The organism is Zobellia sp. OII3 (genome assembly GCF_002211465.1).
In the GTDB taxonomy this organism is placed as follows: domain Bacteria; phylum Bacteroidota; class Bacteroidia; order Flavobacteriales; family Flavobacteriaceae; genus Zobellia; species Zobellia galactanivorans.
In genome coordinates, this window is the sequence record NZ_MWRZ01000002.1 from 57672 (window position 1) to 115342 (window position 57671).

Annotated in this window: 43 protein-coding genes (1 of these 43 only partly in view); 34 read left to right on the forward strand and 9 right to left on the reverse strand. The window is 42.1% G+C overall.

Translation table 11 applies throughout. The features are described from left to right. Both B4Q04_RS07405 and B4Q04_RS07410 read right to left on the reverse strand, forming a co-directional pair. A protein-coding gene (locus B4Q04_RS07405) for an ABC transporter ATP-binding protein (RefSeq protein WP_088696436.1) crosses the window boundary here: on the reverse strand, positions 1 to 748 show its 5' portion. Its footprint begins 38 nt before the window's first position; the window shows 748 of its 786 coding nt (coding positions 1-748); its start codon is at positions 746 to 748; its stop codon lies beyond the left edge, outside the window. Further along, the gene (locus B4Q04_RS07410; RefSeq protein WP_013995211.1) at positions 748 to 1524 is read right to left on the reverse strand and encodes an MlaE family ABC transporter permease; all 777 of its coding nucleotides are present in this window, start codon (positions 1522 to 1524) and stop codon (positions 748 to 750) included. The genes B4Q04_RS07405 and B4Q04_RS07410 overlap by 1 nt, the downstream gene beginning before the upstream one ends. Positions 1525 to 1716: 192 nt before the next feature. On the opposite strand from B4Q04_RS07410, the gene clcA reads away from it, so the two are divergent. Next, positions 1717 to 3048 (forward strand): H(+)/Cl(-) exchange transporter ClcA, encoded by a 1332-nt coding sequence (gene clcA, locus B4Q04_RS07415; protein WP_088696437.1) that lies wholly within the window; start codon positions 1717 to 1719, stop codon positions 3046 to 3048. Positions 3049 to 3114: 66 nt separating this feature from the next. Here clcA and B4Q04_RS07420 read toward each other — a convergent pair whose 3' ends face one another. Next, positions 3115 to 5487: a glycoside hydrolase family 15 protein gene (locus B4Q04_RS07420; RefSeq protein WP_088696786.1), complete on the reverse strand. Its 2373-nt coding sequence runs from the start codon at positions 5485 to 5487 to the stop codon at positions 3115 to 3117. Between the two features lie 543 nt (positions 5488 to 6030). Between B4Q04_RS07420 and B4Q04_RS07425 the strand changes: the two genes are divergently transcribed. After that, positions 6031 to 8526: a hypothetical protein gene (locus B4Q04_RS07425; RefSeq protein ID WP_123772343.1), complete on the forward strand. Its 2496-nt coding sequence runs from the start codon at positions 6031 to 6033 to the stop codon at positions 8524 to 8526. Between the two features lie 212 nt (positions 8527 to 8738). Here B4Q04_RS07425 and B4Q04_RS07430 read toward each other — a convergent pair whose 3' ends face one another. The 4 genes from B4Q04_RS07430 to B4Q04_RS07445 form a co-directional block, all read right to left on the reverse strand. Then, positions 8739 to 9134 (reverse strand): response regulator, encoded by a 396-nt coding sequence (locus B4Q04_RS07430; protein WP_088696439.1) that lies wholly within the window; start codon positions 9132 to 9134, stop codon positions 8739 to 8741. Between the two features lie 11 nt (positions 9135 to 9145). Continuing rightward, positions 9146 to 13126, reverse strand: a complete 3981-nt coding sequence (locus tag B4Q04_RS07435; protein WP_088696440.1) for a chemotaxis protein CheB — start codon at positions 13124 to 13126, stop codon at positions 9146 to 9148. Positions 13127 to 13323: 197 nt separating this feature from the next. Further along, positions 13324 to 13959, reverse strand: coding sequence for a response regulator (locus B4Q04_RS07440; protein WP_088696441.1), 636 nt, complete (start codon positions 13957 to 13959; stop codon positions 13324 to 13326). Further along, positions 13949 to 15952, reverse strand: coding sequence for a sensor histidine kinase (locus B4Q04_RS07445; protein ID WP_088696442.1), 2004 nt, complete (start codon positions 15950 to 15952; stop codon positions 13949 to 13951). The genes B4Q04_RS07440 and B4Q04_RS07445 overlap by 11 nt, the downstream gene beginning before the upstream one ends. Before the next feature lie 253 nt (positions 15953 to 16205). On the opposite strand from B4Q04_RS07445, the gene B4Q04_RS07450 reads away from it, so the two are divergent. From B4Q04_RS07450 to B4Q04_RS07600, 30 genes are all read left to right on the forward strand, one after another. Beyond that, complete coding sequence (locus B4Q04_RS07450; protein ID WP_088696443.1) at positions 16206 to 16628, forward strand: hypothetical protein; 423 nt, start codon at positions 16206 to 16208, stop codon at positions 16626 to 16628. A 6-nt stretch (positions 16629 to 16634) separates the two neighbouring features. Beyond that, positions 16635 to 20558 (forward strand): M4 family metallopeptidase, encoded by a 3924-nt coding sequence (locus B4Q04_RS07455; RefSeq protein WP_088696444.1) that lies wholly within the window; start codon positions 16635 to 16637, stop codon positions 20556 to 20558. Then, positions 20555 to 21256, forward strand: a complete 702-nt coding sequence (locus B4Q04_RS07460; protein ID WP_088696445.1) for a hypothetical protein — start codon at positions 20555 to 20557, stop codon at positions 21254 to 21256. Before B4Q04_RS07455 ends, B4Q04_RS07460 begins: the two co-directional genes overlap by 4 nt. Then, on the forward strand, positions 21257 to 22549 hold the full coding sequence (locus B4Q04_RS07465) for a PQQ-binding-like beta-propeller repeat protein (protein WP_088696446.1): 1293 nt from the start codon (positions 21257 to 21259) through the stop codon (positions 22547 to 22549). Between the two features lie 206 nt (positions 22550 to 22755). Next, complete coding sequence (locus B4Q04_RS07470) at positions 22756 to 23337, forward strand: outer membrane beta-barrel protein (RefSeq protein WP_013995238.1); 582 nt, start codon at positions 22756 to 22758, stop codon at positions 23335 to 23337. Positions 23338 to 23661: 324 nt separating this feature from the next. Continuing rightward, positions 23662 to 24090, forward strand: a complete 429-nt coding sequence (locus B4Q04_RS07475; protein WP_088696447.1) for a hypothetical protein — start codon at positions 23662 to 23664, stop codon at positions 24088 to 24090. 169 nt (positions 24091 to 24259) lie between these two features. Further along, positions 24260 to 24748, forward strand: a complete 489-nt coding sequence (locus B4Q04_RS07480; RefSeq protein ID WP_088696448.1) for a YybH family protein — start codon at positions 24260 to 24262, stop codon at positions 24746 to 24748. A 231-nt stretch (positions 24749 to 24979) separates the two neighbouring features. Beyond that, positions 24980 to 25291: a DUF1778 domain-containing protein gene (locus B4Q04_RS07485; protein WP_046287590.1), complete on the forward strand. Its 312-nt coding sequence runs from the start codon at positions 24980 to 24982 to the stop codon at positions 25289 to 25291. Further along, the gene (locus tag B4Q04_RS07490) at positions 25254 to 25757 is read left to right on the forward strand and encodes a GNAT family N-acetyltransferase (RefSeq protein WP_013995244.1); all 504 of its coding nucleotides are present in this window, start codon (positions 25254 to 25256) and stop codon (positions 25755 to 25757) included. Before B4Q04_RS07485 ends, B4Q04_RS07490 begins: the two co-directional genes overlap by 38 nt. Before the next feature lie 64 nt (positions 25758 to 25821). Then, positions 25822 to 26373: a hypothetical protein gene (locus B4Q04_RS07495; protein WP_088696449.1), complete on the forward strand. Its 552-nt coding sequence runs from the start codon at positions 25822 to 25824 to the stop codon at positions 26371 to 26373. A 221-nt stretch (positions 26374 to 26594) separates the two neighbouring features. Then, positions 26595 to 27554 (forward strand): hypothetical protein, encoded by a 960-nt coding sequence (locus B4Q04_RS07500; RefSeq protein ID WP_123772344.1) that lies wholly within the window; start codon positions 26595 to 26597, stop codon positions 27552 to 27554. 154 nt (positions 27555 to 27708) lie between these two features. After that, positions 27709 to 28569, forward strand: coding sequence for a hypothetical protein (locus B4Q04_RS07505; RefSeq protein WP_088696451.1), 861 nt, complete (start codon positions 27709 to 27711; stop codon positions 28567 to 28569). A 395-nt stretch (positions 28570 to 28964) separates the two neighbouring features. Further along, a complete protein-coding gene (locus tag B4Q04_RS07510; protein ID WP_088696452.1) occupies positions 28965 to 30950 on the forward strand; it encodes a helicase HerA domain-containing protein in 1986 nt (661 codons plus the stop codon). A gap of 3 nt (positions 30951 to 30953) precedes the next feature. Further along, complete coding sequence (locus B4Q04_RS07515) at positions 30954 to 31439, forward strand: hypothetical protein (RefSeq protein ID WP_088696453.1); 486 nt, start codon at positions 30954 to 30956, stop codon at positions 31437 to 31439. Between the two features lie 323 nt (positions 31440 to 31762). Then, positions 31763 to 32785: a hypothetical protein gene (locus tag B4Q04_RS07520; protein ID WP_088696454.1), complete on the forward strand. Its 1023-nt coding sequence runs from the start codon at positions 31763 to 31765 to the stop codon at positions 32783 to 32785. Between the two features lie 487 nt (positions 32786 to 33272). Further along, positions 33273 to 33515, forward strand: a complete 243-nt coding sequence (locus B4Q04_RS07525) for a type II toxin-antitoxin system ParD family antitoxin (protein ID WP_013995249.1) — start codon at positions 33273 to 33275, stop codon at positions 33513 to 33515. After that, positions 33512 to 33814, forward strand: coding sequence for a type II toxin-antitoxin system RelE/ParE family toxin (locus B4Q04_RS07530; protein WP_088696455.1), 303 nt, complete (start codon positions 33512 to 33514; stop codon positions 33812 to 33814). The genes B4Q04_RS07525 and B4Q04_RS07530 overlap by 4 nt, the downstream gene beginning before the upstream one ends. A gap of 620 nt (positions 33815 to 34434) precedes the next feature. Next, a complete protein-coding gene (locus B4Q04_RS07535) occupies positions 34435 to 35031 on the forward strand; it encodes a WG repeat-containing protein (RefSeq protein WP_161496050.1) in 597 nt (198 codons plus the stop codon). Between the two features lie 102 nt (positions 35032 to 35133). Beyond that, entirely contained in the window at positions 35134 to 35604 is a 471-nt protein-coding gene (locus tag B4Q04_RS07540) for an OsmC family protein (protein WP_013995253.1), read from the forward strand. Positions 35605 to 36096: 492 nt separating this feature from the next. Beyond that, on the forward strand, positions 36097 to 36603 hold the full coding sequence (locus tag B4Q04_RS07550) for a hypothetical protein (protein WP_236630987.1): 507 nt from the start codon (positions 36097 to 36099) through the stop codon (positions 36601 to 36603). A gap of 63 nt (positions 36604 to 36666) precedes the next feature. Continuing rightward, entirely contained in the window at positions 36667 to 37500 is an 834-nt protein-coding gene (locus B4Q04_RS07555) for a DKNYY domain-containing protein (protein WP_088696458.1), read from the forward strand. 199 nt (positions 37501 to 37699) lie between these two features. Further along, positions 37700 to 38029, forward strand: a complete 330-nt coding sequence (locus B4Q04_RS07560; protein ID WP_013995258.1) for a hypothetical protein — start codon at positions 37700 to 37702, stop codon at positions 38027 to 38029. A gap of 18 nt (positions 38030 to 38047) precedes the next feature. Continuing rightward, on the forward strand, positions 38048 to 38401 hold the full coding sequence (locus tag B4Q04_RS07565) for a TerB family tellurite resistance protein (RefSeq protein ID WP_013995259.1): 354 nt from the start codon (positions 38048 to 38050) through the stop codon (positions 38399 to 38401). A 475-nt stretch (positions 38402 to 38876) separates the two neighbouring features. Then, the gene (locus B4Q04_RS07570; RefSeq protein ID WP_161496051.1) at positions 38877 to 39440 is read left to right on the forward strand and encodes a sigma-70 family RNA polymerase sigma factor; all 564 of its coding nucleotides are present in this window, start codon (positions 38877 to 38879) and stop codon (positions 39438 to 39440) included. A gap of 105 nt (positions 39441 to 39545) precedes the next feature. Then, complete coding sequence (locus B4Q04_RS07575) at positions 39546 to 40715, forward strand: FecR family protein (RefSeq protein ID WP_013995261.1); 1170 nt, start codon at positions 39546 to 39548, stop codon at positions 40713 to 40715. A gap of 165 nt (positions 40716 to 40880) precedes the next feature. Beyond that, positions 40881 to 44363, forward strand: coding sequence for a TonB-dependent receptor (locus B4Q04_RS07580; RefSeq protein ID WP_088696460.1), 3483 nt, complete (start codon positions 40881 to 40883; stop codon positions 44361 to 44363). An 18-nt stretch (positions 44364 to 44381) separates the two neighbouring features. Then, positions 44382 to 46061 (forward strand): RagB/SusD family nutrient uptake outer membrane protein, encoded by a 1680-nt coding sequence (locus B4Q04_RS07585; protein ID WP_088696461.1) that lies wholly within the window; start codon positions 44382 to 44384, stop codon positions 46059 to 46061. Between the two features lie 129 nt (positions 46062 to 46190). Next, positions 46191 to 48629, forward strand: a complete 2439-nt coding sequence (locus B4Q04_RS07590) for a glycosyl hydrolase family 95 catalytic domain-containing protein (RefSeq protein ID WP_088696462.1) — start codon at positions 46191 to 46193, stop codon at positions 48627 to 48629. A gap of 53 nt (positions 48630 to 48682) precedes the next feature. Continuing rightward, positions 48683 to 50572, forward strand: a complete 1890-nt coding sequence (locus B4Q04_RS07595) for a beta-L-arabinofuranosidase domain-containing protein (protein WP_088696463.1) — start codon at positions 48683 to 48685, stop codon at positions 50570 to 50572. Between the two features lie 20 nt (positions 50573 to 50592). Beyond that, entirely contained in the window at positions 50593 to 53211 is a 2619-nt protein-coding gene (locus B4Q04_RS07600) for an alkaline phosphatase D family protein (RefSeq protein WP_088696464.1), read from the forward strand. 161 nt (positions 53212 to 53372) lie between these two features. On the opposite strand, the gene B4Q04_RS07605 is transcribed toward B4Q04_RS07600, so the two are convergent. Together B4Q04_RS07605 and B4Q04_RS07610 are read right to left on the reverse strand one after the other, a co-directional pair. Next, positions 53373 to 54911 (reverse strand): rhomboid family intramembrane serine protease, encoded by a 1539-nt coding sequence (locus tag B4Q04_RS07605; protein WP_088696465.1) that lies wholly within the window; start codon positions 54909 to 54911, stop codon positions 53373 to 53375. 290 nt (positions 54912 to 55201) lie between these two features. After that, complete coding sequence (locus tag B4Q04_RS07610) at positions 55202 to 56044, reverse strand: helix-turn-helix domain-containing protein (RefSeq protein WP_013995268.1); 843 nt, start codon at positions 56042 to 56044, stop codon at positions 55202 to 55204. Between the two features lie 218 nt (positions 56045 to 56262). Here B4Q04_RS07610 and hxlB point away from each other — a divergent pair, with 218 nt between their 5' ends. Both hxlB and hxlA read left to right on the forward strand, forming a co-directional pair. Beyond that, positions 56263 to 56847: a 6-phospho-3-hexuloisomerase gene (hxlB, locus tag B4Q04_RS07615; protein WP_088696466.1), complete on the forward strand. Its 585-nt coding sequence runs from the start codon at positions 56263 to 56265 to the stop codon at positions 56845 to 56847. Between the two features lie 52 nt (positions 56848 to 56899). After that, on the forward strand, positions 56900 to 57529 hold the full coding sequence (hxlA, locus tag B4Q04_RS07620; RefSeq protein ID WP_013995270.1) for a 3-hexulose-6-phosphate synthase: 630 nt from the start codon (positions 56900 to 56902) through the stop codon (positions 57527 to 57529). Positions 57530 to 57671: the final 142 nt, after the last annotated feature.

Sequence of the window (57671 nt, forward strand, 5' to 3'; positions counted from 1 at the left end):
ATTGTGAGAGTTGGGCGTAGCTACCTTCGGCGTAGTTGATACCATCGACCAATAGGATCATTCGGTCCGAGATGACCCTGGCACAATCGACATCGTGTGTTATGATTAATGAAGAGGTGCCATATTTTAACTGTATGTTGCGCATTAATTCAATGATTTCCTTGGAAGTGATCGGGTCTAAGCCGCTTGTAGGCTCATCGTAAAGAATGATTTTTGGGCGTAAGATCAATGTTCGGGCCAAGGCTACCCTTCTTTTCATTCCTCCCGACAGTTCTTCTGGCATCAGGTCGATGGTATGTGCCAGCCCCACATTTTCCAAGGCTTCGACTACCAAGGCCTGGGTATCTGTCTGTTTTCCGAATTTCTCCTTGTGCCGTCGTAAAGGGAACTCCAAATTTTCACGTACCGTCATTGAATCGTACAATGCGCTTCCCTGAAATAGGAAACCGATATCGGAGCGGAGTTCATCGAGGGTTTCGCGATCTAGGTTTTTAATTTCCTTCCCCATAACCGAAATATACCCCGTATCGGGTTGAATAAGACCCACCAAACACTTTATCATCACTGATTTTCCCGAGCCCGATTTCCCCATGACCACTAGGTTCTCGCCCTTATGCAATTTCATATGGAAGCCATTGAGCACCTTATGGCCCGAAAAACTCTTATAGAGATCTTTGATTTCCATGATCACCTCCTTTGTAGGGGCTTTAGGACGATCCTTTACGGGTATGTTTTTCTCTTCATCCATCATACGTCATAAAAAATATTCGAGATAAAAACAGCCACAAAATCAATAACGAACAAGAGCAAGGAAGCCATTACTACGGCCGTATTGGCGGCAATACCGACACCTGCCGTTCCCTTTTTACTGTAAAAGCCCTTGTAGCAACCTACGATTCCAATGGCAAAACCAAAAAAGAAGGTCTTGATGGTAGCGGGTATAATATCGGTATAGGTCAGTACATCAAAAACAGTATTGAAATAGAGCTGAAAGGAAACGTTTCCTTCTATATTTTCAACCAAGGCCGATCCGAAAAGGGCAACGGCATCACTCACGACCACAAGTAGGGGGAGCATCATTATAGATGCCATAACGCGTGTGACCACCAAAAATTTAAAAGGGTTGGTTCCCGATACTTCCATGGCGTCAATCTGTTCGGTAACCCGCATCGATCCCAGTTCCGCACCTATACCCGAAGATATCCTTCCGGCACAGACCAAGGCGGTGATTACGGGCCCGAGTTCGCGTACGATCGAGATTCCTACCATATTGGGCATCCAAGAAACGGCACCGAACTGTATCATGGTCGGTCGTGATTGTAGGTCCATGACCAGGCCAATAATAAAACCGGTGACCAATACCAAGGTGAGGGATCGATAGCCAATTTGATAACACTGTCTCAAAAACTCATTGAATTCATACGGTGGCCGCAAGGCTTCCTTGAAAAAACGAGCCGCGAAATAGGAGAGCTCCCCGATCTCGATCAGCCATTGCCTTATCTTTTTTGGAGTCTTGAAGTTCAAATCTATTTTCTGAATTGGTTACATGCGTAACCTCAAATGTAAAGGTCTTACGAGGGGTTTTGAATGATTTGGGTCATGCCAAGAAAAAAAAGCATATTGGTCAAAATGCTGATGTGGGTCATTCTTGTTGGCATAGCCAAGGTTTAATTTTGTGCGATCCCGTTTTTCTATGGGGGAGTTTATATGAAATCAATGGGCAATAGAAACGGAACAAGTAGTAAAGATCGGTCGGTAAACCTTGACATAAGGAATTATAAGCTTTTGTTGAATGCCCTTTTGATAGGTGTGATCACCGGCCTTTTGAGTTCGATTTTTAGGTTGGTGCTTGCGCGATTATCAACTTTTAGGACAACATTTCAAATAGGACAGGCCGATCAGCTATGGCAAGATTGGTTTTGGCCTATGCTTTTTACTTTTTTCGGTATCTGGTTTTCCATATTCTTGGTAAAAAAATACGCACCTGAAGCCGCGGGCAGTGGTATTCAGGAAATAGAAGGCGCCCTTGATGGTGTACGAGCTGTGAGATGGCGCAAGGTGTTACCGATAAAGTTTTTTGCCTCAATATTCTCCTTGAGTAGCGGCTTGCTCTTAGGCCGTGAAGGACCGACCGTTCAAATAGGGGCCAACGTAGGCAAAATGGTGGAAGATGTTTTTAAACAATCTGTGGAGGAAGATAACCCTTTGATCAGTACAGGGGCCGCATCTGGTTTGGCAAGTGCCTTTAATGCCCCTTTTTCGGGAATTATTTTTGTCATAGAGGAAATGAACGGGCATTTTAAGTTCAATTTTTATTCGCTTGCGGCACTTATGATCGGTGCCGGTTCTGCCGATATGGTGGTCAGGTTCTTGGTAGGAAGCGGGCCGATACTAAAAACTACGATTTTTACTTTTGAAGACTTATCGGGACTATGGCTGTTCGTGGTATTCGGACTCATACTTAGCTTTATTGGGATCGCTTTCAATAAACTGTTGATCGAAGCTTTGGATTTCTTTAAAAAAATAAGGATAAACCCTATGGTCATTGCTTTGGGTATCGCCTTTGTCATTACTGCCGTAGGGCTGTATTCCGAAGATATGATCGGTTCGGGATATAGCACCATTGCGAATGCTTACAGCGATTCCTTTACCTTAAAATTTCTACTGGCCTTATTTGTGGTGCGGTTTTTCCTTTCGATTATGAGTTATGGGTCAGGGGTGCCGGGAGGGATTTTCACGCCCCTTATAACGCTAGGGGTAATTTCGGGAATGCTTTTTGGCGGGATGGCCCAATATTTTTTTCCGGATGTGGTTCAAGACCCGGCCATCTTTGGTGTTGCGGGTATGGCCGGTATCTTTGCCTCGACCATTAGGGCCCCGCTTACGGGATTGGCCCTTTCGGTTGAGATGACGGCAAACTATGAGTTGATTTTACCTCTGATTTTTACTGCGGTTACGGCTTCGGTCTGTACGACAATGCTTGGTAATGCTCCGATATACTCCATTTTGCTAAAACGAATTTTAAACAAGGGGGAGACGGCCGTTTAGAACTGATGATTCAGGTTTAGCGCAATACTTTCTGTTAAATTAGGTTGAAAAGCCCTTCCATAAAACTCATTCGTTTTCAATACGCACCGAAAAATTTTTGCATTCCCATTTCTTCGCTTCTTTCCAATAAAATGTGAACTCCAAGGATGTGGCCTCTTTGTGGCAGGGCTGAATGTCGGTGATAAATAGTCCGATATTAAGGTGCTTTGCCTGCGTTTGATAGGTGGTTTTCCAATGGTCGTCCGTCCAATGAAGGGTACAATCGGCCAAGGTCTCGATCCGTAATGTTTTTCCCTTGGGTAAGACACGGGTTCCGTTATCAAATCGCCACACTTGGTAATCCGATACGGTGTTTTTGCGCAAATACCTTTCACAGGTTTGTTCGGGCATATCAAATACCTTTTTATGGTCTATAGAAATACAGAGTTTGATGTATTCGGCATGGGCCCATGTCAGGGGCATTGCCGACCCTGTATGCCTACCGCGATATAGTCCCTTTTCGGGTATATCGTCTTTGTCCCATATCTGTTCGGGCAGTAAGCCGTTATTGGCAAAGGCATCCATAGCGTTTAGGAGTTTCCGGGCCGATTCGATATGGCCCGCGGCGATTTCATAATGGGCCCTTTCTCCTGTCAATAGGGGCCATGCCCGACCCTTTCCCGTACCGTCATAAGGATCGCCGTTTTCATGTTCCCCATAGCCGTCATTATTGTAGCGGTACCAACAGCTGCCATTGGGGGTGTCGACTTTTAGTTCGGCATCGATTACTTTTAGGGTATTTAAGATTCTTTGGTCATCGGGTGCACGAAGGCCGAACCTGACCAAGGCCAATGCGTCTACGCTGATCAGTTCGTTAATGGGCGTTTTGCCATGGTCAAAATGATGATTTTTTAAATTGATCGTTCTGTCCCCCAATTCAGCAGCGGGAATATCGGCAAAGGGATTGATACGGATGTAATAGCCGTCTACCCCATGTTTTTGTGCTAAGGGCGTACCGGTAACATAGGTTCGGTATTCGATAGTATCGTTCCAAGTATCGGCTGTCTCGCGACAATAGGCGGCTAAGGTTTCTTCCCCGTTTATCTCGGCCAGTTCTGCCCCGGCCAATAAGGCGGCAATTTCTGTGGCCATGGTAAAGGGCGAAAAGCCACTTTCTTCTTCCCATCGGTCTTGGTCGGTATAAGGGCCGTTTATCAATAGGAAGGTAAGGGCCTTTTTGGCCAAGGGCCAATATCGTTTCATACGATTTTTTCCTATGGTGTTGCGCAAATAACCTTTGAGCATTTCCAAAATAGGCAAGGCAATTTGGTCCATTTGAATACCGGTCCAGTTCGGTTCCCCTTGAAGCCACATATTCTGCGGCCAACTCCCATCGGCATTTTGGGTAGACATCAGATAGTTTACAATACGCGATATGTCCGCCTTGGTTTCAAGGGCGTTGAACCCACCGGCACTTTCCACGAGGTCACGGGGCCATACAACGTGGTAACCGCTTTTGTCGGAGTCTCCCTTGGTGTTTCCCCAAGGAATGGAAAGGCTCGCTATGATGCCACCGGGAAAGTTTTTGGCCTCGTGCATACGTAGGGTAGCGGCGCTTGTCTTAAAATTTTTGGCAGATATTTTGGGCAAGGTATTTTGCCAGGTTTGCCACTCTTGTACATATCGTCTTTTTGCAGAGTTAAAACCGTTTAGGATACTCGACCTGGCATGGTTGGCCGCCTCTAAATGGGTGCGGCCAAAACTTATGGCCAAAACAAAGTCATTTTCGCTTAGGTCTATTTCGCCGGTAAGGGCGATATTCCCACGCGAAGCACGCTCATATTGCCATTTTAATTTACCGTGTTGGTGTAAATCTGTCCATCCGTCCGAAGTACCTACAAAGCCGACGGACCGATGCAGCCATTTGGTGGAACAGGCCATGGCCACGGCTATGTCGCCATTTTTGGCGAATAGCATTTCAACCCCCTTATACTCGCCAAGCCAGCCCGAGTTGTTGCCCCCTTCATTGTTTAAATGGGGTGCGAGCAATGCGAATAATTGTAATGGGGATTCGGGATGGTTTGCTTCGAACCTTATACGTTGCAGAATAGTATTGCGAAAAGGATCGGCAATGATTTCCTTGGTAATCTTAAATTTCCCGGAGGGATCGCTATTGACGATATGATAGGCGGGAATACCTTCTTCGATTGTTTTTGTAAAGTGTTCCGTATCTCTTTTTTCCTCAGAAAAAAATCCATGTCCATCCGTAACGATGAGTCCCATATCACGTATACAGGCAATATCTTCACGTGGGTAGTAGGCTTCGTTCAGAATACCGTGGCTAAGGGTGAAAGTTACGTCGGAAGCCGAATTGAGGGCCTTTCCGATTCCTGATTTTGTGCTAGAGCTCCATTTGGCCTCAATTCCTGGAGCACCTGGTGCTTCTCCGTTTTTAGACATATTTTGATAGGATGTATTGAGGTGTTTTATTTGCTTGTGGGCCTTCCTGTCTATCACCAAATCCTGGATAAATAGGAAGCTCAATTTTAGGTGAAAGTTACTTCTTGTTAGGGTGGTGGAACATGATTTGGATCAGTTCCTTTTGAAGCTGGCCGGAAGCTATGTGGGGGTATGAAATTTTCAACGAAACGTATACTTATGATCGCTAAGGGGGCATCTTCTTAGTAAGCGATTGTTTTGGGTGTTCAGATTAACCCTGATCGATTTAAGCGTACTGTTTATACAAAAATGATGACGGTCCATACAAATTAACTCCGCAAGATGCGGGAGTCCGTATATATTTGATTCGTTGATTTCCGTGATACGGTAATTGACAAGACCAACCACCTTCCTTACGAACAAGCCGATTCTTGAGTGCTTGATACAGCTTTCTCCCGATTATTCCCCCTAGAAAATTTTAAGCTCCAATGCCCTTATCAATGGGTATTACGGACTTTGATACATAGGAAAAAGGATAATAATCTATATAAAAATGAAAGTGTTATGGTAAAATCATCATCTAAACAGATGCTTTATGGTAAGGTATCTAGTAAAAATGACGGTAGCTCGTTAGAAGGCTTGGCCGTAGAATTGGTAGACGGAAACCTACTTAAAATGAAAGGGGTAAAACCGGCAATAACCGATAAGCAAGGTCGGTTCAGTTTGGCCGTTGAGAGCTCAAAAAAGGAATCGGAACCCAAGGGTTACTTGCAAGTGCTGAACAAAGACGGGGCGCCCATTTTTGTTTCCGATTCCGAAATTTTTTCAAAAGGGGGCGGCTTAGACCAGATTGAGCTTGTCGTGCCGGATGAGGCGATACAGGCGGCATCTTACGACTTCTCAAGATTTCAGTTCAAATCATTGGTAAGCATCAACCCGAATTACTTTGGGGCCTTCGAAAAGCTAAAGCTACCGATAAAGGTACCGGTCATACAGCCGAAGAAGGGAGATACCAAGTATGAAGAACTTGAATGTATAGGGCTCTACCCTGAAACCGACGAACTGGAGGCGGTTTTTAAAGTGAAATTGCCTTACGGATACGGAGGTGAACTATGCGGCTCTGGCAGTAAGGAATTCATTGCTTTTTATGTGGACTATGGTTCGGGATTTGAACCAGTCGGCCCAGCGGTTTCGGTAAGCGCACATAACCTCGGGGCGGCCCGAAAAGGCCCCTTGTGCTATGCGGTAAAACAGGTTGTGGATTTTGAAAAAAAGAGCTGTAAAACCCCTTACTTGGTAAAGGTAAGGGCTATTTTAAGTTGGAATACCCCACCTATGGGACCCCATTATGTACCTACTTGGGGTAATGTAAAAGAGGCGTGGGTACAAATTAACCCAAGTAAAAAAGCATGGGAGATTCTTACAGGTGATTTCAAGGAACTAAGCCTCGTAAAATCGTATAGCGACCTGCAGCATCTCAAGAAAGAACTCCTAGAGAAAGTGAAAGGTTCGCTTGACTATAACAAAAAAGACCTTGAGGAAGACCGTGTCGATTTTAAGGAGAACATTTTAAAGAACCCGAATTATTACGCGGGAATGGCAGATGAAAACGAGATCCAGAGTGCCTATGATCAAGTCCATATGCTACCGCCCGAGATCTTGGAAAAATTCAAGCCAAAGTTGATCGATCCCAAATGGCTGTTTCCGATTAAACCCTTGAAGTACAACACTTCGTTTGAGGAACTGAGCTGTGTAGGCCTGTTCCCCGAACAAAATACGCTCGAGGCGGTAGTAGCGGTAAAACGCCAAAATGGTTATAAGGGCGATCTGTGTAGCTTGGGCAGTGAAGAGTATGTTGCCTTTTATGTCGATTGGGGCGATGGTCTAGGCTATCGCCACGAGGGTACCCGATTTTTTAAGGTACATGACATCCCTAGAAACGTCAACCCCTTAATGTATGCGGTGAATCTTCGGGTAGACGATATGGATAGAAAGTTGAAATCATGTAAGGTGGAAAATATAATAAAGGTAAGGGCCATCCTCAGTTGGGAAGTCGCTCCTACCGGACCGAATTATAGACCTGCATGGGGCAATGTTAAGGAATGTCGCGTTCAGGTAAGAACATATGATGGGGCCAATAATAAATGCGAGATCCAACATGTGAACAAGGTCTTGGTCGAAGATATTAATAGCGATGGCTATGCTCGTAAATACATCAACAGTACGACCTTATCGCCAAATCTGTTCGACCGTCCGTTCGGACATATTGTTGCGATCTGGGGCCATATAAATGTGCCGACAAGCAAGTATTTTCGAATGCTCTTCCGGAAAGAGAGCGAAAGTTCATGGACTGTAGTTGAAGACGGAAGAAGGTATAAGCAAGGATTGTTCACTATAGGCCTGCGCGTACCCGATGAAAACGGATGGTTCCGTATAGATGAGTATAATAACGATTTGGGGAATTATAGCGACACCCCTCTGGCGAATTGGGATTCGGAAAGTAGAACAGGTAAATACCGCCTGCGTTTAGAGTGTGCGGACGCCTCAAAAACACCGATTCAATCATGCGAGGTCTCGGTTTTCTTGGACAATAAAAACCCAGAACATTATGGTTTTACCGATAGCCCCATACCACAACTGGGACTTACCGTAAAGAACAGTGCGGGTGAGGTAAAAGAATGTGGCAAGTACAAAGGAGCTGAAAAGGTACTGGTTTATGGTAATTTTAAAGATGACCACTTCAACGCTTTTTCGTTAGAGATATTTGGCGGAAACTTGCCCTCTGCAGGTATAAAGATAACCCCTGCCGTAAATCGCTACGATGAAGGGGGCAAGCTCGATAGCAATGGGATTGTAGGAGCTAGCGATCCTGGAAAAGGCAAGTTGTTGACGACAATCGATAATATGGCTGCCGATCCTATCAATGCCAATGTTGACTGTGCCTATGGAATACGAATGGTAACTTCGGATAGGGCTATTCTGGGAAGCTTTTCCGGTTATGTCTTTAGACGTAGCTCACATTCCAAGGCGTCTTACGTAACCTTTAACTGGGCGCCATAAATAATTTTTGATTAAGGAGAAGGCCAACTCGGATGTATCTGTGTTGGCTTTCTTTGTTTATCGGTGATGGTAATATCGGTCATGGAGAAGGTCGGAACCTCTTTGATATCGGCCGCCCCAAACTAAAGGGTAGGGCGGTAGAAGACCTTAAGGGATTGAAGAAAAGGCTAGGCCATGTTGTAGATATATAAATGGACAAAAACTAGGGAGGTCTAAAAGGAAAGATTGAAGTGCTCGTGCATTATTCCCCTTATAGCTTCTTCGTTTAGAGGCTTGTACATCATATCCTTGATTTCCCTATACTTGGTCATTTTATCGGCATCACTGGGTATAATGGAAGTAGTCAATAAGATTACCCGGGTATTGATCTTTGATTTTGGGTCTAGTTCACTATATAGGTCCATAAACTCCCATGCATCCATGGTGGGCATATTTATGTCGATGAATATGAGTTCGGGAAAGTCTTCCGCATTGCTGAGATAGTCGATAGCTTTTTGCCCCATAGTAAAAGCCAAGATGTTTTCCGCACAATTGACCCGTCTTAAGTAAGTTTCGTGAATGAAGTTTGTAGCGTTGTTATCGTCTACAAGTACGATGGTATTTATCATAGTAAAGAAAGTTATAGATTTAAGTTAAAGTGAAAGGTACTTCCCTTTCCCATTTCTGATTCCACCCAAATTTTTCCGTTATGAAGCTCTACGATCTTTTTACAGTGTGCCAGACCTATTCCGGTACCTTCATAATCTTCTTGGTTGTGCAATCTTTTAAATACTTGAAAAATGTGTTCTTGGTTTTTTTTGTCTATTCCTATTCCATTGTCCCTTATATAAATATGTTCCCCCTTTTCACAAGTTAGGGTGCCGATTTCTATTCTGGGACTTTCATCTTTGCTTATAAATTTTATGGAATTGCCGATAAGGTTAAGAAAAAGGGAATGCAGTTCGACCCTATGTCCGGTTAGGGTAGGCAGTTCCTTAATAAGAATTTTGGTTTTGGTGGAGTCGATACGGATTTGAAGGTCTTTCTGCACGTTTTCGACTACCTCTTTTAAATTTACGATTTCTTTTTTGGTGTTGCTCCCTATTTTTGAATAGGCCAAAATCACTTTTACCAATTCGCCCATTCTTGAGGAGGCCTCTTCTATAAATTCGAGATAAGTGTTGGCCCTATTGTCGAGAAGGGTATTGTACTCATCTTTGAACAATGCTACAAAATCACGTATGGTACGTAAAGGTTCCTGTAGGTCGTGGCTGGCCACATGAGCAAAGCGCTCTAGCTCCTTATTGCTTCGCGATAGTTGCTTTAACTGGGTTATGTTGATGTGGCTGCCCACCATTCTCTTGGGTTCGCCGTTCTCGCCCCATTCTATGACCAAGCCTTTGCACCATACCCATACAATGCTGCCGTTTTTGTGGAAGTACCTGATTTCATTATCGTAAGGTATTTCCCCCTTACTTTTTACATGGGCATCAAGTTTTTCGAGTACACCGGGCAAATCGTCCGGGTGTACGATTCTCTGCCATGATTCAGCGGAGCCCGTCATTTCATGTTCTTCATAACCGAACATTTTCTTAAAGGTAGGGCTAAGGTATTCGCTGTTTTCGGCAATGTTCCAGTCCCAGAAACCGGCCATGGTTATTTCCAACACCTGTTCAAAGACCATGTTTCGGTCGAGTAGGTCCTGTTCCAGTTTAGGCAATTTTTTGAGCATGGAAACATCGGTCGTGGTGCCTATCATTCTTTTGGGCTGTCCGTCTTCTGTCCACTCCATAATTTTACCTCTTAATAGTAAGGTAACATAATGGCCCAATTTATGTTTGTATCTTGTTTCCACCGCATAGGGTTCCTTGCCTTGTGAGTCAATATGCTTTTGCATGGCCTCTATTTGAATTTTCAAATCGCCAGGATGGGCCAAGGCGCTCCAAAACTCGATAGTTTCTTCGATTTCATCCTTATGGTAACCCAGAACTTCGGCAATTGAATGACTTACATAATAGGTATTATCGGCTATGTTCAAGTCCCAAAAACTATCGGTGGTTTGTTCAATGGCAAGTTGTTGGTTTTGCAAGCGTTGTTCCGCCGATTTAAGTTTGTTGATGTCAACGTAGCTTAAGGTAGCTCCGGCCACATTTCCTCCACCATCTTGAAAAGGCACGATCTTTTGCAAGAACCATTGGCCCTTGGCATCTTTTACTTCACTTTCTTTAGGGACATGGTTGATTATTACGGATTTAATATCTGAGATGAACTCTTTATAGTTGTTCTTGTGAAACGAGCTGGCGAAGTGTTCGAGAGGTCTATTGACATCGTTTTCTAATAGATTAAAGTGCTTAGCTACGCTAGGGGTGAATTTTCGTATTCTCAGTTCCTTATCTAAAAATACGGGGCCTATATCCGTACTTTTAAAAAGGTTGTCCAAATCTGAATTAAGCATTGCTAGTTCCTCTATTTTTTCCTGAAGTTCCGCATTTACGGTATGTAGTTCCTCGTTTACACTTTGCAACTCTTCATTGGTGCTCTGTAACTCTTCGTTTGAGGCTAAGAGTTCTTCATTGGTAGCTTGCAATTCTTCATTGCTGGTCTCTACCTCTTCGATCATATTTTTAAGACTCTCCCTAGTTTCTTTCAATTCGGACTCTAGTTCGCGTTCTCTTGTGTTTTTTGGGGCAACATTGGTTTCTTCGAGCACTAAAGTGTGGGAAGATTGTAGTTCAACAGGCTTTATGATCACCAAAAAATTCGAGGGGTTGCTGTTTAAGGGATTCTGGAAGGAAGCCACGTGCATATTGGCCATCACAGGTTCTTTACCCGTTGAAAAATTTAGATTTTCATGTTTAAGTTTTTGATTGGTAGTGCCTACTTTTCTTATAGAGTAGCTCAACACCATAGCTATACTCTCAGGCACCATTTTTAAAAGATTCATACTGAAGCCTTTGTTAGGTAGGCTGATGTAGTTGCTCAGTTCCCCATAAGCATCCACAATGTTGAAATTGCTATCGATTACGATGGAAGCTAGGTGTAGATTGTCACTTAAAGCCTCTACTATAAACTGTTTTGTATTTCGCTCATAGCCTATGGTTTCCGTGCCGAAGGAATTTCTTAGTGTATTTTTTGAATTGTAGGGTTGAAGCCCTAAAATTTTGGCTGGTCGTATGTTGCGGTATATTTTTTGTTTTCGATGTAATTCCTCAAAAGCATTTTTTTGCCTGCCCAAAGATTCACTGCTTCCAAGTACTAGAATGCCGTTCCTGTTTAGCGAGTAGTGCAATACATCGAGCACCTTATTTTGGGCGGCGGGTTGCAAATAAATGAGCATATTTCGGCAAAAGGAAATATCCATTTTATTAAAAGGAGGGTCTTTTAGCACATTGTGCTTGCTAAAAATGACCATACGCCTTATGTTCTCATTAATATGGTAACTATCACCTTTCTTCGTGAAATTTGCAAGTAAACGCTTTTCGGGAATGTTTGAAACCGAACTTTCGTTATATATGCCTTTAGAGCCATCTTTGAGGTGGTTTTTCTCAATATCGGTAGCAAAAATTTTGACCAGGTTTTTTTTATTTTGTTTGGCGAGCTCCTCGTTGATAATTATAGCCAAGGAATAGGCTTCTTCGCCACTGCTTACCCCAACACACCAACATTTTATGGTGTCATTTTTCTTTTTATCGTAAATTAATTTGGGGATGATTTCATTGGTCAAAAGATCCCAAACCGTATCATCCCTAAAAAAACTGGTTACCCCGACCAAAAATTCCCTTATCAAAAAGTGGGCTTCTTCAGGTCTTTCCAATAGGAAATCTTTGTATTCTTGAAGGGAATCTAGGCGTTTTACACCAATTCTTCGGGCAATCATCCGGATTAAAGTAGGCCTCTTGTAGTATTCAAAGTCTAATTTGGTCTGACTGTTTACAAAGTTCAAAATCTTAATAAGGGTCTCCTCGTCCTTTAAAATACTTTCTTCGAGAGATCCGTATACGGCAGGGTGCTGCATGAAGCGTTGTAGTTCTTCCCCCATTTGTTCGGTAGGTAAGACATAGTCTACCAAATGGGTGTTAATGGCATTTTGCGGCATGCTTTCAAACTCGGCCTGTTCGGGGTCCTGTACCATAACCATTCCACCGAATTCCTTAATGTCCCTTGCCCCAGAGGTTCCGTCACTACCTGTTCCGCTTAAGATTACGGCAATGGCCTTGTTCGTCTTTTCCCTGGCCAAGGACTTGAAGAATAAATCGATAGGAAGGTTCAAGGTTCTATCCGTGGGCTTGTTCTCTAAGAGCAGGTGTCCATCCTTGACGAATATATTTTTTTTAGGGGTTAAAAGATAGATCGTACCAGGTTCGACCTTGGTCTTTTTCTTGACCTCGATTATGGGCATGTCGGTGTTTTTAGACAAGAGTTCCCCCATAAGACTCTTGTAATCGGGGCTCAAGTGTTGAACAACCACAAAGCTATGGGCAAATTTGGCGGGTAGATCCTCAAAAAATGATTTTAAAGCCTCCAATCCTCCTGCACTTGCTCCGACGCCTATTATTGAAAATTCGTTTTTTTGAGATTTAATATGCTGATTTTCAGTGCTTGGGGAGGTAGATTGGGTCATGTAAGGAGGGTTTGCTTCTTAATAAAAGTAACGAAAATCTTACATACCTGATATGGAATATGATTTAATTTTATCAAATATTGGAATGGTTATAGTAGCAAAGATGGTCGACTTAAATTATTTGATGTTTGTATATCCTATTTCCATTCTTTTAAGAACATTCTTCTGCTTTGTTAAAAAAGGATTTTTATTTGCCTTTATATCAATTGTTTCTCTACTGCCACTTTGATCAGGGAGGCCGCGTTGGAAACTTCCAATTTCTGCATAAGGTTTCGCCGGTGTGTCTCTACGGTAAGGGGACTGATAAACAGTTCTTCGGCAATGTTGTTGGTGGTTTTTCCATCGGCGATCAAGGTGAGGATATGCTTTTCCCTTCGGGTCAACTTGGGCAAATCGTTGTGTTCTTGGGTGACCGAATCGGCAAGTATTTTTTGCACCTCGCTCCCGAAATAAAAATGGCCTTGGTGCACTTGCGAAATGGCATTGACCAACTCGTCGGCCGTGGCGTTCTTGAGCAGGTATCCCTTGACCCCATTTTTGATCATTTGGTTGATAATGCTCGGCTCGCTGTAGGTGCTCAGCCCGATAATACCAATATTCGCCCTAATATTGAGAATTTTGGTCACCATTTCCACCCCATTGATATCGGGCAGGTTTACATCTAACAAAATAACATCCGCGGTATCCTTTTCCAAGTAGGAAAGCGTATCGGTGCCGTTCATAAAATGGGTCTTGACGGTCACCCGGTTGTCGTCGCTCAATAAGGTTTTAAGACCTTCGATCACCATGGGGTGATCATCTACTATTAAAATTTGTATAGGTTTATGCTGCATCTACGGTAATTTGTACATTAACGGTGGTACCCTCGTTTTCTTCGGAGTGGAACTCCAGATCGCCCTTGAGGTAGGCGACCCTGGTCCTAAGGTTAGAGATGCCCATACCACCTTCCTTTTCTTCAAAATCTTTTTTGTTTAAGCCTATGCCGTTATCTTCAACCGTAATGTCGACCCTATTGCCATCCCTCATATATTGTACCAGTACTTCCGTAGCCTTGGCGTGTTTAACGGCATTATTGATCAATTCTTGAATAACGCGGTACATGGTCACCTGTTGATTGAGATCGATTCCTTTTTCGGTACCGTAAAACTGCAGGGTAACCTTGGTGCCATTCCCGGTCATGCTACTGCAATAGTCCTTTAAGGCTGCCTGAAGACCGAACTTGACCAAGGTTTCCGGCATCATGTTTCGCGCAATGGAACGCAATTCGGTCAGGGCGTCATTCAGGTCCTTCGTTACCTTTTGCAATTGGGCCTTGGGATATTCCTTGGGTTCGTCTTTGTTGAGTTTTGAGAGGTTAAGGCTAATGCCCGACAACCTTCCGCCTAAACCATCGTGCAAATCTATGGCAAGGCGTTTGCGTTCTTTTTCTTGGCCTTCTATCATGGCCGAAAATACTTCGTTTTCTTGCTTTTGCTTTAAAAGTGCTACTTCCTTCTCTTGCTCGCGTTCCTTTTTTCTTGCCCTTCTGAGCTTGTCGTTGTACGCATAGAAACCGACAAAGAGCAATAAAGCCAATAAACTGGCAATGGCTCCCAGTAGGTAGGTTTGTGACCTCTTGACCTGAAGTGCAAGGGCGGCCTCGCTCCTTTCATTTTTTAGGGCAAGTATTTCTTTCTCCTTGGTTGCGGTTTTGTACTGTATCTCCAACTGTTGCATATCATTGCCCAATTGCCTCGCCCGAATGCTGTCAACCGCGATTACATAATCCCTTAGGTAATGGTATGCATCCTTGTAATTATCAAGTGCGGCCTCATATTTGGCAAGGATAAAATAAGAATTTACTTTGTCGGAGGGGGAGTGTTCGCTATCACTAAAGTTGATGTACTTTAAAGTATAGGCTATCGCTTTTTCAAAATCGCCCATTTTGGCATAAATCGTGGCATACCTTTGGTACAGTAGTTTTAAGTAGTGATACGATTTTTTGCCTTGATAAAACGCATAGGATGTATCCAAGGCTTCCAAGGCCTTGTCATACTCCTCTACCTTTCCGTAATAGAGTCCTAATTCCGCATAATAAGGCCCTCGATAGAACGAGTTGGGAATCTTGTCCAGATTTATTTTTGCGATGTCCAGAACAGATTTCATTTGATCTAAAGAATCCATACTCGCCAAACATGACGAAAAAGAGATGCTATGGTATAACATATCTTCGGGCGAGCCTATTTCTTGAAACTGTTTTTGGCTAATCTTGAACATTTCGTAAGACTCGTCCAACATCGCTAGACTATTGTATTTTACGGCCAGGTTGGTATTGCCGTTCGCCACGAACATTTTATCGCCCATTTTTTGTGCTATGGGTATGGTTTTCGCCGCCATTTCAATTTCTTTGGCGACATTGCCTTCGTAGCCGTAGGCCACCCCTAAATTGTAATAGCCCCGCAACCAAATTTTCATATTGGCCGCAGAAGAATCCTTGGCCACGAGCTTATCGGCCAAACGGTTTCCGACCTCAAAATACTTTTTGGCATTTTCAACGTCAAAATAATCGAGATAACCACCAGCCAAGTTAATGTGGGCATCGGCCATTCCCCTTAAATAATTGATTTTTTTGCTTAGGCCGATGGCCTTAAACCCGTTTTCAAAGCACTTTAAGGAATCTACGCCGCCATAGCTTCGCGCCAGTTCGCTAAGGACAAGTACACGGGTGGTATCGTGCTCCGCCATTTTAAGTGCATTTTCAAGGCTATCGATTCGCGTTTCACGCCCCGTTTGAGACCTCCCGAAAAACGATAGAAGAAGAATGAAAACAAATACAGTTGAACGCATTTAGTCCGATGGGTTTTTATTTATCAATAGCCAAGATACCATATCTATACCGCACAATAAACACCCCATAATCAATATACCGGAAAACCAGTAGAAAAAAATACAACGAAGGCGGTATTTCATGGGCGGCATTTTCAAAATACCTTGCCATCAACAAATCCGTATTCGCCCAAACTATCGGGTCAAACGCCTAAAAACCAATGGTCACGGTGTCTCGCGCAGGTACCTTTAAAGAACGAATATATAATAACTAATGAAACGGACGCTAGTATTTTCGATTTTACTTTTCTTGGCCCTACTGGGATGTAAATCTCCGCGCTACTCTTTTGACGAGCTGCCCGATGTGCAATTGGTCTTCGGAAAGGGGGGCGGAATGGCAGGAATGGTAGACACTTATATCCTTCTTCAAAACGGACAATTGTTCCATCACAATTCCGTAACCGAAACGACCAAAGAACTACAAGCGCTCTCAAAAAAAGAGGCCAGCGCCTTTTTTATGGGAATCGAGGAACTCGGTCTTTCGGAAATCGATTTCTACCACCCGGGCAATAGCTATTATTTTTTGGAGGAAGTCAAGGAAAATCAAAGACACAGGATCGTATGGGGAGCCAAAGATCACAAACTTTCCAAAGACTGCTTGGAATTTTATAAAGAGTTGAAAAGCCACATTAAATAATCGACCATGAAAAATAGACCTTATCTGCTCACCTTTGTTCTAGTCGTATTGGCGGCCTCTTCATTAAGGGCACAAGATACCTTTGATGATAAAAGACACGACAAGGGAACTACGGCCAAGACCGGGAGTATAAAAAAGTTCAACGCCTTAAAACTTGCGGCCAAAAAGAAGGGGCAAAGCCTACCGGGGCGCACCAATTTTCAGATGCCTTCGGTCTTTCAAATCACTTCCGGGGATGCGGTTTATGAGCACGAGGTTATTGGAAGGTCGGAAGATGGTATCCCCTTGTTTATTAAAAGCAAGGCGGGAAAGGAAGTAGCGAGCTTGACCGCAAAACAGTCATCGGAACAAGTGATCAAGGATTATTTGGCCGGAGTGAAACACCTTATCCAAGTTAAGGATCCCGATGCCGAATTTGTAGAAATATCGAAGCATACCGATGCCTTGGGCCAGAAGCACATTAAAATGCAGCAGGTGTTCAAAGGGATAAAGGTGTACGGGGGCGAACTGATCCTGCATTTAGACCAAGGCAACAAGGTCGATGCCATGAACGGCAGAAACAAGCCTACCCCAAGTATAGAGCGTACGCAACCCAAACTAAGTGTACAAGACGCCTTGCAACGGGTGGAAAAGGATTTGGGCGTTTCCTTCCCTACCAAGACCGGAAAGACAAATTCCGTTTTTTCAAATTCCGATTATGAGGAGGAACTTTTGATCTATCCCTTTGAAGGGAAGAACGTTTTGGCCAGGCATTTGACCGTACATCCGAATATAAAGGACAGGTGGGAGTATTTTATCGATGCGCAGAACGGGCGTATCCTCAATAAAATATACCATACCTGTACGCTCTACCATGAGTATGGGAAGGAAGGCCATGAGCGGGTCCGTTTGGCACCGCCGCCTTCGAATACTTCGGGAACGGACTTAAACGGGGTGACCCGGCAGCTGGATACCTATAGCATTGACGGTAAAAATTATATGATCAACACCTCAAAATCGATGTTCAATTCAGGGCAATCTAAAATACCCGATAATCCCGTAGGGGCCATCATGACATGGGATTTAAAAAACAAGGCCCCGGAGGAGGACGCCACTTTTTATTACGTAACCTCTACCACCAGTACCTGGAACGACCCTGTGGCAGTTTCGGCACAGTACAATGCCGAAGTATCGTACGACTATTTTGAAAAAAACTTTGACAGAAGTTCGATCAATGGCCAAGGAGGCACCATCATATCGATTGTTAACGTGGCTGCTGACGATGGCGGGGGCTACGACAATGCCTTTTGGAACGGAAAGGCCATTTTTTACGGAAACGGGAAGGCCGCTTTTTCGCCCTTGGCCGGCGCCTTGGATGTAGGGGGACACGAAATGTCGCACGGTGTGATCGAGGCTACGGCCAATTTGGAGTATTCCTATCAATCGGGCGCGATCAACGAATCGTTTGCCGATATTTTCGGAACCATGATCGATCGCGACGATTGGCTACTGGGGGAGGATATTGTAAACCGGGAGTATTTTAATTCGGGGGCCATGCGCAATTTGCAAGACCCGAACAACGGAGCAAGTCAGGGGCAAAGGGGATGGCAGCCCAAAGACATGACGGAGTACTATTCCGGAGAGGAGGATAACGGCGGGGTACATATGAACAGTGGAATCGTAAACCGGGCCTACTATTTGATTGCCACCGATATAGGGAAAGATAAGGCGGAGCAGATCTATTACCGCGCCCTGTCCACTTACCTGACCGCATCTTCGCAATTCATCGATCTTCGGATCGCCGTCGTTCAATCTGCCCTTGATCTTCATGGCGAAAACTCGGCCGAAGTAGCGGCCATTGAAACGGCCTTTGATACCGTGGGGATTACCGCGGGCACCTCTACCGATACCGATAACGACATTCCCTTAGCGGAAGGGGACGAGTTTATCTTAAGTTTGGATATTAGGGACACCGACCCCAATACCATCTATGCTTCCGATACGGAAGCTACGATCTATTATCCGTTGACCACGACCGGGGTCCATAGAAAACCCAGTGTATCCGACGATGGAAGCTTTGCCATCTTCGTCACCGAAGAGAACAAGGTAAACGCCATATCGCTCGACGTAAACGCCCCTGAAGAATCGGTTATTTCCGAAGACCCCGTATGGGCGGCGGTCTCACTTTCCAAAGACGGTACCAAACTGGCATCGGTCATAAACGACGAGTCCAATATTATTTATGTATCCGACTTGGTCACCGGTGAGTTCAAGGAGTTTGAACTGTACAACCCTACTTCCGCCGATGGCGTCACCACGGGAGAGGTGCTATATCCCGATGCCTTGGAATGGGATTATTCGGGGCAGTACCTGATCTACGATGCCCTAAACCGACTGAACAATGCCGATGGTACCAATATCGAATATTGGGATGTTGGGGCCTTGCAGGTGTGGGACAACCAAACCAATACTTTTGGCGACGGCAGTATTCAAAAAATATTTACGAACCTGCCCGAGGGGGTCAGTATCGGTAACCCTTCCTTTTCTAAAACATCGGGCAATATCCTCGCCTTTGATTACTTCAACGAACTCGAAGGGGAATACAGTATCATCACCGTCAATATTGAAACAGGTGATGTAAAAAAGGTTTACGACAACAACAAGTTGGGCTTCCCCAATTTTTCAAAAACCGATGACAAGATCATTTTTGATACCTACAACGGTTCCGACCAGGACATCATGGCCATTGGCCTGGCCGCCGACAAAATGACCCCGACGGGCAGTGCGGAGGAATTGATTCCGAACGGCAAGTGGGGCATCTGGTATACGGTCGGATCCCGAAGTACCTTGAGCAGTGAAAAGGAAATCACCGATTTCAGGTTCAATGTTACTTCCCCGCCCACGGTAGGAAGCATTGACGGCAATGAGATTGTTATGGCCTTGCCCGCGAACATTAACCCGGGCAATCTAGTGGCCACCTTCGCCACATCGGCCAGGGCCACGGTTTCCGTATCGGGCCTGCCCCAGCAGAGCGGGGTGAGTTTTAACGACTTTACCGAGCCCGTGGTGTATACGGTAACGGCAGAGGATGGGTCGACCAAAGACTTTACGGTGCGTTTAATGGCCAACGACCCCAACGATACCGATAACGACGGCGTACCCAATGCCGACGACCTATGTCCCAATACCCCCTTAGGGGCTACGGTAGACGTTACGGGTTGTGAGATTTTCTCCCTGCCGAGTACCAATTTTACCGTATCGGCCAAAGGGGAATCGTGTATGGACAGCCATAACGGTAGTATTGATATTTCTGCAAATAGTAACCATAGCTATACAGTTACACTAGCCGGAAACGGGGTGAGTGAAACCCAAAGTTTTACAAGCTCCGTTTCTTTTTCAAATTTAAAAAGTGGTTCGTATTCGGTATGCATTACCGTAGCAGGCCAGGCGGACTATGAACGTTGTTTTGAGGTGAACGTATCCGAACCCGAAGCCCTTTCGGTAAGCTCAAAAGTTAATTTATCCGCAAGGTCGGTAAGCCTGAACCTATCGGGAGCTGAGGAATACATCATTTCACTCGACAACGAAACGGTGGTTACCCAAGAAGCGCAGATTACCTTGCCCCTTCGAAGCTCTACCGCAAAATTGTCCGTTAAAACCAATAAGAACTGCCAAGGGACCTATAGCGAAGACCTGGTCCTGCACGAAGAGGTGATCGTGTATCCCAACCCTGTAGAAAGCGGAGCGATTTCCGTGGTATTGGGTAAAACCTATAGGTACACCATTCCCGTTCAATTAAATTCCTTCGACGGACGCATCATCTTTCAAAAGGCCATAGCGCCCCAGACGAATACCATCACCTTGGATGCGGAAAGCCTAACGGCCGGTGTCTACGTATTGTCGGTTCAAATCAACGAAGAAACAAAAACCTATAAAATCATCAAACAATGAGAACGACCCAATTCGCAATGTCGCTGTTGTTGCTGCTAACCTTAACGGCGTGTCCGGGCAGTAAAGACGACGGTGTAGATCCAGACTCCCTAGGGGATCCCGGAAGTGTTTCCCTGATATTTCCCGAAAACAATTCGGAGTGTACGGAAGGCGCCGTTGTCGACGAACTGCAGAGTGCGGTTACCTTTCAATGGGAAGCCTCGGAAAGCGCCGATTATTACGTGGTGAACCTGAAAAACCTTATCGATGGAAGTACGCGGTTGACCGAGGCCGGCAATAACGAATCGACCATTACCCTTGCGAGCAATACGCCCTATGAATGGTTTGTGGTCAGCAAAAGCAACGCCTCCGATATGGCCCTTAAAAGTGCCACATGGAAATTTTACAATGCCGGTGCCGGGGTGGTAAACTACGCCCCGTTTCCTGCCGAGGCCCAGTATCCCGAAAGGGGAGGAAGCATTCCCGCTACCACCAAGGTAAGCCTTCAATGGCAGGCTTCGGACGTTGACGACGATATTGTGGACTTTGAGGTGTTTTTTGGCACGGAAACCACGCCGTCGGTACTTCTCGGTACTACCGGGCAGACTACGATGGAGACCGATGTGGTTTCGGGACAGACCTATTATTGGCAGGTAAAGACGAAGGATAGCGAGGGAAACACATCGCAGTCGGAGGTTTTTAATTTTAAAGTAGGATAAATGAAAAATACATTTTTGTCAAGAACGGTCTTTTGGGGTATCGTGCTTGTTTTTGTGGCAAGCTGTACCAAGGATGACGGGGTGGAACTCAATGAAAAGGGGGAAGTGATCCATCCGGAAAAAGGTGGGCAGATCGTATCGGGCGATCCGGAGATGAACAATTTTCTTATAGCGGCAAATGATGAAAACCTTTATACCGTTGACGCCCAAACCGGTGAAGAAACCGAACTTTATTCTTTCCCCTACCAAACCAAATACGTCTCGGTTCCACACTATGGAGCGGGTATGCTTTACGTGACGGCGAACGACAATTCCATTAATGCCATTGACGTGGGCGATAAAAATTTTATGTGGGAACAATTTATGTTGGAGTATCATTACAGCAGTTATGAGGTTACTTCGCCCATCTGCGTCGACGGCACCTGTTATGCCTCGGGCACCTCGGGAGTGGTAGTGGCCGTAGACCAAACAACAGGTAATATCAAATGGTATTATACCACTGAACTTTTTGGTGAACTTGACAATATATTGCACAGCAACAGTACTCAAATATTGCATGAAGATAAGGTATACGTGTTTTCAGAAGAAAGTTTTTTGAGCGATTTACCTCCTTACATGCACATACTTGATAAGGAAACCGGCAACTTGATCCAAAAGATCAAATTGCCCTATGAATTGACAGGCACACCCTTGGTCGATGACGGTATACTGTATATGCCGGCCAAAAACCTATATGCCATAGACCTGAATACCCTTGACACTTTATGGAAGTTTGAGGCCAATGGTGTCGGCACACCATTTATATCGGGGGATAAGTTGGTCGTAAATGGCATACCTGCGGGACAAGGTATCACTTCCGCCCTTTATTGCATAGATTTAAATACCACGTCGGTAATATGGCAAAAAGATACGGGGGCCGATACACTGTGGAATCCTATAATAGAGGAAAACGTTGTGTTCGGAAATTACGACAAAGGCTCCAGTTTTGCTGGGGCCACCAATGCCAAACCCTTTGCTTTGGACCTGCAAAATGGCGAGGAGTTATGGAACAACGAAGATGTAAGTGTAGATTTTAGCCCGGTTTACGCAAACGGTATTTTGTTTACCCATGGACACGATATCCTACGTAACAAAAACGACGAGGACAGTGTGGGTTTGTTGGCCATGGATGCCAATACGGGCGAGACCTTATGGCTCAACCCCTTATTTAGGTTTGGCTCCCATATCGTGCCTTTGGTCGTAGCCGATAACGGGGTTTTCGGCCCTTCTTATTATCGCGGAAAGCAAAATTGATTTTTTAAGTTGATGTATTGTTAGGGGTCCGGCTTTATTGAAGTCGGACTTTTTTGTAGGGCCCCACCCGGTTTCTACTGGAAATCAGGTAGAAAAAAATACAATAAAGGCGGTATTTCAAAAAATATGGCCTTCCTATACCTTGCCATCATAAATTAATCGGGGTTTTCGAGAACACGGACACCCGCAAACTTTAAAATGAAAATATGAAAAATTCAGTAAAAGTATTAGTCGTCTTATTCATGGCGTTGGCAGGTGTTTCATCACAGGCCCAAATTTTTGGGATAGAGGCCGGGCTAGGCTTGAGCAGTGCCGTTTCGCCCGATACCTATGTGAACGATTTGTATGGTCGGACTTTGGGCGTCAAATTGGGAGGTACCATTGAATTTGATGTTACCGATGACCTCTATTTGGGCTCCGGGTTGATGTTTGCCAAAAAGGGGGCATCCACTACGGAAGACAATCTGAACATGTACTACCTTCAATTGCCGTTAAGCGCCCGATACAACATTTTTGAAATAGGAGGTTCCGGTGCCTTCTACGCCGCCTCTGGCTTTTACCTAGCTACGGCACTATCGGCCAAACAAGGGAACACTACCTACAAGATCGGAACGGATGTAAAGGGATTTGATTTTGGTTTGAACGTTGGATTGGGGGTTCTTTTCAACGATCAAATTCAATTGGGCCTATCGTACGAAGGCGGGTTTTTAGATTTTTCGGGTAATGAAAAAAACGTTTTGAAAAATACAGCCCTATTGGTGACTTTCGGGTACAAATTTGGTATGTAGCTTATTCGAAAATAACCTGATCTTTCTAACATAGGTTTGTTTGTGTCAAAAAGGCGCTGTAGCAATACAGGGCCTTTTTTTATTTTCTATGATCACATTTATTTTTAGCCTACACGACGCCGACTCACATTCTGCGGACTACGATATTTTTTATATTTTTCCTATGGAATAGGAACTTGTATTTATAAACGGTTTAGTGTTAATTTAAAGAATGGAAAAATAGGGCATTCCATTTCGAATAACCATAATCTTTTGCCCGACATAGAATTAGAAAAACGCCCACAACAGCACTACCTGTAACGCCACAAAAAAAGATAGATTTAAATGCCCAGTCGTAAAACATTACAGAGCGTTTCACATAATTTTGGACGTTCATTTACCAGCTTGGTCAATTATGTGGAAACCGACTATTTTCTCGATCTTTTGTTGAAAAAAATGCGCCAAACCGGACACGACCGTCTTGACGTTGATATTTTAAAAAACGAGGCCACACCAAAAGAATTGATTACCACTGAAATTGAAGCTGCCATACGAAGCTGGAACAACTGGTTTCCCGACTTGGTCAAGCATAGCGGCTCGTCAATGGACTTTGTCAAATCCGCAAAAATGACCCTAAGCTTTGATTTGAACGCCAGCCGGCCTTATCCGAAGGATACCCGGTTTTCAGAAACTCCCTTTGCCTGTACCGTAACAATCAGGGACGACAGGGGAAGGGAATACCAACATGGGCATAAGGATTTTGTGCTTTGCTGAACCTAGAATGCTGTATCCCGACTAACAACACAAACCATTGTACCCTCTAAGCGGAACAATAAAACACCTACAAGTCCCTTGGGTTAGTGTTTTATTTGTTATATCGCTAATTATCAGTAATTTAATAACGACAATCCTATTCTGTTATTTACAATTAAAACAAACCGGTATGAAAAGTCTAAAATTACTATCCGCGCTATTGATCCTAATTGCATGTATAATCATTGGATGCCAAAGTGACAAAAAGCCCCTACCTCTTGCAAAAACATCCGACGCTGAGCTAACGGCGCTAATAACTAAACAGGTAGACAGCCTTTACGCTGTCTATGAACGGTTCGATTACGATTGGATAGAATTTTATGCGGACAATTACGTAGCTATTTACCCAGATGGCCCTATTCAGAATTTGACAAAAGATTCTTTAATAACAAATTGGGAACGGATCTACGAAAAATACGATGTACAGCTCGTCCATCGAGGAAGGCCCACAATTATACCCTCGGAAGATATGGCCATATCCTACAACACCTTTAATGAGATTTTCATTAATAAGGAAAGTTCGGATACCCTTAAAAATACGGGAACCTACATTGTCAATTGGAAAAGACAGGCAGATGATTCTTGGAAGATAGTATTTGAAACCTTGCAAAATCATTAAAACAACACCCTATACAGCCCCTCTTCTCCCTCACAAAAAACCACATTATTTTTAAAGGATTACGCTTTTCTGTAAGAACAGAATTATAAGAATTTTTATATTCGTATGAGCTTAAGTAGCTTAAACTATTGTTTTTATACCCGAATTATATGTGGAATTGTACACATATGCAGTTGTTGGCAACAAACATAAATAATTTTTTTGTACGGTAATATTCCGTACATTTGTCTCATGAGTACAAAAGTTGCAAGATTCGATACCCGATGGACTGAGGAACAAAAGAGTTTGTTCGAACGTGCATCAAAATTAGGTGGTTTTCGCTCCCTTTCTGAGTTTGTGTTTTTTGCAGTACAACAGCGTGCTGAGGAGATTATTGAAAAACATGAGCAAATTATCTCTACAAAAAGAGATCAAGAAATATTTGCAAATGCCCTAATGAATCCTCCTGCTCCTAATTCCAAACTTAAGAAAGCTGCTAAAAGATATCTTGACATAATTGAACCAGATGGGTTACAAAACAGGGCCTCTACAGTCAAATCATGATAGAGGTAATTTTGACTGTGGCTATGATTTATTAGATAATTATCTAAAAAAGCAAGCTAGTCAAGATATAAAAAGAAACCTATCGATATGTTTTGTTTTATCAGACGAATCAGATATCGTAAAAGGTTATTATACACTTTCAAATGCATCAATTAAGCGAAATTTACTTCCAGAGGCCGTAACAAAGCGACTCCCTAAAAGCTACAATGAATTACCTGTTACTCTGCTCGGCAGACTTGCAATAGATACCACGATAAAAGGAAACGGATTCGGAGAATTGATGTTAATTGATGCACTAAAGCGAGCATTTGATGTCTCTCAGGATATCATTGGTTCAATTGCAGTAATTGTGGATCCCATTGACGATAAAGCTAAAAGGTTCTATTTAAAATATGGCTTTATTGATCTACCTGATTGTGGTAAAATGTTCCTTCCTATGAAAACAATAGGACAGTTATTTAAATAAAAAGCCAATTGCCAACAAAAGTACCCCTTACACAAACTAAGCTTTTATAAGTTATTTACGTTTTATGGAGATAATGGACATTAACGATATAACCAGAAAGGTCAACCTGTTTTTTAAAAAAAGGTTCAAAACAAAATTCCTGCTTTTGGTTTCGGGGCCATTATTGGCAAGTCTTGTATTTTTAACCGATTATTTTATCCTCCCAGAAAGGCAAATAACCGATGTTCTCGCTTACGGTGAGAATGTAAGGATACCCCAAAGTGCCGGGGGAACATCGGTGAGGACCAGTAAAAGCTTGGGGTATAAATACATTACCGCGACCAACCTCAAATTCTCCACGCTCGGAACGCCCATAAGGTCATCTGAGGTAACATTGACGGTAACTCCACTTCTTAAGACGGTAAAAACAGTGGATACCTCAAAAAAGACGGTACCCTTGGCTTCGGGTTTTAACGGATTGAATCAGGTGTTGTTGGTTTTATGTAACAGCGTGATCCTTATTTCAATTTTATATGTTTTTCTAAGCAAAACGATTACCGAAAATGCCAGGCTTAACTTAGTTTTTTGCAATATGTTCTTGTTGGCCATATGGACGTATGCCCTGCTTTTATACTGATCGTATAAAGTACAGTTTAGCCCCTTTGAAGGGGGGGGCGAAGGGTAGGGGATGTTCAACAACACCAGCTACAGCCCCTCTTCTCCCGAATACAAAACCACTTTATTTTAATAGGATTACGCTTTTCTGTAAGAACAAAATTGTAAGATTTTTTATATTTCCACCTAGTTTAGAAACTTGTATATATTTATGTGTTACAGCACATTAAAAGAAAAGAAATAGTGGCAGATATTGAAAAAATAATAAAAGCAATAGACGAATTTCTTGAAAGGCAACATCAACAAATTACAACGCCCGTCGAAATCAATCCTTTTCTTGAAGCAAAAGGACTATTAAATGACTCCGCATCAAGACCTGGACTGCCAATTAGAAAAATCCTTAGAAAAGGACAAATAAAACACGCTTTTCAAATAGGTGTAAATTGGCAAATTCCACATTCAGGTAAGACTTTAAGAACTTTAAAACCAATTCCTAATACAAATTCAGAAAAAGAAAAGATACCAGAAAAAACGATTTCTGCTAGCAGGCATAAATTAGCCCCAATTGGAGACTTAATTGTAAAATTAATTGAGCAAAAATATAATAAGAAACCATCCTGTTTTTATGAATATAAACCAGACTGGCTGTTATCAAATCCATCAGAACAAATAATAGAGAACTGTTCGGAATTAAGCGAATTATATGGAGAACTAACAGAAAACAAATTTTCATTAAAAGAAAAATTTGCAGAATTAACAATCAAAAAACTGAAACAAAAACAATCCTTCGATATTTGGATTGGAGAGCCATTTAATTTCGCCGTTGAATTTGATGAAAAACAACATTTCAATCAGTTTAGAAAAATCACTTTCGACTTTTACGATAAAATCGACATCAAATTTCCAATACGGTTTTACAAAGAACTTAATAACGAAATTGAAATCAAACCTGGAAAATCTGGATTTACAAAACTAAAAAGCAATGACCCACTATTTCCTGAAATGCTTGAAGGAGAAAAACAAGATAATAGAATTAGACAAAGGGCATTCAGAGATTTTTTGAAAGATTTACTCCCAATCGAAAATGGTTTTAATCCGACTTTACGAATTCCGTACCAGGTGACAAACAAGACTATCAGGGACTTCACGGAAACAGAATTGAAAAATGTGGAAAATTATATTAAGGACAACGAATTGATATAAAAACGTGCTGTAACACGGGTTCATAAATCATGGCGGGTTTAGTAGTAAAATGAACTTTAATATTTCAAATAAAAATTCAAGTAAATTGAAAATTAGTTATTCAAAAACCGCCTCGCTTCATAGCCCCAACCGTTGTGCGTCATTAACCACTTAAATGAGATATAAAACATATATATTAATATTACTAACAATCGGATTGACGAATGATTGCTTCTCACAAGTTGAAAACGTTATATCTGAAATTGAAGACTCTTTTGATTATTACAAATCATCATTCAAAAAGATAAAAAGCGGGTTAGAATACATAAACCAATGCTATGAAGTAGAAGGAGTTAGTAATATTCAAAGTTATGCAAGTTACGCTGAGAGTGAAATTTCCTCTGCTAAAAGATATGCTGGTTATGCCGAAGATGAGGCTGATGATGCGGAGAGTGAAGCTTCTGACATAGAATGTTCAGATGCGGAAAGTAGTGCTGGAGATGCAGAAGACCATTTTTATGATGCTTCTAGGAAATTAGGAAATGCAATTAGTGAACTTTCCAGTGCATCTTATGAAGATGATACTGATTATCTATCTGATTATTTATCTAATGCAAAAGATTATATAAATCAAGCAATAAGAGATTTAAACTATGGAGTAGACGAACTGAATAGCTCTATAGAAGAATTGAAAGACTGCTCTGTAAATGTTAGAAATTACTCATCAAACCAAGTCAGTTGTGAGGAATTATTTGAATTCATTACCGAAAAAGGATATAAGAAATCAACGATATCGAGTTACACTCTGGATTCTTCTTGGTTACATAAAGTAACGGCCTATACTTATGACTACAAAACATATGTTGTAGCTGAAATAAAGGAAAACGAGTATTCTTATCGAACAAAATCATACATATTCTGTGATATACCATCATCAAATTGGTCAAACTTTAAATATGGAGGATATGGAGAGAGTGATTCGTATGGAGAAAGATTCCACCAAAATATTTTTAAATATAAATGTAATTGTAACTAAAAATAACGAACGCACAACAAAGGTAACCCTTGCACAGGCCCAAAACATTCAAAACAACACCTTGTAAATTCCCCACTTCGACAGGCTGCAAATCCCCCTTTGAAGGGGGTGCCCGAAGGGCGGGGGATGTTTAAGAACACCAGCTACAACCCCTCTTCTCCCGAACACAAAACCACTTTATTTTTAAAGGATTACGCTTTTCTGTAAGAACGAAATTGTAAGAATTTTTATATTCGTGTGGGTTTAAGTAGCGGAATCTGTTGCTTTTAAGCCCGAATTATATGTGTAATTGTACATATATGCAGTTGTTGTGCTTCATTCTGAAAAACCAACTAGACTACTAAAGAGAAACTTAAAAAGAACAATTCACTCGTGAACCGAAAGACAATAAAGCTATGGACAAGATAAAGTTCTATTTGACAAATAGATTCATTCTATTATTAGTGACCATAGTATTGTTCTGTGGATTGCATTATTTACTAACAGACTCAATACTACCTGATACTTCGACAAAAAATGTTTGGTTCTATTCAGGGCTTTTTATGTTGTTCTTCTCAATCCTTTTTATTGAACCGTATTATTCATCACCTAAAAACGTAATTACTAATTCAATACCTCTTCTGCTAGTTTATTTGTCAATTCGATCATCATTCAAGAATGACGCACTTTGGTATGTGACAATTGCTTTAATTAGCGTTCTAATTATCTTTTCAATTGTTGCAATTGCCCTTGCGTCAGAAAATGAAAGCCCAGTTTCTTTAAGAAATAAATTATCAAATAGAATTAAGAATATCGCAGTATTTATCGGTCGGGGAAAAGTTATTTACTCTTTTGTTTTCATCTCTATACTTGTTCTATACAAATCCGAAATAATAGCAGAAGTAAGTGACAGCTATCTTTTTACAATGATTACTCTTTGGGGACTGGTGTTAATTATCGACCCAAAGTCACTTCATAATACGTTCATTAGAGAAACAACAACTCTTCAATCAAATGCAATCGGAGAAATATTTGGGGTTCAATCGAAGAAAATATTTCTTACCAAGCTTTTTGAAGATAGAAGTAAAAGTATTAAACGATTTGACATCGTAACCTTCAAGTATTCAATGCAAGACTCCGATACATATGCAATTGCGGGCATAGTATTCGATACATATTTGTTAAATCAAGAGAAGTGGATAAAAATTCTTCAATTAGGTACAACACAAAACGATTTGTCAAGATTAAAACGCAATATAGTTTATAAAACCGTAAAACCTGATGAGATTCAGTATTTGTCCGATTCTTTGAGAATATCAGATTTTGTTGGTGTTGTAATTGAAAAATCATCTATTGGAACTATCAAATTCGAATACTCGAAGCAAACTGACGATATTCAAGAAGGAGATTTATTGGAGTTAAAAGTAGGTAACCGTAGATTATTTTATCAGGTAGTAAGTGGCACTACAGAACTAGAAAAGTTGGAAAGTAAAAATGAATCAGGTTTTATTGAAGGAGAGGCGATTCAGCTAGGAGAATGGCAAAATGATGTTCTTTCCTTTCAAAAATTTGGGTGGGTTCCATCAATAAACACTCCTATTTTCAAGGCAGACACTAGTAATATCGAAGTTGACCAGTATCAATATCCTGACTTTGAATTGGGTACAATTCCAGGCACAACTCTTCCATCAGTAATCAACTTACATGAAGCTATAAGTCATCACACGGCATTAATTGGAGTAACAGGGTCAGGAAAGTCATTCCTCGCAAGAGAAATAATTGACCAACTCAAAACAGATACTAAAGTCATTTGCATTGACTTTACGGGAGAATGGAAAAAGAAACTACAATTAACTAAACTTAACAGTGGTAATTTAGATGCTTTTCTAGCAGCTCAAGATGATTCTATCGGACTAGTTGAACTCCCAACTGTTAGTAATACAGTTGGTGTTATTCAATCTACTGAAAACTTTATCAGTTTAATATTCTCTAAAGCCAAAGAAGCCTATGAGGCAAATACTCCAATGAGAATTTGTCTCGTGCTTGAAGAAGCTCATACAATAGTTCCAGAAGGCAACTTTATGGGTGTTAATGATTGGGAAAGTAAAGCAGTAGTAAACAAAATGGGACAGGTAGCATTGCAAGGTCGTAAATATGGTGTTGGTTTATTGGTTATCGCTCAAAGAACCGCGAATGTATCAAAAACAGTTCTTACACAATGCAATACCATTGTATGTTACCAAGCTTTTGATGAGACTAGTTTTAACTTTTTAGGAAACTATATAGGAAGGGATTTGGTTCAAGCTTTGCCAAATTTAAAACGATATCATGCAATTGTAACAGGTAAAGCAATTCGTTCGAATTTACCGATGATTGTAAATCTAGAAAGAGAAGTTGAATAAAAAATGCACGAAAACACAACAATATATATAGTGCATGCCCTGCGGGATACGCACCATACACTAGACGTTGTGCAACATATGGACATGAGAAAATTTTTGATTATTTCACTTATATTATTATTCTCCGGTTGCAAAGAACAATCGATAAAAAGCTATGAAGATTATAATGAGGAGGACTTTGTTGAAGTGCAAGGACTTATAATTAAAGTTGATAAGGAATTTGCCTATCGGAACAGAAAAGTGGACGTAACATACATCTACAATTTAGAACAGGATAAACCTACTGTTGGCCATGAAAAAAATTCTCCATTTATTCCTATGGTTGGAGAACCTAAAGTAATTATGGTACATAAATATGAGGACAATGTTTCCTTTTTAGGTGTAAATACTTATGTAGAAGATGAAAACGATTTAGTAAAAAAATACTTGGAAAAGAGCGACCGATTTGGAGTTGAATATTACGGAGTTGACCAAAACGCATTGGATTAATAATACAGCGGGAAGTAAGAAAAAAATAAAAATGTTTGCGAACACCGACCCCCCTTGAACAAACCCCAAATTCCCCAAACAACACCCTCCAAATCCCCCTTTGAAGGGGGTGCCCGAAGGGCGGGGGATGTTTAACACCCCCTTTACAGCCCCTCTTTTCCCGAACAAAAAACCACTTTATTTTTAAAGGATTACGCTTTTCTGTAAGACCGGAATTGTAAGAATTTTTATATTTTCGGGGAGCTTAAGAAACTTGTATATATTTACGTGTTAGGGGTAATTCCATAAGACCTACCACAACTGACAAATTAATGAAATAATTTATGGCAAGAATATATTATCGCGAGGAAAAATTAAGTGGACAAGCTTTTGAAAATAGTATAATTAATTTACAATTATTCGACTTCATTTTTAGTAATACCAACACCAATAAATTTGAAATTGAACCTATTTCGAGTAATTCTTTTTTTGGTTTAAAAAAGTCAAAAAAAAACACTTATAAAACAGTAAAAATTTCACGAGACGGAAGGAATTACAATTCGGCTGAAGGAAGTTTTTTTTTACCACAAGCAATAATTTTTTATGACAATGACGATTACAGTTTCCCCTCTAAATTTTATTTTATTGCAAAATTGGTAGACAAGATAGAAATTCGAAAATGCAATGGAGGAAAAAATGTAAAATGGTTTCAAATTCCTGACTTACATCAGGAAGTCACTGACCCTAAAATTATTTCGAAAATAGAAAACACCATTTTAGAAGTTAAAAAACTTGTTGAAACAACACATAACAAGCAAATTGGCATTGATAAAGAAAAAAAGGAACAAGAAGAATTAAGAAAAATAGAAAAAATTTGTCCAGACTTGAATGAAGCTCAAAAAAATGGTTACAAAGTGCTAACGGAAATATGTATCAACTTGAATTCTAAAAAGAAAGATGTCTTTGGGTTTATTGAAAATCTTAAAAATTATGACAAAGACAGCGAGTATTTTTCAACATTAAATTATGTAATGGACTTTTTGGACGATAACAGGATTCCCTTCATTTTAAGATTGGACTGGAAAGCTGGTATTGAAGATTTGGAATGGTTACTAAAATCATCCTTAAAAGACAATTTCAACTTAACCATAGAGCTGCCTAACAAAAGTGATTATAAGGAAAACGCGTCGATTGCTAACGACAATGTTTTTGAAGATTTTGATAAGCCTCTAAGAGAACAAGGATTACAAATGGGTTTTATCGATACACAATCAGACGAATATATCATTGTATTGCACAAAATTTCAGAAAAAGAGAAAGTTAAAAAAGCAACAAATGAAATTGGATATAACTATTATGAAAAATAAGAACTACCGCTAATAACTAAGCATTCATGTGGTCGGTACGACCCAGCATGAACACCGTGTTGACTGAACCGGTTCTGTGTCGGTCAGCCTTCTATGGGTATTGGTCTATTTTGGGATGGGTTATTTGAGGTCTGCACTTGAACCCGTATATTGATTTGGAGGTCTTGTTTTCTCCCGAGTATGCCTATCACTTCTTAGATGCTGTTGAATTTCCTGTTTTCGGGGGTATTTTGGCCGCTTTTGCTTGGTTTCGGACATAGGGTTCCCTATCCCGTCCAAGGGGCGTTTATTTTCTTACTGTGCTTTAGTGTATTTTTTAAGTTTTGCGATCCAGTGTGCCGCTGGTCCCCGTGCGGAAAACGTATGCAGGGTCACCAGTTCTCCCTTTTTACAGGATGGGCAGATTCGGTGTTGCAGGGGGCTGCCGTTGTGTGCAATTTGCCTAAATTACCAAGATTTGGTACATTTGAGTAAAACGTTAGTCAAAATGGGAAAAAACACCTCAATATCACTCGGAAATCATTTTGAAGATTTTATCAGAGAAGAAGTAAATTCGGGTAGGTACAGTTCGGTTAGCGAAGTAATTCGTTCAGCGCTACGTTTGCTAGAACATGAAGAAAAAAAGGAAAGAGAACTGATTAAAGCCCTCGAAGTTGGAGAAAATAGCGGATTTGTGGAAGATTTTGACCCAAAACAAAACCTAACTGAATTACATCGCAAACACTCATGAGTAAAAACAAATATCGAATCAGTAAACAAGCGATTAATGATTTAAATGATATTTGGGTCTATACTTTTAATAAATGGTCTAAAGAACAAGCGGATAGATATTACGACTTAATAATAGGGGAAATTGAATTTATTGCGGACAACTATCAAATTGGCAAATCCGCTGAACAAACTCGAAAAAACTATCGAGTAACGAAAATCAAATCGCATCTTATTTTTTACAGAAAAGCCGAAAATGAAATTGTTGAAGTCCTTAGAATTCTACATCAGCGAATGCAAATAAAAAAACGACTGAAATAAAAAGCTGTACACAGGGGTCTGTAAATTAGAAGTGTCTAAAAAAGAAAGATATAGGATTGCCGGGGTTATAGGGTGGATAGCATCAATAACTATATCCCATTGTTGGCAATTAGTAACTCTAAAAAAAAAAGCAACAACTAAATTAAATGAATTTCAAGCAATGTGGATGTCGTATCCAGATCAATCAACAGTGTTAGAAAATACCTTCAGTAAAAGTAATAGCCCTTAAACAAGTGAAGCTGCTCGATATTGGTTTCACACTTATTTTTATAACACTTGTTGTGTTAGCTTATGTTACGCCTTAAATCATACGATTTCCCATAGAATTTCACTAAGTGAGGTTCGGGCAGCTGGGTTGTCTATTAGAGATGATGTAACAGGCAATAATGGTAAATATCGGTCTCCTATAAAAAAAATGGGAAGGCACAAGTAATCCAGGTAGGGATGACTTCGCTAAAGAAATTGAAAACGAACAAGGAACAATCATATTTCAAGAATAGATATCTGGCTTAAATGCTCATGTTGACCTATGGGAAAAAGGAGAGGTAAAAACTTATAATTTATTGAATACAGCTCACTCAATGGAATTTTGGGAGGTATTAAAATAAAAAATGCAGAAGATGAAAAAAATCTTTCAATTAATAGCACTTTTCTTAATTACAAGCTGTAATTCGCAGTCGAAGGAAATTATACCATTTAAAACCGATAAAGGTTGGGGGTATAAACAAGGTGGGGAAATTATAATTCAACCTAAATTTGGAATAGCTAGTGAATTTACTGACTGTGGTATTGCAGCCGTTGGAGATAGTGTAAATAGAAATTATTTTATTGACAAAACTGGAAAAAAATTAAATATACCTGTTTTAAAAATGGGAAATTTTATTGATGATTTTCATGAAGGTTTCGCCAGATTTAAGAAAAATGAAAAACTAGGATTTATAAACCAATGCGGAAAAATAGTTGTCGAGGCTAAATTTGAAAGTGTTACTCCCTTCAAAAATAAAATCGCTATTGTACGAAGGGGATTTGAAGTCATTGAAAACGGTCCCTATAAAACACAAAAAGGAGGCAAATACGGAGCAATTGATAAAACGGGAAATTTGATTATACCTTATGAATTTGATTTTATTTCTGAGTTTTCTGATAACAATACTGCGAATGCAAAAGTTGGCAACAAAGATGTCATCATCAATTCAAAGGGTAAGATAATAAAGTGACATTTGCTGATAATTTGTATAATGCATATGCCCCCTACGGGAAGCGTACGCACCATACAAGAAGCGTAAGCCATTTTAAATCAAAATATTAAAGTGAGAATAATGAAAAAACATTATTACGAAATCAAAGTTGAATGGACAGGAAACGAGGGAAACGGAACTCTGAATTATAAATCTTTCAATAGAAACCATAAAATCATGGCTGACGGAAAATATGATGGTATTAAGGGTTCATCTGATCCATCATTTTTGGGAGATAAGACGAGATATAATCCTGAAGACCTTTTTCTATCTTCATTGTCAGCTTGTCATATGCTTTGGTATTTACATTTATGTTCGGTACATAAAATTGTAGTGACCGAATATTTAGATAACGCAACAGGACTTATGGAGGAAACTAAAAATGGAAGCGGAAAATTTACGGAGGTTACTCTAAATCCTAAAGTGAAAATCACGGATTTGAATATGATTGACAAAGCAAATGAATTACACGGACAAGCAAATAAAATGTGTTTTATCGCTAATTCTTGTAACTTTAAAATCAGACATAACCCGAATACCACTGCGGAATAAAACGGCTTACAACAAGGGTAAGCGTTGCACAACTCGACATGGAGTCCAACATCCTTATTTTTTAAAATAAATAATGCCATAATCCTATTGCCATTTTTACTTTTTGGTCTAAACGACAAGGATGAAATTTATGCGGTGATTAGTTCCAAGACCTTATCCTTCAGCAGCTTTGAGTTTAGAGTATTGGGGTTATTGCAGAAAGCTTGGATACCATTAAAAATACAGGAAGCTATATTGCCAATTGGAAAAGACAGGCAGATGATTCTTGGAAAATAGTGTTGGAAACCTTGCAAAACCATTAAAAACCACCATAGCAAAAACAGCGGCATATGGCCCTCTTTGTTTTTTTGTACCCTTCAAAAAACGAAAGGCCGCTTTCTACAAAAATTAGGTCCTTCGTTGGCCACAATAGGGGCAAAATCTATTTTTACTATAACTTGTAGGGAAATTTAGTGCCGAAAAGGCATTCCAACACCTATCGATTTAAAAGCCATGACCTCAAGAATTGAAAAGATAAAAATACCTTGTGGGAACAAAGAAGTAAGCGCCCATAGATTGACGGTAAGCTCTGAAATTCAAATCGACCTTGAATCCGCTTGGGAAAAAGTAAAAAAAAGCGCCACGCTTGAATTTATAGCGAAGGGGAAAATAGAGTTTACACCAACGGGCGGGAAATTTCCGGAGACCTGGAAAGAGGGAATGACGGTGACCACAAAAATGAGGGTATACGGCTTTATACCTTTTGGGGGACTCCATACCCTGCATTTTTCCAAAATAGATGACAATAATTATATCTTGGAAACCGTTGAAAAAGACAGTTTCGCAAAAGTTTGGAACCATAAAATTTCCATGAGGTCCATAGGGGATAGGGCTATTTCCTATGAAGATGAAATTGTTATTTACGGCGGAATCTTAACCAGGTTTATCTCTAATTGGGCCCGTTCGTTTTACCGGCACAGACAAAGGCGGTGGAAGTTGTTGGCAGGGCATAAGATGTAGCTCGATAGCGAAAAATGGATATCAAAACGTAAAACAACAGTATAAGCCTAACAATAATTAAGCATGGACGATTTAGTAATCTTGGATTTATTTTGGGATAGACAACTGGTCAAAGATAAATCTGGCAGGGAATTCGAAATTTTTCGGGGGAAGGATTATGACACCGATTGGGTACATTTAGGACACGGTTATTCAAAGAACAGCGAGTGGATTTACTTCTATGGCGACACCTGTTTTGAGAAAGAACTTAAGAACATCGATATTGCCAGCTTTAGCCTAATTGAAGCAAATGAAGCCGAAAACACCATTTATTTTAAAGATAAAAAGGCCGTATACCTAAAAAGTTATATGTGCGGTTTCGCCACCTTGCCGAATGCAGACCCAAACGATTTTCAAATCGTAGATATCGATAACGGCTATTCCACTTCGGGGGAATCCGATTATTGGTACGAAGACAAATTGCCTTATGCGCTTTCCGAGATGATTCCGATCAATGGCTGCTATCAAAGGGTAAAAGACACCATATTCTTTGGCCATACCCGAAAAGTGGCTTGTGATGTCGATACTTTTGAGCAAGTCCACCCAAAAGTCCAAACCCTTTTTAAGGACAAAGACCATCTGTATTTTAAAAATGAAATAGTAGAAGGGGCCAATCCGGACACTTTTGAATTCTTGGAAGAATGCATAGGGGAGGATGCCCCATATTATTTGGAATGTGATATTCATTATTATGCCAAGGATGACAAGTATGCCTATTTTGTTAACGCACCCTTCGGCATCAAGGTAATAAAGACCAAGGATCTGAAAAACTTTAGGTTTGAAGTGATAGATGAAATTGGATATGGAAGGGACTCGAATTATAGATATGAAAAAGGAAGAAGAAAAAAGATAAAATAACTCCCGCCAAGAAGGCTTGCTAAGGAAAGCCGTATATGAAATTCTCTATGGCAGCATTGGGATAATCCCCTCAAAATTGCAATTGTCTTCCAAGCTGAAACCTACACTCTCTGTCTTCTAACCGCTATTGGTGTAAAATTGGAAGCACTTTCAAAGAATTTACTATCTTACCGGAATAAACAAAAACCATTAAGCATTTATGCAAGAGAAAATAGCGGTCTTTACATTGGCCGAAAAACTGGCCATGGTACACGTTGTAAATTCCCTTATCTTGGCAGACGGACAGGTGCATAATGGGGAAATCAACGCCGTTTCCCAACTGATGCGGCAAATCGATTTTGATAGTAATTTTATCATGCAGGCCCGGAATATTGAAAGTGAACAGGCCCTTTCCATTTTGAGGCAAATGCCCCAGGAAAAAAAGAAAAACCTAGAATCGATTTTAGAGATGACGGCTATTTCCGACGGTTTTAAGCATACTAAGGAAAGTAGCTTAATGGCCTATATCTTTGAATCTATGAACAAGTGAAGTTGATATAAGACCCTTATGAAAACTAAGAATTTAGAAAAAGCACAATTTGAAGCCGTTGAAAAGAAAGCGATCTATGTTATGGCCCATGAGGTGGTAATGGCCGATGGGACCGTACATCCGGGCGAGCTTGAAGCTATGAGACAACTTCAAGAAGATATCGATATGGACAATGATTTGATCAATGAGGCCAAAAACACAACGGTTGACGAAGCATTGGTGTCCCTTCATAATATGACCTTCCCTAAAAAGAAGGTATTGGCACAGATTCTTGAAAATATGGCGATTTCCGATAAGCACTTACACGAAAAGGAAATGCAGCTGATCATCCAAACCTTTAAGAATATCGGTATTGGCGAAGAGACCGAGTAATCGGCAAACCCTAGTGGTTGATAAGGTCGGCTAGTATACGCGCCATAGGCTTTCAAAAAAACCTTTAGCTCTATGGGGGAGGATCTTGCTATTCTTTCTATTATCATATCTACAACGGCGAACGAACTGCACGTAACGACTACACATGCACTTTTTTAACCCGATTTTCGTTTTGCCACAAAGCGGTATAAGCTTCTTTTGGGTAGTGAAATCAATATTTTAACATCGTTCAAATTATGGTTTTCTTATAAATACATAAGGATATTTAAGAAAATTACAAATCCGATTTGGGGGGTTGGGACTTGAAAGAGATATATCTGTTAAGGGATGTACCCTCTGGTTCAAAATTTATGGAAATTTTCTAAGACGTTCAGGCGCATTGTCTTTCTTTTTTAAGACAAGCTTGCGTTGTATGGATGCTGTACAGAGGCTATTCTCTTTTTTACCATTAAGCTCTTATGAACGGATGGAATCGATGAAACTAACAGCTAATAGCTCTTTACGGAAACCTGTGGATACCAAAGAAGAAAATGGTATACGGGTAGAGGTGCAGGTTATTTTCAAGGAATGCTATAGAGAGTTCTGTTTGTTGTCTTATAGTTACGTGGCTTGTATGGACCAGGCAAAGGATATTGTTCAAGATGTGTTCGTAAAAATCTTGGTCAAAGATCAGGCAGCCGAAATTCTAAACCTAAAGGCCTATATCTGGAGGGCCGTTAAGAATACAAGCCTGAAACATTTGGAACGTTCGAAAAAATTAGAGCCCTTAAATCAAAATGCCTTGATAATCGCCTTGGAGGAAGAGGGGCCGGATGATGAACTAAGATTGAAGGTGCAAGATGCGCTCGAAAAACTTCCTCCCCAATGCAAGAACGTTTTTGAACTTTGTGTGGTAAAGGGCCAGAAATACAATTCTACCGCCGATTCCTTAGGGATTTCGGTGAATACGGTAAAGACCCAAATGAAAAAGGCATATCGCATTCTGCGAAGTAATTTGGGAAATGTGCATTATACCCTCTTCTTTTTTTGGATTTTCTAGTTTTTACTGAAAAAATTTTAAACTTTTTTCAATATAGCATCACCCTATTTTATCATTCCTGGGTCATATACCAAAGCGATCAATTTTTAAGCCTGATCGAACGGAATGAAGACTATGGACATAGCCCCGATTATAGTTAAAAAACTAAAGGACAAACTTACCGATGAAGAACGGTTCTATTTTGATGCTTGGATAAATGATTCCGAGGAAAATAGATCTTTGTTTCGTCGCCTTCAAGCTGTTAAAAAGCGGGGAGGAAACGTTTCAGAGGTTTTGGAACTCGATATCGAAGCGGATTGGCACCGTATTGTAGCGCGTTCACAATTACAAAAAAGAAAAACACAGCTCCGTTCTTTCCAACGGTTTCCTTTGAAATATGCCGCACTGCTTGTTGTGGGACTGGCCTTGGGTCTGGGCTATTTGAAATACGGTGACGATACCGATAGCCCTGTGGCACCGACCGATGCCATTACCTTACAACTGGGCAATGGTGAAGTCAAGGTGATTGCCCCCAACGAGATAAAGTCCATTACCAACAAAAAGGGAAGCGTATTGGTAAAACAGGTAGAAGAGCAATTGGACTATTCCATACATAGGGAGGACACGGAACTTTCCTATAACACCTTAAAAGTGCCCTATGGTAAAAGATTTACGTTGATCTTATCCGATAGTACCGTAGTGCACCTCAATGCGGGGTCTTCCTTAAAGTATCCGGTCAAATTTATACCGGGGCAAAACCGACAAGTCTTTCTTTCGGGTGAAGGCTATTTCAATGTATACAAAGATAAAAGGCACCCATTTGTTGTAAGTGCCGGAGGAATGGATGTTCAGGTCTTGGGCACCCAGTTCAACATATCGTCTTATAAATTAGATAGAAAAGTAAGTACCGTTTTGGTGGAGGGGTCGGTAATGCTGTATCCCGCCCAAAAAGGAGACAAAAATGGGGAGGGAACTTTATTGCAACCCGGATACAAGGCCGACTGGGATAAGTTCTATGAACAAATAGAATTTGAAAAAGTCGATACCCATACCTATACCGATTGGGTCAAAGGGGTATTGGTACTAAAGCGTACTTCCTTTAAACAGATTATAGAGAAACTACAAAGGCATTATAACGTGACCATAGAGAATAGGTATGAAAAACTAAATGGCCAAGTGTTTACCGCCACCTTTGATGTAGAGACCATAGACGATGTTTTAAATTCCTTTACGCTCGAAACCCCTTTTGAATATCAAATAACAGATAACCATATTATCATTTTCCCACCAAAATAATCACAAAACCAACTAATACCAAGTGCCTATGAAATAACCAAAAAAGAGTGAATTGAATAAAATCGAATAGGTGTTATCGAACAAAAAAAATCGGAAAATGCGCTAACATTTCCCGACTTACGATAATCAACTATTCAATAGTCAACTAAAAAACTTTACAAAAATATGGAAAAATGTACTGGCATGGGTACCTACAGTGCCCATTCGTTAAAATTAAATTTAAGAATGAAACTTTCGGCAATTCTTATAATGCTCTCTATTTTCTCCGTACAGGCTAACGGATACGCGCAAAAAACAAGGATCAGCCTTGACCTGAACGAGGTAGAAATACGCCAGGTCTTTGAGGAAATAGAGTCGATGACGGATTTTAAATTTCTTTATAACAACCAAAAATTGGATATAAAGAAATTGGTCTCGGTCAAGGTTACCAATCAGCCGGTAGCGAAAATATTGGACATACTCTTTAAGGGAACGCCCATTGATTATATCATCCTGAAAAAGCAGATCGTTATCAAGGTCGATGCTTCGAAAGCCCAAACAACACGGGTCGTGCCCGAGAAATCAAAGGTAGCCACGGTGGTCCAACGGCAAGTTCAGGGCGTTGTATTAGATGCGAACCAAGAACCGCTTCCAGGGGCGAATATCGTAGAGAAGGGCACTACAAACGGGGTCACGGCCGATTTTGACGGTAATTTTGCCATAAACGTGGCCAATGAAAACGCCATACTTGTGATTTCCTACATAGGCTTCGCGACCAAGGAGGTCAGCCTAAAGGGACAGACTTCGGTAAGTGTACAAATGGAAGAAAGTGCCTCGGGTTTGGATGAAGTCGTTGTTGTGGGATACGGAACCAAGCTAAAAGGGGAATTGACAGGTTCGGTATCGAAAGTAGGCGATAAAATATTTGAAGACCGTCCGGTGATCAATACCTTGGATGCCATGCAAGGGGCCATGCCAGGGGTTACCGTAACCCGAAGTAGCGGGCAACCGGGTCGCGAAGGCTATTCCATAAATATTCGGGGCGCCTCGTCCATAGCGGGTAGTAGTCCTTTGATCTTGATCGATGGAATTCCCGGAGATCTCAACACCATAAACCCTAATGATATTGCGAATGTTACCGTTTTAAAAGATGCGGCAGCTTCGATTTACGGTGCGCGTGCGGCCGATGGGGTGGTGATGGTGACCACGAAAAAGGGAAAGAAAGGGCGCTTGTCGGTAAATTACTCCTATAACTATGGGGTCAATATTCCAACCTACATAAGCGAAATGACCAACACCTTGCAAATGGCGGAAATGTACGATGAGGGAATGCGAAACATCGGGCAGCCCGGGGTGACCGAGGAAGTATTCGATAAAATTAGAAACAACGCTGCGCCAGAACCGGGCAATGGGTGGATGAAGTATTTGGAAAACTACCCTGGTTTTTACGGCTCGCACGATTGGTTGAAGGATATCTACGGAACCGGAACCCAAAGCATGCACAACCTATCGATTTCAGGTGGGGAAGAGAATCATGATTACCTGATTTCGGCAGGCTACAAATCGAACGATGGTGTCATCACCCATGGTGTATCAAAATCGGACCTGTACAACCTCAGGGTGAATTTCGGCTTCAATCTTTTTAAGAACAAGTTAAAGGTAAACCTACGTACGGCATTCGACAACAATGTGGTTAAGGAACCATCGGCTTTGGGAAGCGCCATAGAAAGTGCACACCTGATGTGGAGCTATGCCCCTACATATACGCCCGATGGCCAGTTTTACTGGTATCAAAACTATCAAAACCCGGTGCAATTGTTAGAGGAAAACGGGGAGAAGAGTTCAGACCTAAAGAAATTTCAAACCAACTTAAAGGCCGACCTTAGTATTACCGACGATTTAAAGCTGGTAACCCAGGTAGGGGTGAATTTCGAAATATACGATTCCAATGCTTCTAATCGTACCTTCGATCTGATCAATTGGGACGATGAAACCTTCGGTACGCGAAACAATCCGAATTCCGCAACCTATTTCAATTCTAAAAACACCTATGGTTCATATACGGCATACTTAGATTACAATAAAACCCTGTTCGACAATCATCGCATTAATTTAATGGGTGGTGTCTCGCACGAGCAAAATGAATACGAAAGTCAAAGTATAACGGGCTATAACTTTAAATCGAACGACATATTTACCCTAAACCTGGCCGACAGGACCGATGTAGCCTTTATGGATTATACAGGGTCCTTGACCGATTGGGCATTGAATTCCTACTTCGGAAGGTTCAGTTATTCGTACAACCGTAAATTCTTTGTCGATGTAACCACAAGAATAGACGGAAGTTCAAAATTTGCGGCCAGCGAAAGATGGAGTGCCTTGTTTCCCGCCGTATCGGCTTCATATAATTTGGGAGAGGAGAATTTTATAAAGAATTCGAATACGATCAACGATTTAAAATTAAGGGCTTCTTGGGGCCAATCGGGGAACCAAAACCTAAGTTTCGGTAACTACGATTATATTCCCCTTATTACGGTATCGGGGAACTATCCTCTGGGCTCGCCCAATGTTGGTTTGCCAGGTGCGGTTGCCAGTATAGCCTCCGAATCGCGTACATGGGAGACGATAGAGACTTCCAATATCGGTATCGACTTTGCCTTGTTTAAATCAAGGTTGGCCGGTAGTTTCGATTATTTCGTAAAGAAGAACAGCGATATGTTGGTCAATGTAACCTTGCCGGCAACCCTCGGTGGTACGGCCCCTACATTGAACATCGGTGATTTGGAAACCAAGGGATGGGATTTCTCCATAGGTTGGAGCGATACCAAGGGCGACTTTAAGTATTCCATTTCGGCCAACGTGAGTGATGCCAAAAACAAACTGACCAAACTGGAAGGAAACGATTCCTATGCCGAAGGATTGGTGTCGACAAGGCAGGGCTATCCCATAAATTCGTATTTCGGATTTGAATCCAACGGCTTTATCCAAAATCAACAGCAGTTGGACGAATACAAAAAATTGGAAAACGTTCCCCAGAATATCGGTATCGGTGATGCCATGTACAACGATTTGGACGGTGACGGAAAAATTACGGCATTTGGCAACCCCGAAGCGGGTACCACGGGCGATATGAAGTATTTAGGGAATACCAACCCGAGGTATACCTATTCTTCGAACATCAGTCTATCGTACAAGAATTTTGACTTTAGCATGCTCTTTCAGGGAGTGGGCAAGCGTGTCGGTATCAGGGAAGGTGTACCTAGCATGCCCTTGTACTACGTATGGCACCCTTCTATAAGTTACTTTCACGGAAAAACATGGACGCCCGAAAGAACCGATGCCGAATTTCCTAGAATCATCCCCGGTGGTGTAGGATGGGATGAACTAAGGGACTGGAACTACAAATATTCCGACCGGGTGGTAAACAAGCTTTCCTACCTAAGGGTCAAGTCCTTGGTACTGGCCTTTAACCTACCGGAATCGATTTGTGAATCATTGCGATTGGAGAGCTTTAGACTTTATACAAGTGCCGATGACCTTTTTACTTTTAGTAAGGGCACATGGGGCAATACTTATGATCCCGAAAGTTTGTTCGCGGGTAGAAACAAGACGTACCAGAATTACCCATTTACCAAAACCATTTCACTGGGCGTTGACCTGAAATTTTAAACCCTAACAAATAGAAAAATGAAAAAGTTATATAATTATATTATTTTGGTTGTTTTGCTAATTTCCGGGTGTACCAAAGACTTGGATCTATATCCTCTTGACTCTATTTCAGATGCCACCTTTTGGGAGACTGCCGATGATTTTAAATTGGCTTCCAACAACCTTTACTATTCGCTGTCTCAGCAAAAGATAGAAGCCGATGTAGAGTCTGAAATTGCGTATTTTACCGATAATTCCATAAGTAACGGAACCTATGTGGTTTCCGATACCGATGATAAATGGAATACCCCTTATACCTACATTCGACAGTGCAATAAGATTTTTGCCGAAGCGGAAAATTCTGGAAAATTAGAGGATGCCGATGTAAAAAGATTTGTTGCGGAAGCTAAATTTTTCAGGGCTTGGAACTATTGGATGCTTTTTAGGTTGTACGGGGGAGTTCCCTTGATAAAGGATGTACCCGATATCGATTCGGAAGGATTATACGACGCAAGGGCCACAAGAAAGGAAACTGTCGATTTTATGCTACAAGACCTTACCGATGCTACCCTAGACCTGCCTTTAAAATCAAGTCTTGCTTCAGCTGACGTGGGTAGGATCACCAAAGGTGCCGCCCTATCATTAAAGGCTAGAATCGCCCTTTTTGAAGGAACTTGGGGGAAATATCACGGCGCTGGTGATGGGGGATACTTAGATGTAGCCATTGCATCGGCCAGTGAGGTCATCGATAGTAATGAGTTCAGCTTGTTTACGGGTAAGGGTGCCGAAAGTTATAGATACCTCTTTATTGAGGAAGGAGACGACTCCCCTGAAAGTATATTGGACAGTCGCTATGAGGTGAACGTACGCGGTCAGAATTTCAGTGACCGTATTTTAGGTGGGGAATATATCCCTACCAAGAAATTGGCCGATGAATATTTATGTACCGATGGACTCCCCATCGATAAATCGGATGATTTCAATGGGTATGATACAAGGACTTCGGAATACGAAAACCGTGATCCCCGTATGGAAATGACCTTTGTCCGTCCCGGTAGTTCCGTGGTCTGGTCACTTTTCCCGGAACCTATTGAAAGTTGGCCATTTTTCCCGTCAAGAAATGGGAATACGGGCTATATGACCAACAAGTACAGATCTGAAAACGAGTTTGGGAATACCACCCAACAGAACCAATTCGGATGGGATACCCATGTGATCCGCTATGCCGAAGTATTGCTTATCTATGCGGAAGCCTTATACGAAAAAAACGGTAGTATCAGTGATATCGATTTAGATAAGTCGATCAATGTGATCCGTGATAGGGTAGGGATGCTGCCTCTAAAAAACACCTTTGTTAGTTCGAACGGATTGGACATGAAGGAGGAGATACGAAGGGAGCGTACCGTTGAACTTGCCTTGGAAGGCTATCGCTACGACGACTTGCGAAGATGGAAGATCGCCGAGGAAGTTCTACCACAGACCGTCTTAGGTATCAAAATACTAGGTTCACAATGGGGTACCGATCCTATTATCATCAATGACGACGATAAGAACATCTATCTCAAGGAAGACTACCAGAGCCGAACCGATGCGAATGGCTTCCTTATCGTAGAGCCTTCCGAAAGGCGATATTTCGATGAAGGAAAACACTATTTGAGGCCCTTGCCAACAAGGGAAATCAATATAAACCCAAAGTTGGAACAAAACCCAGGTTGGTAAACCTTAATTTACCGCTATTTACAATTGAAATTGGGGCGATAGTTATCGCCCCAATATTTAATTTTTATTCTGGCGCAAGTGGTATATAAACAGGTAACTTATTGAAGGAAACAAAAGAAAGAAAATATAATGAAATACAACATTGTCAAATTATTTATAGTGGCCATAACCTTCCTTTCCTGTGACCGCCAAAGCGATACCAAGAAAGAAAGCTATTCCAAAGCTATATATAGTGTGCTACCCGCGGATATGTGGCAAGATGCCCTCGTGAGTGGTAATGGGGCAATGGGTATCATGGTATTTGGTCAACCTGAAAATGAACAGGTCATCTTTAATCACGAATTCCTCTATGAACCTATCGGGAATGAAAATGTTGAACCACCCGATATTGCCAAGTACTTACCGCAGACCAGAAAAATGTTGATGAATGGCAATTATGAAGGGGCCATTACCTATTCCATTGATAGGGCAAAAGATGAAGGCCTCCCAAAATTGCTATGGACGGATCCTTACCATCCGGCCCTTGTCATGAACATCCAACAACCACAGATCAATTCTATCGAGGATTACGGAAGAAGCCTAAATTTTGAAACAGGGGAAGTGGTAGTAAGTTGGAAAGATGGCGGACACCGCTTTGACCGCAGATCTTTTGTAAGCAGAAAAGACCATGTCATCGTTCAAAAAATTGGCGGTGATGGGGCTATCAATTGCGAAATCTCAATGGATATGCAGGGGGCAAAGCCGGAAGATTGGGCCACTAGGGAAGAAGTTCCCTATGGGGTGTCAGATGTTACACGGTCGCTAAGCTCCGATTGGCTTACATTTCGGGTGAATTACCGGGTCAATGAACGGGGTTATGAAGTGCTTACCAAGGTGGTTGTAAACCAAGGAAATACTGCTGTAAACGACAGTGTTTTGAGTATTCGGGATGCGGAAGAAGTTTTGCTGATCAGTAAAATCATTCCTTTGGAAGATTTTGGAAAAAGCCAAATTGAAGGGGCCAAAAAAGCCATAAACAAAGTTGGGCTAGACTATAAATCCTTATTGGCACGTCACGCTAAAGTTCATGGGGAAATTTTCAACCGGGTAGACTTTGATATTTATCCCAACGATTCGGTCCGGCACTCGACAGAAGAACTGATTGCCCAACAGATTAAAAACCCCGATCGTATTTCTCCCGAATTTCTAGAAACCATGTTCTATATGGGACGGTACGCCTTATTGTCTTCGAGTGGCGAAAACCCGCCCAATTTAATGGGGATATGGAACGGGCAATGGAGACCGGAATGGTCAGGTGATTTTACCACCGATGCCAATGTAAACCTTCAGATTTCCTCGGCGAACATTACCGACATGCCCGAAGCGATTGATAGTTATATGAAAATGTTGGAGCGGATTGCCCCCGATTGGGAAATAAATGCTAAGAACATTTACGGTTGCAGAGGGTATTTATCAGGATTCAGGACCTCGGGGAGAAGGGGCTTGCATACCCATTTTAACGCCTCCTTTCCGGGTCAGTTTTGGGTGTCAGGGGCAGGATGGCTGCTCTCCCCATGCTATGAGTATTATCAAACGACAGGGGATGAGAAGTTCTTGAAGGAACGTTTGTTGCCGATGATGGAAAAGACCGCTCTCTTTTATGAGGACTTCCTCACCGTTAAGGATAGTAAGGGAAATTTTGTTTTCGTTCCTTCCTATTCTCCCGAAAATACACCGTCAAACTTAAAGGTGGGCGGGGTAATAAACGCTACCATGGATATTGCCGTAGCCAAGGAGATTTTTACCAACTTGATTACCGTGTACGATGATTTGGGAATTGAATCAGAAAGGAGAAAGCAATTACAGGAACTAATAGACAAGCTTCCTCCTTACCTTATCAACGATATTGGAGGTTTAAAGGAATGGGCCGCCCCCAATTTAGAGGACAACTACGACCATCGCCACGCATCGCACTTTTATCCGGTGTGGCCGGGACATGATATTAACCCTGAGGAGACGCCCGAGCTTTTTGATGCGGCCATAATAGCGGCAAATAAGAGAAAATCCGGTAACTTTTCCGCGCATGGACTCATGCATCGGGCCCTGATCGGCGCAAGACTTAAACAGGCCGATTTACTGTATAAAAACCTGGCCTATATGCTGTCTAAAAAGTTTATTTACAGGGGGATGTTTACCTCCCATAATCCGGATCTCGAAATTTTTAACTCCGATGCACTCTGTAGTTTGCCCACCGTCGTGGCCGAAGCCTTGGTATACTCTCGCCCGGGGTTTATTGAGTTGTTGCCGGCCTGGAAAGAAGATATCGCCGTGGGTAAGATCACAAATATAGTGTGCCGGACCCAAGCCCGGGTGAAGGAGCTATCGTGGGATTTTAACAAAGGTGTAGTGCATTGTACCATCTACTCCAATAAAAAGCAGGATATCAATCTACTGATTAGGGACTATCACACCACTTGGACCAGCGAAGATAACTCGGGAAAAGAGCTTACAAGTAAAGGCGATCCGTTGAAAATTTCATTTGAAGAGGGAGAAACCAAGACCTTTACGATAAGCTTGGGGAAGCGCTGAACAGCAAAATTATAAGGATAGATGAATAATAAAAATTTAAAACAATTAAGATAATGAAAAGTACTCTTGTATACATCGCTTTAGTTGCGGTAGGTATTCCACTGCTCCATGCCCAAGATGTTGTACCGGCTAAAGTTTCGGATGAGTTTCATCAAGTTTTGGTAAAGAACGTCAAGATAGAAGGCGAAATCGGAAGGCGACTTGATGTGACCATGGACAACAACATCAAAAAACTCCATCTCGATGAAAACTTCACGGATCACTTTAAGGCCAAAACCGGACCCGAAGTGGTAGGGGCCTTTATCGGTATGGGAATGCTCATAGATGCCTCCGTACGATTGGCGGCCTATTCCCATGATCCGAAAATGATGGAAATAAAGAACGAGATTGTCGATAAGGTTATTGACGAACAGCTGAAAAATGGGTATTCTGGATTTTATAAGCCGGAACGTAGACTGTGGAACAGCCAAGGGGGTGGTGATAATTGGGATATCCATGAAATGGCCTTTATCATAGACGGGCTAACATCCGACTATGAACTGTTCGGGAACAAACGCTCGCTCAAAGCGGCCATAAAGACGGCTGATTTTATTATGGAACATTGGCACGAAATGCCCGATGATTACGCCGCCGAAGTAGATATGCACGTGCTCGACACGGGAATCGATTGGGCTATTTTCAGACTGTATAAAACCACGGGTGAAAAACGCTTCCTGAATTTTTCGGAAAAGACCAAGTCCTTGTACCAATGGGATACCAAGATCGAGATCGGCCGTAGACCTGGGGTAAGCGGACATATGTTCGCCTATTTTGCCATGTGCATGGCGCAAATTGAACTTTACCGGTATACGGGAAACAAGGAGCTCTTGCAACAGACCGAGAATGCCATGCGGTTTTTCTTGGCGGAAGATGGCCTGACCATTACGGGAAGTGCCGGACAACGTGAGATTTGGACCGACGACCAAGATGGGGAAAACGAATTGGGGGAGACCTGTGCTACCGCATATCAAACCAGGGTTTATGAAAGCTTGCTCCGTTTGACCGGAAAGGCAGAGTACGGCGACCTCATTGAAAGAACCGTGTATAACGGACTCTTTGGCGCCCAATCACCAGACGGGGGAAAGTTACGCTACTATACCCCCTTTGAAGGGGAGCGTCATTACTACGATGTGGAATACATGTGCTGCCCCGGCAATTTTAGAAGGATTATTTCCGAGCTGCCCGGAATGGTTTATTACCGGTCGAAAGAAGATGGGGTGGCCGTGAACCTTTATGCCCAATCCGAAGCAAGGGTAGAGCTCAATGACGGTATTACGGTAGACGTACAACAGAAGACCAGCTATCCGACCTCGGGAAGGGTAGAGTTATCGGTCTCCCCGAACAAGGCATCGACCTTTCCGCTTTCCTTGAGGATCCCTTCGTGGGCCAAGGAGGCGACTATTACGGTCAATGGCGAAAAATGGCAGGGAGAAATCAAACCGGGGACTTTTGTGGATATTACTAGAAAATGGACGTCGAAGGATCGGGTACTTCTAGATTTTCCGATGGATATCCGTTTTATAAAAGGAAGGAAAAGAAATTCGGGACGGGTGGCCCTCATGCGTGGCCCCATAGTCTATGGGTTGAACCTTGATAAAAATCCGGAAGCCACCGCAAACGGGAAGCGTTCCTTTTACGACCTGAGAAGGATTTTGTTAGACCCGAGTACCTTGAGCGGCCCTGAAAGTGACGATTCGGTACGTCCTGATGGTACAGCTGTTTTTATTAGCGGTTGGAGGGAAAATAATAGTGGAAAGGCAGATCGCAAACATGAATTTAGGTTGAAACTGACCGAGTTTCCCGATCCCGATAACGAATTCATTTATTTTAAAATACCCGATTACAGCATAGAAGTAGAAGATGAATTGGTAGATAAATCGGGAAACTATTTGAATGTGGATTAGTCCACTAAACTATAAGTAACATGAAACGTAGGGATTATATAAAGACGGTGTCGCTAGGAGCGATCATACCTATGGCGTTTTCGGGCTATGGGATGTCTAGATTTTTTAAAAAGGAATTAGGGAAGAATGTTCCCGTACAGTTTAAGAGTGCTTGGGACCTGTGGTACGATATGAAGTGGGTAGGCCCCGAATACTGGGGAAACAGGTTACAAGACTGGGAAATACGTGACGGCAGGTTGCTTTGTAATATAACGGCAAAGAACAGAAACTTGCAGCTGCTGACCGTTCAAAACCATAACGGCGATGCCGGGGTGCGTACCTCGGTCACCATTGAAGTGGTAAACCCCGAAATACGACAATTGGATAAGGGTTGCGTGGGAATGCTTTTAGGGGGGAAAGGCGATTTTGAAGATTATAGGTCCGCCATTTTTGGAAACGGATTGGTTGTAGGGCTGACACCAACAGGTAAGTTAAAGGTGGGCGAGGCGATAATCGAAACGGGTTTCGAGGAGCTGCCCAAACACTTTACCTTATCGGTAAGCACTTCCCTTGGGCCAAATGACAGCCAGAAGCTTCAAGTTGAAGTGTTAGCGGGAAATAAAACCCTCTTCCTTAGCAAGGACTTAGTCGTGCAAAAAACGGAGGTACTTGGGAATTTTGCCCTTATGGCGGATTTTCAAGGGAAGGGCCTTACCGAAGATCGCCCGTCTTGTGCCTTCTCCGATTGGAGCATTCAATCTTCATCATTGTATGAAAACGAGGACCAGATATTCGGACCCATTTGTTTTACCCAATACACCTTACATAGAAAGCGATTAAAACTTAAGGGACAGTTTGCCCCCTTTGAAAAAATACCGGGACATAAACTGAGGCTGGAATTTAAAAAAGAGGGCGGATGGGCCGTAGAAAAGGAAATAAGCTTGACGCATGCCGGGAGGACGGAACTTTTTGTTATTGACAATTGGGAAGGAAACAAGGATGTGCCCTATCGTATTGCCGTAGAATTGCCCAGAAAAGATGGCGTTCTTCAATACTACTATGAAGGGACTATCGCCGAAGAGCCCAAGGATAAAGATGAGCTTAAACTGGCCGTATTGAATTGCAATGCCGATTATGGTTTTCCCGATAGTGATATCCATGAGGCCTTGAGTAAACTGGACTACGATATCTGCGCCTTTCTTGGGGATCAGTTTTATGAACGGAATGGTGGTTACGGATCTCAATTTACGGGCGACTTCGATAAACGCTGTCTTGATTTTTTAAGAAAGTGGATGATGTTCGGCTGGTCGTACCGCGAAGTATTCCGGCATAAACCCTGCGCCGTCATTACCGATGACCACGATGTGTACCAAGGTAACCTATGGGGTGCCGGAGGGAGCCATACGGACCCTAGTTTGGGCTACGGTTCGGATGCCCAAGATTCGGGAGGATATAAAATGGATCCCGAATGGGTGAATATCCTTCAATTTACACAGACCGCCCATTTGCCCGACCCCTACGATGCTACGCCTGTGGAGCAAGGGATCAATGTATACTATACGCAATGGGATTATGCCGGACTGAGTTTTGCCATTTTGGAAGACCGTAAGTTTAAATCGGCCCCAAAAATGGTATTACCGCCCGAGGCCGAAGTCTATAACGGTTTTATCGTGGGCGAAAATTTCGATATCAAAAAACACAGGAATATTGAGGCCGATCTACTGGGGGAACGCCAAGAGGCCTTTCTTGAGGATTGGGTACAAGACTGGCAAGAAGACACACAGATGAAGGCCCTTTTGTCACAGACCATTTTTGCCGCGGTCGCTACCTTGCCCAAAGACAATAATACGGGCGAAACCATGGTGCCGACCTTGCATGTTCCGGAAAAGGGGGAATACATTGAAGGAGATGTGATGACCGTAGATGCCGATAGCAACGCCTGGCCCCAGAATAAAAGGGACAAAGCCTTAAGGACCATCAGAAAAGCCATGACCTTCCACATTGCGGGAGATCAGCATTTGAGCACCTTTATTAAATATGGGGTAGACGAATTTGGCGATTGCGGTTATGCTTATACCGGTCCTGCCCTAAACAATGTATGGCCGAGAAGGTTCTGGCCTCCGGTCGATGGCAGTGGACATAGCCACGATAACCCGGCCTATACGGGCGACCATATCGATGGATTTGGAAATAAGATTACCGTAGAGGCTGTGGGCAATCCGTATAATTCGCACAAGGAACCGGTCATTTTGCACAACAGGGCCAATGGTTACGGAATAGTAAGCTTTAATAAAAAGGAACGCACCATAAGGACCGATTGCTATAAACGCTTCTACGACCCCTTACAAAGCGATGCACAATACCCAGGTTGGCCGATAACCGTGAAACAGGAAGACAATTACCTTTCAAAGGCTGATCTGTTTTTACCCGAATTGCATATCACTTCAGAAAAGCTTCCCTTATTAAAGGTGTTTGAAGAAGACGGTTCTTTGCTATATGTATTGCGATTACCTTCCAATACGTATAGTCCACGCGTATTTGCCAAGGGGAAATATCGTATCTCCTTGGAAATTATAGGTAGCCCGTCACTTAACAAGCAATACAAAGTAAAAGCGGGGCGGGAACCGCTCAAACGCATAAAGGTAGACCTTACCGCATAATGCCGTAGTCCTTTTTAGGTTGTCGTCCTTCCCTTTAATAAATTCCTTATAAAGGGCAGGTCGATATCGGAAGGGCTAGAGGGGTACAGAAATTTAGAAATGAAAAACGGTGGGTTTGAAAGCCTGCCGTTTTTATATGAAGGGGTGTTGTGGCCCTATTATCATTTTGCCTTTTGCATTAGGGCTTCCTTTTGGGTTACGATGAGGATTCCTCCAATTACGAATCCACTTATCAAGCCGCCAAAATGCGCCGCATTGTCGATTCCTCCAAAAAATCCGAACAATAAACTTCCTCCTGCATAAAGTCCTAATAGAATCCACGTTGTTGAGCGCATATAACGCGGGAAGATTTTAAAGATGGTAAAGGCCAGAATGATACCATATAGTCCGAAAATAGCACCGGAAGCCCCAACGCTTACCGTATTTTCATACCAAAGTATACTGGCGATACTGGCCACGATTCCACAAAGGATATAGCTCAATATGAATTGGACTCTTCCGAGAATACTATCCAATAGCATTCCTCCCAATCCTAAACCGACCAAGTTCATAACAAGGTGTAGCAAACCGCCATGGATAAAGGTCGATGTAAGAAGTCTCGAAAACTCCCCGGTCATTACCTCGGCCCTTCTGTTTCCCCCTATTTCCAAAAGTTCTTGTGGTGTGGGGGAGATGATGTTCAATCCTGAAAACATCATCACCAGAAATACCGCGATATTCAAGAGTAATAAGATCGAGGTGGACTTATAGGGCCCCATGGGATTCAAGTATTCTAAAAACTCTTTGAGGTCGTCGTCTTTGAGGTCTTTTCTTTTTTTGAAGTTGTTCAACTCCTTCTTGTTAATTCCGGGAAGGGTGGTCATCAAAAGCAAAACGAAGGCCCCTATGCCGAATGAGGCAAAGATCCAGGTAAAGCTATTGTCGTGCTTATCGACAAAAGATTCCATCTTTGGTACCAGAATGATTTGCCCTTTTTCATCTACACCCTTATTCGCCGTTTTGATGGCCCCTAGAAAGCCGTCCCTGTCATCTGAATTTCCTAGCTTTTGAAAGTAGTTGGCATTTTGAAAGCTGTAGGTTTTTAATTTTCGTTCCGAAGCCTGTATGAAATTTTTGTAGGCGACATCTTTTTCGTGATCATTTAATCTATTGCTGATCGTTTTTTTGAAAGTAATACCATACCAAACATTCTCGGCGTTCTTAAACGGACAAGATATGTACAGGTGGAAATTAAGTCGGCTATTATACTTTCCGGAAGTCCGTGATGTTACATAGGGCAATAGCGTGCCCTTGTCAAGGCTATAGGTATTGACCTTGAAGTATTTTTCCTTTTCATGGGCCTTGGTCTGTTGAATGTTGTTGACGAAGATTAAATCATAGGAAGCTTTTTGAAGATAATTCTGACTGATGATGATAGGCACCGTCATGGCCAGTGCCATTGCAAATTGATAGGCAAAGTTTCCGTCCCCGCCTTTCCTACTTATTTTTAGGATGCGAATCCTTCGTCTTAGCCAAAGTAATATCGGTACCCATGGAATGGCAAAGGGAATCCAAAAGTTCAGCAAGTCTTCTTTTAGGGGGAGAATGCCCAATTTGATATCGAAAATCCATCTGAAAAGGTTGTAGGACAGAATGGTAGCTATGGAGATGATCAAAAAAGGGAAATAAACTTCCCTGAGTTTTATGCTAAGCCTATTCATTTTTCGATGCCTTTTTTAATACGTCTACGGGGGATTTCAACCGGTAGAACTTCAAATGTGTTCCCACTGACTTTTCGCTTTTATACCTAAGCATTGGCCTATACCGACCTTACGATACCTAAGGCAAAATAACAAGTACGAACTGAAATTGCTAAAGTTACGGCAAAGGTCTAACGGTAAGAAGTTATCTTTTATTTCTCTTTGCCTCAGGAATTTAATATCATGTCATATAGACCCGAAACTCTTTTCGGTATTAAGGGCCGGTTTCCCATCCAAAGAATCCACTTGATTTAGCTATACAAAGTATTTTCATGGGAAATCACATGTTCCTTCACCTTATTTTGAAATTCCAAAGGGGTGAGTCCTGCATGTAGTTTAAAAAAGCGGCTAAAATAGGAGTGGTCCTTAAACCCAAGTTTATAGGCTATTTCCTTAATGGTATTCTCACTGTGTATGATCTGCCGCTTGGCTTCCAATATGAGCCTATCGTGTATGATTTGCACCCCGGTCTTGTTCAGTTTCTCCTTGAGGATTTGGTTGAGGCGCTTAGCGCTTATCCCCAGTTTTCCGGCGTAGAACTCGGCATTGCGTTGATCTTCGTAATTTTTTTCGAGCAAGAGCATAAACTCGTAGACCCGCTTTTCGTTAATATCGTGCAAGGTAAAATGCTGCTCTTTTAGCTGGATCAATTGGAGAAGAAAAACCTTTAAGACGGCCTTTACCATGATTAAATTGATGGTTTCCTGATTGTACTCGGCTTCCAAAAGTTCAAGAACCGAAATGAGTCCCTTTGAACTCTCCTCGTTGACCTGAAGGCAGGAAAATTCCCCTTGTATATTGAACATCCGGAACACATCCAACAGAAATTCCTTTAAGTCGCCCTCCAACAATTCTTGTTTAAAGGAAATCAATACCCCGTTTTTTCCCGCCTTGTTCAATTGGTGGACCCTATAGGGGGGAATCAAATAGATCCAATCCCCTTTTAAGGTTTGAAAACTGTGTTGCGGAACATGAAGGGCGTCTTCATTGCGCAACCATACGATTTCAAAAAAATCCTTTCTTGCCGGGTCGTTTAAATAGGCCGGGGGGCAATTGCCCAAATCTCGAATATATAACACTTTATCACTGAGCATAAAACCTCTGTTTTGTTGTTTGCGGACGAGGGTTTTAAATAGCCGATGGCACCCCGTTTCCAAAATGTACCACAAAAATAGCGAATAGCACCACCCTAAATGGCGATGTGGGCAAATTGTACCACATATCTATCAGATTGTATAACTATTCGCCATGGGTACCCGCCTAATTTTGTACTCGAGTTTAAGGAAGGAAACGATTTTAAGTCGATTTAAAGATGGAGAACATACTTGAGGAAAACGAAACCCGATTAGTGGAAAGTGCAATGAAGTCCATTGCAAACGAGCACCTTAGGCTAATGGAGCTTATGCGATACGGGGAATGGGCCGCTTTAATTCCCGTGATTACGCAGGCCAAACGTATTTTTATAATGGGAGCGGGGCGCACCGGACTCATGATGAAGGCGGCGGCAATGCGTTTTATGCACTTAGGCTACGAGGTACATGTAGTGGGGGAAACCACCTCACCGGCCATAGGTGCGGGCGATGTACTGATTGCCGGTTCGGGTTCGGGTACGACCCTGGGTATCGTCAACGCCGCGGAAACCACGAAGCGGGTAGGGGCAGGACTGATATGCTTTACGACCAACCCCGATTCACGATTGGCCCTATTGTCTGACCATGTGGTGCGCATACCCGCGGCAGAAAAGCAGGGACGTGACGAATCTATTTCCAAGCAATATGCGGGCAGTCTTTTTGAACAATCGCTCTTATTGGGTTTAGACGCTTTATTTCAGACCCTTTGGGAATTGGACGGGAGTCCGGCTTCCGAACTTTGGAAGCGGCACGCCAATATGGAATAACATATTCGATTTCAATACTGAATTAATAATAGAACATTTTAAACATAGAATTATGGCAAAGTTACAAGTAGCAATAGATTTATTAAGAATAGAAGATGCCATTGCATTGGCGACCAAGGTGTCCCCGTACATCGACATTATAGAATTGGGAACGCCCCTTATTAAGAGTGAGGGCCTATCGGGAATCAGAAAGATGAAAGATGCCTTTCCCGATAAATTGGTCTTGGCCGATCTAAAAACGGCCGATGCAGGGGAGTTGGAAGCCGATATGGCCTTTGGTGCCGGAGCCGATTACATTACGGTGCTAGGGGCAACGGGTGATGCGACCATAGCCGGGGCGGTAAAATCGGCAAAAGCGCATGGCAAGGGTATCGTAGTCGATACCATTGGCGTAAAAGACCGGGTAAAACGTGCCCAAGAGGCCATTGCCTTGGGGGCCGAATTTGTGGAATTGCATGCCGGTCTTGACGAACAGGCCGAAGAAGGATATTCCATTCAGGTATTGATAGATGAAGCTGCCAGGGCGGGAGTACCCGTGTCTATTGCCGGAGGTGTAAACCTAGGCAGTATTACGGCCGTAAAACAATCCGGAGTAACCGTAGCGGTAGCGGGAGCCGCCATTTACGGTGCCGAAGACCCTACCCAAGCGGCCAAGGAGCTAAAGGAATTATTGGAAGCCTAGGCCCTACCAAGCTTAAATTATTCCCGGATCCCCATAACGATAAGTTGTGGGGATCTGTTGTTTTATGGATAGGCCAATCATGGCTTTTTTACACCATAATCGAGATTAAATGCCCCGAGTTGGTTTACGAAGCGGAAAAGCA

Bases quoted from the DNA above. Each gene is read 5' to 3' on its own strand.
- clcA (WP_088696437.1), top strand. From the start codon at position 1,717: ATGGGCAATAGAAACGGAACAAGTAGTAAAGATCGGTCGGTAAACCTT.
- B4Q04_RS07420 (WP_088696786.1), bottom strand. From the start codon at position 5,487: ATGTCTAAAAACGGAGAAGCACCAGGTGCTCCAGGAATTGAGGCCAAA.
- B4Q04_RS07425 (WP_123772343.1), top strand. From the start codon at position 6,031: ATGGTAAAATCATCATCTAAACAGATGCTTTATGGTAAGGTATCTAGT.
- B4Q04_RS07430 (WP_088696439.1), bottom strand. From the start codon at position 9,134: ATGATAAATACCATCGTACTTGTAGACGATAACAACGCTACAAACTTC.
- B4Q04_RS07435 (WP_088696440.1), bottom strand. From the start codon at position 13,126: ATGACCCAATCTACCTCCCCAAGCACTGAAAATCAGCATATTAAATCT.
- B4Q04_RS07440 (WP_088696441.1), bottom strand. From the start codon at position 13,959: ATGCAGCATAAACCTATACAAATTTTAATAGTAGATGATCACCCCATG.
- B4Q04_RS07445 (WP_088696442.1), bottom strand. From the start codon at position 15,952: ATGCGTTCAACTGTATTTGTTTTCATTCTTCTTCTATCGTTTTTCGGG.
- B4Q04_RS07450 (WP_088696443.1), top strand. From the start codon at position 16,206: ATGAAACGGACGCTAGTATTTTCGATTTTACTTTTCTTGGCCCTACTG.
- B4Q04_RS07455 (WP_088696444.1), top strand. From the start codon at position 16,635: ATGAAAAATAGACCTTATCTGCTCACCTTTGTTCTAGTCGTATTGGCG.
- B4Q04_RS07460 (WP_088696445.1), top strand. From the start codon at position 20,555: ATGAGAACGACCCAATTCGCAATGTCGCTGTTGTTGCTGCTAACCTTA.
- B4Q04_RS07465 (WP_088696446.1), top strand. From the start codon at position 21,257: ATGAAAAATACATTTTTGTCAAGAACGGTCTTTTGGGGTATCGTGCTT.
- B4Q04_RS07470 (WP_013995238.1), top strand. From the start codon at position 22,756: ATGAAAAATTCAGTAAAAGTATTAGTCGTCTTATTCATGGCGTTGGCA.
- B4Q04_RS07475 (WP_088696447.1), top strand. From the start codon at position 23,662: ATGCCCAGTCGTAAAACATTACAGAGCGTTTCACATAATTTTGGACGT.
- B4Q04_RS07480 (WP_088696448.1), top strand. From the start codon at position 24,260: ATGAAAAGTCTAAAATTACTATCCGCGCTATTGATCCTAATTGCATGT.
- B4Q04_RS07485 (WP_046287590.1), top strand. From the start codon at position 24,980: ATGAGTACAAAAGTTGCAAGATTCGATACCCGATGGACTGAGGAACAA.
- B4Q04_RS07490 (WP_013995244.1), top strand. From the start codon at position 25,254: ATGGGTTACAAAACAGGGCCTCTACAGTCAAATCATGATAGAGGTAAT.
- B4Q04_RS07495 (WP_088696449.1), top strand. From the start codon at position 25,822: ATGGAGATAATGGACATTAACGATATAACCAGAAAGGTCAACCTGTTT.
- B4Q04_RS07505 (WP_088696451.1), top strand. From the start codon at position 27,709: ATGAGATATAAAACATATATATTAATATTACTAACAATCGGATTGACG.
- B4Q04_RS07510 (WP_088696452.1), top strand. From the start codon at position 28,965: ATGGACAAGATAAAGTTCTATTTGACAAATAGATTCATTCTATTATTA.
- B4Q04_RS07515 (WP_088696453.1), top strand. From the start codon at position 30,954: ATGCACGAAAACACAACAATATATATAGTGCATGCCCTGCGGGATACG.
- B4Q04_RS07520 (WP_088696454.1), top strand. From the start codon at position 31,763: ATGGCAAGAATATATTATCGCGAGGAAAAATTAAGTGGACAAGCTTTT.
- B4Q04_RS07525 (WP_013995249.1), top strand. From the start codon at position 33,273: ATGGGAAAAAACACCTCAATATCACTCGGAAATCATTTTGAAGATTTT.
- B4Q04_RS07530 (WP_088696455.1), top strand. From the start codon at position 33,512: ATGAGTAAAAACAAATATCGAATCAGTAAACAAGCGATTAATGATTTA.
- B4Q04_RS07535 (WP_161496050.1), top strand. From the start codon at position 34,435: ATGAAAAAAATCTTTCAATTAATAGCACTTTTCTTAATTACAAGCTGT.
- B4Q04_RS07540 (WP_013995253.1), top strand. From the start codon at position 35,134: ATGAAAAAACATTATTACGAAATCAAAGTTGAATGGACAGGAAACGAG.
- B4Q04_RS07550 (WP_236630987.1), top strand. From the start codon at position 36,097: ATGACCTCAAGAATTGAAAAGATAAAAATACCTTGTGGGAACAAAGAA.
- B4Q04_RS07555 (WP_088696458.1), top strand. From the start codon at position 36,667: ATGGACGATTTAGTAATCTTGGATTTATTTTGGGATAGACAACTGGTC.
- B4Q04_RS07560 (WP_013995258.1), top strand. From the start codon at position 37,700: ATGCAAGAGAAAATAGCGGTCTTTACATTGGCCGAAAAACTGGCCATG.
- B4Q04_RS07565 (WP_013995259.1), top strand. From the start codon at position 38,048: ATGAAAACTAAGAATTTAGAAAAAGCACAATTTGAAGCCGTTGAAAAG.
- B4Q04_RS07570 (WP_161496051.1), top strand. From the start codon at position 38,877: ATGAAACTAACAGCTAATAGCTCTTTACGGAAACCTGTGGATACCAAA.
- B4Q04_RS07575 (WP_013995261.1), top strand. From the start codon at position 39,546: ATGAAGACTATGGACATAGCCCCGATTATAGTTAAAAAACTAAAGGAC.
- B4Q04_RS07580 (WP_088696460.1), top strand. From the start codon at position 40,881: ATGGAAAAATGTACTGGCATGGGTACCTACAGTGCCCATTCGTTAAAA.
- B4Q04_RS07585 (WP_088696461.1), top strand. From the start codon at position 44,382: ATGAAAAAGTTATATAATTATATTATTTTGGTTGTTTTGCTAATTTCC.
- B4Q04_RS07590 (WP_088696462.1), top strand. From the start codon at position 46,191: ATGAAATACAACATTGTCAAATTATTTATAGTGGCCATAACCTTCCTT.
- B4Q04_RS07595 (WP_088696463.1), top strand. From the start codon at position 48,683: ATGAAAAGTACTCTTGTATACATCGCTTTAGTTGCGGTAGGTATTCCA.
- B4Q04_RS07600 (WP_088696464.1), top strand. From the start codon at position 50,593: ATGAAACGTAGGGATTATATAAAGACGGTGTCGCTAGGAGCGATCATA.
- B4Q04_RS07605 (WP_088696465.1), bottom strand. From the start codon at position 54,911: ATGAATAGGCTTAGCATAAAACTCAGGGAAGTTTATTTCCCTTTTTTG.
- B4Q04_RS07610 (WP_013995268.1), bottom strand. From the start codon at position 56,044: ATGCTCAGTGATAAAGTGTTATATATTCGAGATTTGGGCAATTGCCCC.
- hxlB (WP_088696466.1), top strand. From the start codon at position 56,263: ATGGAGAACATACTTGAGGAAAACGAAACCCGATTAGTGGAAAGTGCA.
- hxlA (WP_013995270.1), top strand. From the start codon at position 56,900: ATGGCAAAGTTACAAGTAGCAATAGATTTATTAAGAATAGAAGATGCC.